General features: G+C 66.6%; 45 protein-coding genes and 1 pseudogene (1 of these 46 only partly in view). 26 read left to right on the forward strand and 20 right to left on the reverse strand.

Features of this window, described 5'->3' with window-relative positions:
* Positions 1–110: the final stretch of a maltose alpha-D-glucosyltransferase gene (gene treS, locus AC5RWD_RS14985; RefSeq protein ID WP_494020762.1), read on the forward strand. 2248 nt of this gene lie to the left of the window's left edge; only the last 110 of its 2358 coding nucleotides appear in the window; its start codon lies off the left edge, out of view; it ends in the stop codon at positions 108–110.
* Here treS and AC5RWD_RS14990 read toward each other — a convergent pair.
* Positions 50–1186, reverse strand: coding sequence for a LacI family DNA-binding transcriptional regulator (locus AC5RWD_RS14990; protein WP_494020763.1), 1137 nt, complete (start codon positions 1184–1186; stop codon positions 50–52). The genes treS and AC5RWD_RS14990 overlap by 61 nt on opposite strands.
* 175 nt (positions 1187–1361) lie before the next feature.
* Here AC5RWD_RS14990 and AC5RWD_RS14995 point away from each other — a divergent pair, with 175 nt between their 5' ends.
* The 5 genes from AC5RWD_RS14995 (at position 1362) to AC5RWD_RS15015 (ending at position 6196) form a co-directional block, all read left to right on the forward strand.
* Positions 1362–2228 (forward strand): ABC transporter substrate-binding protein, encoded by an 867-nt coding sequence (locus tag AC5RWD_RS14995; RefSeq protein WP_494020764.1) that lies wholly within the window; start codon positions 1362–1364, stop codon positions 2226–2228.
* Positions 2229–2341: 113 nt separating this feature from the next.
* Positions 2342–3130: an amino acid ABC transporter permease gene (locus tag AC5RWD_RS15000; protein ID WP_494020765.1), complete on the forward strand. Its 789-nt coding sequence runs from the start codon at positions 2342–2344 to the stop codon at positions 3128–3130.
* Positions 3127–3921, forward strand: a complete 795-nt coding sequence (locus tag AC5RWD_RS15005; protein ID WP_494020766.1) for an amino acid ABC transporter ATP-binding protein — start codon at positions 3127–3129, stop codon at positions 3919–3921. The genes AC5RWD_RS15000 and AC5RWD_RS15005 overlap by 4 nt, the downstream gene beginning before the upstream one ends.
* Positions 3921–4964, forward strand: a complete 1044-nt coding sequence (locus AC5RWD_RS15010; RefSeq protein ID WP_494020767.1) for a Gfo/Idh/MocA family protein — start codon at positions 3921–3923, stop codon at positions 4962–4964. The genes AC5RWD_RS15005 and AC5RWD_RS15010 overlap by 1 nt, the downstream gene beginning before the upstream one ends.
* 113 nt (positions 4965–5077) lie before the next feature.
* The gene (locus tag AC5RWD_RS15015; RefSeq protein WP_494020768.1) at positions 5078–6196 is read left to right on the forward strand and encodes an NAD(P)/FAD-dependent oxidoreductase; all 1119 of its coding nucleotides are present in this window, start codon (positions 5078–5080) and stop codon (positions 6194–6196) included.
* Between the two features lie 152 nt (positions 6197–6348).
* On the opposite strand, the gene AC5RWD_RS15020 is transcribed toward AC5RWD_RS15015, so the two are convergent.
* Positions 6349–6579, reverse strand: a complete 231-nt coding sequence (locus AC5RWD_RS15020; protein WP_494020769.1) for a hypothetical protein — start codon at positions 6577–6579, stop codon at positions 6349–6351.
* A 100-nt stretch (positions 6580–6679) separates the two neighbouring features.
* On the opposite strand from AC5RWD_RS15020, the gene AC5RWD_RS15025 reads away from it, so the two are divergent.
* Positions 6680–6913, forward strand: a complete 234-nt coding sequence (locus AC5RWD_RS15025; protein WP_494020802.1) for an EAL domain-containing protein — start codon at positions 6680–6682, stop codon at positions 6911–6913.
* On the opposite strand, the gene AC5RWD_RS15030 is transcribed toward AC5RWD_RS15025, so the two are convergent.
* From AC5RWD_RS15030 to AC5RWD_RS15040, 3 genes are all read right to left on the reverse strand, one after another.
* Entirely contained in the window at positions 6910–8709 is a 1800-nt protein-coding gene (locus tag AC5RWD_RS15030) for a hypothetical protein (RefSeq protein ID WP_494020803.1), read from the reverse strand. The genes AC5RWD_RS15025 and AC5RWD_RS15030 overlap by 4 nt on opposite strands.
* A 133-nt stretch (positions 8710–8842) precedes the next feature.
* Entirely contained in the window at positions 8843–9427 is a 585-nt protein-coding gene (locus AC5RWD_RS15035; RefSeq protein ID WP_494020770.1) for a hypothetical protein, read from the reverse strand.
* Between the two features lie 73 nt (positions 9428–9500).
* A complete protein-coding gene (locus AC5RWD_RS15040) occupies positions 9501–10193 on the reverse strand; it encodes a TetR/AcrR family transcriptional regulator (protein ID WP_494020771.1) in 693 nt (230 codons plus the stop codon).
* Positions 10194–10325: 132 nt separating this feature from the next.
* On the opposite strand from AC5RWD_RS15040, the pseudogene AC5RWD_RS15045 reads away from it, so the two are divergent.
* The 3 genes and pseudogenes from AC5RWD_RS15045 to AC5RWD_RS15055 form a co-directional block, all read left to right on the forward strand.
* Positions 10326–11750, forward strand: a pseudogene (locus tag AC5RWD_RS15045) (flavin monoamine oxidase family protein); the annotation flags it as partial.
* A gap of 71 nt (positions 11751–11821) precedes the next feature.
* Positions 11822–13336 (forward strand): APC family permease, encoded by a 1515-nt coding sequence (locus AC5RWD_RS15050; RefSeq protein WP_494020772.1) that lies wholly within the window; start codon positions 11822–11824, stop codon positions 13334–13336.
* Positions 13337–13482: 146 nt separating this feature from the next.
* Positions 13483–13965 (forward strand): pyridoxamine 5'-phosphate oxidase family protein, encoded by a 483-nt coding sequence (locus tag AC5RWD_RS15055; protein ID WP_494020773.1) that lies wholly within the window; start codon positions 13483–13485, stop codon positions 13963–13965.
* A gap of 25 nt (positions 13966–13990) precedes the next feature.
* Here the strand turns inward: AC5RWD_RS15055 and AC5RWD_RS15060 are convergent, their stop codons facing one another.
* From AC5RWD_RS15060 to AC5RWD_RS15080, 5 genes are all read right to left on the reverse strand, one after another.
* The gene (locus AC5RWD_RS15060) at positions 13991–15157 is read right to left on the reverse strand and encodes a cytochrome P450 (protein WP_494020774.1); all 1167 of its coding nucleotides are present in this window, start codon (positions 15155–15157) and stop codon (positions 13991–13993) included.
* A 141-nt stretch (positions 15158–15298) separates the two neighbouring features.
* Positions 15299–16222, reverse strand: a complete 924-nt coding sequence (locus AC5RWD_RS15065) for an AEC family transporter (RefSeq protein WP_494020775.1) — start codon at positions 16220–16222, stop codon at positions 15299–15301.
* A 283-nt stretch (positions 16223–16505) separates the two neighbouring features.
* The gene (locus AC5RWD_RS15070) at positions 16506–16712 is read right to left on the reverse strand and encodes a hypothetical protein (protein ID WP_306920188.1); all 207 of its coding nucleotides are present in this window, start codon (positions 16710–16712) and stop codon (positions 16506–16508) included.
* A 106-nt stretch (positions 16713–16818) separates the two neighbouring features.
* On the reverse strand, positions 16819–17286 hold the full coding sequence (locus tag AC5RWD_RS15075; RefSeq protein ID WP_494020776.1) for an SRPBCC family protein: 468 nt from the start codon (positions 17284–17286) through the stop codon (positions 16819–16821).
* Between the two features lie 43 nt (positions 17287–17329).
* Positions 17330–17974, reverse strand: a complete 645-nt coding sequence (locus tag AC5RWD_RS15080) for a hypothetical protein (RefSeq protein WP_494020777.1) — start codon at positions 17972–17974, stop codon at positions 17330–17332.
* Positions 17975–18157: 183 nt separating this feature from the next.
* Between AC5RWD_RS15080 and AC5RWD_RS15085 the strand changes: the two genes are divergently transcribed.
* The 4 genes from AC5RWD_RS15085 to AC5RWD_RS15100 all read left to right on the forward strand — a co-directional run bounded on the left by AC5RWD_RS15085 (position 18158) and on the right by AC5RWD_RS15100 (position 21871).
* Positions 18158–18535, forward strand: a complete 378-nt coding sequence (locus tag AC5RWD_RS15085) for a VOC family protein (protein WP_494020778.1) — start codon at positions 18158–18160, stop codon at positions 18533–18535.
* Positions 18536–18541: 6 nt separating this feature from the next.
* Complete coding sequence (locus AC5RWD_RS15090; RefSeq protein WP_494020779.1) at positions 18542–19564, forward strand: PHP domain-containing protein; 1023 nt, start codon at positions 18542–18544, stop codon at positions 19562–19564.
* A gap of 119 nt (positions 19565–19683) precedes the next feature.
* Positions 19684–21063, forward strand: a complete 1380-nt coding sequence (locus AC5RWD_RS15095) for an MFS transporter (protein WP_494020780.1) — start codon at positions 19684–19686, stop codon at positions 21061–21063.
* Positions 21064–21094: 31 nt separating this feature from the next.
* Positions 21095–21871, forward strand: coding sequence for an SDR family NAD(P)-dependent oxidoreductase (locus AC5RWD_RS15100; RefSeq protein WP_494020781.1), 777 nt, complete (start codon positions 21095–21097; stop codon positions 21869–21871).
* A gap of 70 nt (positions 21872–21941) precedes the next feature.
* Here the strand turns inward: AC5RWD_RS15100 and pdxA are convergent, their stop codons facing one another.
* Positions 21942–24293 (reverse strand): 4-hydroxythreonine-4-phosphate dehydrogenase PdxA, encoded by a 2352-nt coding sequence (gene pdxA, locus AC5RWD_RS15105; RefSeq protein ID WP_494020782.1) that lies wholly within the window; start codon positions 24291–24293, stop codon positions 21942–21944.
* 162 nt (positions 24294–24455) lie between these two features.
* Between pdxA and AC5RWD_RS15110 the strand changes: the two genes are divergently transcribed.
* The 11 genes from AC5RWD_RS15110 to AC5RWD_RS15160 all read left to right on the forward strand — a co-directional run bounded on the left by AC5RWD_RS15110 (position 24456) and on the right by AC5RWD_RS15160 (position 35119).
* Entirely contained in the window at positions 24456–26030 is a 1575-nt protein-coding gene (locus tag AC5RWD_RS15110) for an ABC transporter substrate-binding protein (protein WP_494020783.1), read from the forward strand.
* A 3-nt stretch (positions 26031–26033) separates the two neighbouring features.
* On the forward strand, positions 26034–26969 hold the full coding sequence (locus AC5RWD_RS15115; RefSeq protein ID WP_494020784.1) for an ABC transporter permease: 936 nt from the start codon (positions 26034–26036) through the stop codon (positions 26967–26969).
* Positions 26966–27925, forward strand: a complete 960-nt coding sequence (locus tag AC5RWD_RS15120; protein WP_494020785.1) for an ABC transporter permease — start codon at positions 26966–26968, stop codon at positions 27923–27925. The genes AC5RWD_RS15115 and AC5RWD_RS15120 overlap by 4 nt, the downstream gene beginning before the upstream one ends.
* A 1-nt stretch (position 27926) precedes the next feature.
* On the forward strand, positions 27927–28835 hold the full coding sequence (locus AC5RWD_RS15125; protein WP_494020786.1) for an ABC transporter ATP-binding protein: 909 nt from the start codon (positions 27927–27929) through the stop codon (positions 28833–28835).
* Positions 28828–29655, forward strand: coding sequence for an ATP-binding cassette domain-containing protein (locus tag AC5RWD_RS15130; RefSeq protein WP_494020787.1), 828 nt, complete (start codon positions 28828–28830; stop codon positions 29653–29655). The genes AC5RWD_RS15125 and AC5RWD_RS15130 overlap by 8 nt, the downstream gene beginning before the upstream one ends.
* A gap of 73 nt (positions 29656–29728) precedes the next feature.
* The gene (locus tag AC5RWD_RS15135; RefSeq protein ID WP_494020788.1) at positions 29729–30718 is read left to right on the forward strand and encodes an aldo/keto reductase; all 990 of its coding nucleotides are present in this window, start codon (positions 29729–29731) and stop codon (positions 30716–30718) included.
* Between the two features lie 39 nt (positions 30719–30757).
* Complete coding sequence (locus AC5RWD_RS15140; protein ID WP_494020789.1) at positions 30758–31534, forward strand: HpcH/HpaI aldolase family protein; 777 nt, start codon at positions 30758–30760, stop codon at positions 31532–31534.
* Positions 31535–31537: 3 nt separating this feature from the next.
* On the forward strand, positions 31538–32800 hold the full coding sequence (locus AC5RWD_RS15145; protein WP_494020790.1) for a sialidase family protein: 1263 nt from the start codon (positions 31538–31540) through the stop codon (positions 32798–32800).
* Positions 32797–33477: an SDR family NAD(P)-dependent oxidoreductase gene (locus AC5RWD_RS15150; RefSeq protein ID WP_494020791.1), complete on the forward strand. Its 681-nt coding sequence runs from the start codon at positions 32797–32799 to the stop codon at positions 33475–33477. The genes AC5RWD_RS15145 and AC5RWD_RS15150 overlap by 4 nt, the downstream gene beginning before the upstream one ends.
* Positions 33478–33528: 51 nt before the next feature.
* Complete coding sequence (locus AC5RWD_RS15155; RefSeq protein ID WP_494020792.1) at positions 33529–34320, forward strand: DeoR/GlpR family DNA-binding transcription regulator; 792 nt, start codon at positions 33529–33531, stop codon at positions 34318–34320.
* A gap of 67 nt (positions 34321–34387) precedes the next feature.
* Complete coding sequence (locus AC5RWD_RS15160; RefSeq protein WP_494020793.1) at positions 34388–35119, forward strand: GAF and ANTAR domain-containing protein; 732 nt, start codon at positions 34388–34390, stop codon at positions 35117–35119.
* Between the two features lie 65 nt (positions 35120–35184).
* Here the strand turns inward: AC5RWD_RS15160 and AC5RWD_RS15165 are convergent, their stop codons facing one another.
* The 4 genes from AC5RWD_RS15165 to AC5RWD_RS15180 form a co-directional block, all read right to left on the reverse strand.
* Positions 35185–37344 carry a transglycosylase domain-containing protein gene (locus AC5RWD_RS15165; RefSeq protein ID WP_494020794.1) on the reverse strand — a complete coding sequence of 720 codons (2160 nt, stop codon included), beginning with the start codon at positions 37342–37344 and terminating at the stop codon, positions 35185–35187.
* 131 nt (positions 37345–37475) lie between these two features.
* Positions 37476–38129, reverse strand: coding sequence for a DUF3618 domain-containing protein (locus tag AC5RWD_RS15170; protein ID WP_494020795.1), 654 nt, complete (start codon positions 38127–38129; stop codon positions 37476–37478).
* The gene (locus tag AC5RWD_RS15175; RefSeq protein ID WP_494020005.1) at positions 38129–38557 is read right to left on the reverse strand and encodes a phage holin family protein; all 429 of its coding nucleotides are present in this window, start codon (positions 38555–38557) and stop codon (positions 38129–38131) included. Before AC5RWD_RS15175 ends, AC5RWD_RS15170 begins: the two co-directional genes overlap by 1 nt.
* Positions 38554–39381, reverse strand: coding sequence for a hypothetical protein (locus AC5RWD_RS15180; protein ID WP_494020796.1), 828 nt, complete (start codon positions 39379–39381; stop codon positions 38554–38556). Before AC5RWD_RS15180 ends, AC5RWD_RS15175 begins: the two co-directional genes overlap by 4 nt.
* Before the next feature lie 233 nt (positions 39382–39614).
* Between AC5RWD_RS15180 and AC5RWD_RS15185 the strand changes: the two genes are divergently transcribed.
* Positions 39615–40445, forward strand: a complete 831-nt coding sequence (locus AC5RWD_RS15185) for a DUF2382 domain-containing protein (RefSeq protein WP_494020797.1) — start codon at positions 39615–39617, stop codon at positions 40443–40445.
* A gap of 87 nt (positions 40446–40532) precedes the next feature.
* Here AC5RWD_RS15185 and AC5RWD_RS15190 read toward each other — a convergent pair whose 3' ends face one another.
* From AC5RWD_RS15190 to AC5RWD_RS15210, 5 genes are all read right to left on the reverse strand, one after another.
* Positions 40533–41246 carry a hypothetical protein gene (locus AC5RWD_RS15190; RefSeq protein ID WP_494020798.1) on the reverse strand — a complete coding sequence of 238 codons (714 nt, stop codon included), beginning with the start codon at positions 41244–41246 and terminating at the stop codon, positions 40533–40535.
* Between the two features lie 124 nt (positions 41247–41370).
* Positions 41371–41964 (reverse strand): histidine phosphatase family protein, encoded by a 594-nt coding sequence (locus AC5RWD_RS15195; protein ID WP_494020804.1) that lies wholly within the window; start codon positions 41962–41964, stop codon positions 41371–41373.
* A 61-nt stretch (positions 41965–42025) separates the two neighbouring features.
* On the reverse strand, positions 42026–43051 hold the full coding sequence (locus AC5RWD_RS15200) for an ATP-dependent 6-phosphofructokinase (RefSeq protein WP_494020799.1): 1026 nt from the start codon (positions 43049–43051) through the stop codon (positions 42026–42028).
* Positions 43052–43114: 63 nt separating this feature from the next.
* Complete coding sequence (locus tag AC5RWD_RS15205) at positions 43115–44608, reverse strand: glyceraldehyde-3-phosphate dehydrogenase (RefSeq protein WP_494020800.1); 1494 nt, start codon at positions 44606–44608, stop codon at positions 43115–43117.
* Between the two features lie 169 nt (positions 44609–44777).
* Positions 44778–45464, reverse strand: coding sequence for a DUF5134 domain-containing protein (locus tag AC5RWD_RS15210; RefSeq protein WP_494020801.1), 687 nt, complete (start codon positions 45462–45464; stop codon positions 44778–44780).
* Positions 45465–45776: the final 312 nt, after the last annotated feature.

Consider the following 45776-nt stretch of genomic DNA (forward strand, 5'->3'; position numbering starts at 1 on the left):
TTGGGCAGGTCGACGACCTGCACAGCTTCTTCCTCGAACTGGGGGCCTATCAGGGCACGGCACTGGTCCTGAAGGAGGGCGAGAAGGACGACGACGGCGACGCCGAGTGAGCCGTCGCTGAGTCCGGTACGGTGCCCACCGAGCCCCTGCGGACCAGTGTGGCATTGAACTCCGGCGAAGGAGCCAGCGGCGGGCGGCCCTCGATCTGCCTGATCAGGGCACTCGCCGCTGCGGCCCCCATGTCGTAGACCGGCTGCGCCACCACCGTCAGGGGCGGTGTGGTCAGGCGGGTCCAGGCGAAGTCGTCGTACATCAGGAATGACACGTCGGCGGGGATCCGGAGTCCCAGCTGCTGGATGGCTTCCACCACGCTGAGGGCAATCAGGCCGTCTGAAGCTACGACGGCGGTGGCCGCGCCGGTGCCGAGCAGCACCTCGCGCGTGAGGTTCCGGATGGAGCCGGCGTCGCCGGCGTTGAGCCGGACGAGGTCCTGCGGGAACTCGCATCCGGCGTCCTCGAAGGCCCGCCGCATCCCTTCGAGGCGGTCCGAGATCTGCGATGAATCCAGCCGCATTCCCGTGGCATACGCGGCGTCTGTCCGCAGCGTCGAAATGAAGGCGATCCTCCGGTGCCCGGCGTCGAGCAGGTACCGCGTGGATTCGTAGGAGATGGTGGCCATGTCGACGGCGACAGTCTCCACAGCGAGGCGGTCGGCCGAGCGGTCCAGCAGCACCAGTGGCCGGCCCGATTCGTGGACCCGCTGCAGGTGCTCCGTCTCCACCGATGACGCCGGAGCGACGATCAGTCCGTCGACCCGTTTGTCGAGCAGCACGCGGACAGCGTCCACCTCGGCGGCGGTGTTCTCGTCCGTGTTGATCAGGATGACGTTGAATCCGCTCTTCTTGGCGGTGTCCGTGATCCCCCTGGTGGCCAGTCCGAAATGCGGGTTCTCGATGTCGCCCACGACGACGCCGATCGTGTGCGATTTCCCGGTGTTCATGCTGCGGGCCAGCTCGTTGGGCCGGTACTTCAGCTCTTCGGCGGCCGCGAGCACCCGCTCGCGGACGTCCTCGCTGACCGCCCCGTAATTTCCCAGCGCGCGGGCGGCCTGGGCCTTGGACACCTGGGCAGCTTTTGCGACGTCGGCGACTGTTACGTCCCGCCGTCTTGCTCCGTCACTGCTCATGTTCACCTTTCAGTGGGGCTGTTGACGCGGCGTGTGAGTTCCGCTACATTTCTAGCAATCGATGTGAGTCCGGTCTCAATCGTAGGGACTGAGACCGGACTCAGCAAGAGCTTCATCGACCAAATCCTTCGGCGGCCCTGACAGCACCGCTTCCCTCCCACGATTGGACAATGCTGTGATCAAACTGAACTTCCGTCCGGCAGCGGTCGCTGCGGCAGCCCTGGCGGCCATCCTCGCCCTCTCCGGCTGCGGCGGTCCCTCCTCCGCCACCTCCAGCCCGGCCGACAACCCGTACGGACTGATTGAACCGGGCACCATCCGGGTGGCCAGCCTGGGCGACTCAAAGCCGTATACCTTCACCGACGCACAGGGTAACTTCACCGGCTTCGACGTCGAACTGTTCAAGGACGTGGCCCACCGCGCCGGCGTAGACAAAGTGGTCTTCACCGGTCAGGACTTCTCCGGGCTGCTCGCCGCCGTGGCCAACGGCCAGTTCGACGTCGGTGTGGCCGCCATTGGCATCACCGACAAACGCAAGGAAACCGTCGACTTCTCCAACGGCTACCTCGCCGGCTACCTCACGGTGATCACCACGAAGGCCTCGGGTATCAAGGACGTCGACGGCCTCAACGGAAAGCGCCTGGGCGTGGTCCAGGGAACGCTCCAGGAAGCCTACGCCGTGAAGAACTTCACCTCAGCCAGCCTGGTGCGCTTCCCGGACAACAACACCGCCGTCGCCGCCGTCAACAGCGGCTCCGTGGACGCCCACTTCCTCGACTACGAGGCTGCCAAGGCTTACCAGGAGCAGTACGGCCTGGTCAGCGCCGCGGACATCCCCTCCTTCGACGCCCCCGCCGGCTTCGCCATCGCCAAGGACAAGCCTGCCTTCAAGGAAGCCCTGAACAAGGGCCTGGCCGCGGCGATGGAGGACGGCACGTGGAAGAAGCTCTACCAGAAGTGGTTCCCGGGCTCCCCGATGCCTGAGCAGTACCTGCCCAAGGCCGAGCAGACCGCAACCCCGGCCCCGACTGCCAGCAAGTAGGCGGCAGCCGGACGGCACAGTGCCGTTCCGTGCCGGGCGGGCCGCCAGCCCGTCCGGCACGGGAAGCGCCGCCCGGCACTCGAACACAAACAACTAACGTCTGAGAGCAATCAATGGACTGGCTCAACATCATTGGCCGTACCTTCTTCGACTTCGAAGCAATGCTTGAAGTGATGCCCCAACTTCTCGGGGTTGGCCTTCTGAACACACTGATCATCTCCGTCGCCGCCACCATCCTTGGCGTGGTGCTGGGCATGGTGGTGGCCGTCATGGGCATCTCGCGGTCCCGGTGGGTGCGCATCCCGGCCCGGATCTACACGGACCTCTTCCGTGGCCTGCCGGCCATCCTCACCATCCTGCTGATCGGCCAGGGCTTCGCGCGGTTCAGCCAATCGGTCTTCGGGCCCTCGCCGTACCCGCTGGGAATTATCGCCCTGAGCCTCATTGCCAGCGCCTACATCGGCGAGATCTTCCGCGCCGGCATCCTCAGCGTGGACAAGGGCCAGGGCGAGGCGTGCCGCGCTCTGGGCATGAGCTACGCCAAGTCCATGGCCCTGGTGGTCGTCCCGCAGGGCGTCCGCCGCGTCCTGCCGGCCCTGGTAAACCAGTTCATCGCGATCGTCAAAGATTCCTCCCTGGTTTACTTCCTGGGCCTGCTGGTCAGCGAACGCGAACTCTTCAGGGTGGGACAGGACGCCGCCGTGCTGTCCGGAAACCTCTCGCCCCTGGTCATGGCCGGCATCTTCTACCTGGTGATCACCGTGCCGCTGACCCACCTGGTCAACTACTTCGACAACAGGTTCCGCACCGGCCGCCGTCGGCCCACTCCGCCCACCAGTGGCCTGAAGGAAGTCACCGAACTCGACGCGGCCTCGCCGCTCACCACCGGGAGCAACACATGAACGTCACAAGCGCCAACGCCAGCAAGACAGTCCCGAACAAGGCGGCCGCGGACATCGAGACCTTCCACGGCTCCAGCCTTGAGCTGCGGAACCTGACCATGGCCTACGGTGACATCGAGGTCCTCCGGAATGTCAGCCTCACGGTGGCCCCGGGCACCACCACCTGCATCATCGGGCCCTCCGGCTCGGGCAAATCCACGCTGCTGCGCGGCGTCAACCGGCTGCATGAGCCCAAGAGCGGCGACGTGCTGCTGGCCGGCGAAAGCGCCCTGCAGGTCAAACCGGACACCCTGCGCCGCCGGATCGGCATGGTGTTCCAGCACTTCAACCTCTTCCCGGACCACACCGCCCTCGAGAACGTGGCACTGGCACTCTGGAGCGTCAAGGGCATGCCCAAGGCCGAGGCCATGGAACGCGCCCGCCGCCGCCTGGCCGAGGTGGGCCTGGCCGAGCGGGCCGACCACCGGCCCCGCGATCTGTCCGGCGGCCAGCAGCAGCGCGTGGCTATCGCACGGGCGCTGGCCATGGAACCGGAGGTAATGCTATTCGATGAAGCCACCAGTGCCCTGGACCCGGAACTGGTCAAGGGCGTCCTGAACCTGATGGCCGGGCTCGGCCGGCGCGGCATGACCATGCTGGTGGTCACCCACGAGATGGGCTTCGCCCGGAAGGTGGCCGACCAGGTGGTCTTCATGGACGAAGGCGAAGTGGTGGAGGCCGGCACCCCGGCCGAACTCTTCGACAACCCGCGCAGCGAACGCCTGCAGCGCTTCCTCTCCGAGGTGCTGTGATGGGAAACGGAACAGCGGCACCCATCCGGACCGCCGTCGTCGGCTTTGGAATCTCCGGCAAGGTCTTCCACTCGCCGCTGATCACCGCGGATCCGAACTATTCACTGGACGTGATCGTGACGGCGGACCCGGAGCGGGCAGCCGAGGCGGCCAGGCTCTACCCGCATGCGCGCATCGTTCCCACCCCGGAGGCGATGTTCGCACTTGCGGGGGACCTGGACCTCGTCGTCCTGGGCACCCCGCCGCATACCCACTTCGACCTGGCGGCCGCAGCCATCGCGCACGGCCTTCACGTGGTGGTGGACAAGCCCTTCGTGCCGAGCTCGGCCCAGGGGGCGGAGCTGATCGCTCTGGCGTCCGACGGCGGGGTGCAGCTCACGGTGTTCCAGAACCGCCGGTGGGACGCCGACTTCCTGACCCTGCAGAAGCTGCTTCGGGAGTCAGCCATGGGGGAGGTGCGCACCTTCGAATCGCGCTTCGAATGGTGGCGGCCGGAGGGCTTCGGGAACTGGCGCGACAGTGTCTCCCTTGCCCAGGGCGGGGGGATCCTCCACGACCTCGGCGCGCACCTGATCGACCAGGCAATCCAGCTGTTCGGGCCGGTCGAAAGGAGCTACGGCGAAACGGCCAACCGGGGATCCGATCCGGCGGCCGCAGACACAGAGGCGTTCGTCTCGCTGCTTCACAGGTCCGGAGTGCGCAGCCGGCTGTGGATGAACGGCATGGCGGCCCAGGTGGGTCCGCGCTTCCACGTCCTCGGCTCCGATGCCGGCTACACGAAATGGGGCCTGGACGGCCAGGAGCCCGGGCTCGCGGCCGGCATGGCGCCGTCGGATCCCGCCTACGGCATCGATCCCCAGGAGTCTTGGGGGCTTCTGGGTGTGGACGGCGCAGCAAAGCCCGTGTCCGCCGAGCGCGGCGCCTATCCCGAGTTTTACGTGCAGCTCGCCGCCGCCCTGCGCGGGGAGGGCCCGCTGCCCGTCGACCCGGCCGGGCCGCTCGAAGTCCTCAAGGTCATCGAAGGCATCCACGCGCTGGCCTGAGCGTCAGCCCGCCAACACTCTTGCGGCACCTCGCCGCCTGCAGTCACGGACGCGGCGGAATCCAAAGCCGCGTCCTCATCAACCGTGTCCAAAACCTCAGAAAGGGAGAACTCATGTCCTCCACCGCCACCAAGCACGTCGCCATCATCGGCGGCGGCATCCTGGGCGTCTCCACCGCTGTCCACCTGCTACGCGAAGGCGCATCCGTGACGCTGCTGACCGAGGGCGGCCTGGCCAGCGAAGCCACCGGCCGGTCACTCTCCTGGCTGAACTCCGCCGGCGAACGGTCTACGCCCTATCACCAGCTCCGGCTCGCCGGCGTGGACCGGTACCGCACGCTCTTCGCAGCCGACCCCGGCCGGGAGTGGCTGCAGTTCGGCGGCGGGCTGATGTGGAACGCCGAAGGGCAACGGGAGGCCACCGAGGCCCGCCACGCCTACGAGAAGTCCATCGGCTATGACTCGAAGCTGCTGGCTCCGGAGGAGGTCGCTGCGGCCACCCCCGGCATCAATGCCGCCGCGATCCCGGAGAACGCCATCTTCAACCCCGGTGAGGGCTGGGTCAGCCTGCCGGACCTGGTGGACTTCCTGATGGAGGAGTTCCACGGGCGCGGCGGCCGGCTGGTGCTGAACGCCGGCAAGTCGTCCGTGGTTGTCGGCGGCGGCCGGGCGGTGGGCGTCGAGACGGCGGCGGGGGAGACGTACGACGCCGACGCGGTGCTCGTGGCGTGCGGTGCGGCGACACCCGCCGTCGTCGCTCCCCTGGGTGTGGACATCCCCAACGGGTCGCCGGTGTCCATGCTGGTGCTGACCAAGCCGGTGGAGCACGACGTCAAGGCGGTCATGAACACGCCGCGGGCCGCCGTGCGCCCCAACCCTGGCGGCACGTTTGCCCTGGACCACGACTGGTACGAGGAACACATCACAGAGCATGCGGACGGTTCGTTCAGCATCCCCGAGGAAGTGGTGCAGGAACTCGCCGACGAAGCCGGCAAGGTCATTGCCGGAAACCCCGAACTCAAGCCCGCGAGCTGGAAGATCGGCTACAAGCCGATTCCGGGCGACGGCGAGCCGGTGCTGGGCGAGCTCGGCCAGGTGCCCGGCTGCTTCGTCGCGTTTACCCACTCCGGTGCCACGCTCGGGCTGGTGGTCGGCGAACTCCTCGCCGGCGAGATCCTGACGGGTGACAGGCACCCCATGCTGGCCGCGTTCCGTCCGGCCCGGTTCTCCTAGGCATTGATTCAAAGTCCCGGGCCAAACGGAAGCCCCGCACCGCTGTCAGCAGCGGTGCGGGGCTTCGTTGGCGAAATATCCGGTGTCTGGGGTCCGGAGCGCTTCCCTAAAGCTACCGGCCGGTAACCAGAAGTCAGGCAGGAGACCCGGACTCAGCCAACCGGATGCCCGTGGATGCAGGTCGTTTCCCCAGGCAGGACGTCGTGCCCCTGGATGCAGGTGACCGTTGGCGGCGGCGGGGCGTCATGGGCGATGAAGAACAGGCTGCTCTTGCCGTGGCTGATGCCGGCGTCTTCGCGCTGGAGCCAGGAAGGACGGTGAACGCCGGATTTCGTCTCCTCTCCGTGTCCACGGGAGGCGTGCCTGAATGGATTCCTGACCACGGTGACCGCGACCCTTCCAAACTACCGTCGCTGCTTCTGCAGTGAACCGCCGGTGCATCGAGTATAGGCGGGGTGCGATTGCCGGCGACAGAGGGAGATCCTGTCCCGGCTGCAGGACAGTGGAATACAGATTGCCATTGACGACTTCGGCACCGGATACAGCTCCCTGGCCTACCTGCGCGACCTGCCCATCAATGAGCTGAAACTGGACCGCTCCTTTATAGCCCCGATGACCCACTGTCCGTCCTTCGCCCCGTGCCGGCGGCCGAGCTGGACGAATGGCTCGCGGCATCCCGCCTGGAAAGCGAGCTGCCCTCGGCGTGACGCGACTTAGCCGCCGCTTGCCCTTGCCGGGGTTGCCGGGGTTGCCGGCGCAGTTGCCGGGGCTGCGGGCGGGGCTGCCGGTGCGGTGGCCGGGGTTGGCGGAGTGGTTGGGGCGGACGACGGCGGGAGGTTCAGTGTGACGGTGACCTTTCCGTCAGGGGCCACGGCGGTCCGTCCGTGCTCATATTCCTGAATTGTGGCCCCTGCCGTGCCCGGAAGGGGGTCGGTCCTGGGGAACCCGAGCGGGCCCGCTTCGGCGCCGCTGTTCAGCCATGCGGTGCGGTGCGGGCCGGAGGAGAGGTGCGCACCTGTTGCCCGGGACCAGACGAGGTAGCCGTTCCGGAAGCCTTGGTAGCGGCCGCCGTTCCCGGTGGACAGTTCATTGGTGGTGGCATGCCCGAGCGTGCGGGCGGTCCTGAACTTGGCGCCGATGGCCCCGGCAACAATCCGCGCCCCCGCCTGGGCGGTCCACGTGATGGTGCCGCCCTGGAAGTTCTGCGCCGCACCGCCGCTGAAGGCGTACTCATTGCTTGTGGGGTAGCCGAGGGCACCCTGCTCCGAACCGGACCCAGCCCAGGCCGTGCGGATGGCACCGCGGGTGGTGCGGGCGCCGGTGGCGGGGGACCAGTGGATGATTCCGCCCTGGAAGGTCTGGTAGCTGCCGCCGTCCTTCAGGCCGCCGATCTCATCGGACGTGGGGTAGCCGAGCAGCCCGCGTTCGTAGCCCGACCCAGCCCAGGCCGCGAGGATTCCACCACGGGTGATGTGCGTCCCCGCCGCCCTGGACCAGTGGATCCGGCCGCCTTGGAAGTTCTGGTATGCGCCGCCGTTCCTGAGGCCGCGGCCCTCATCCGACGTCGGGTAGCCGAGCCGGCCGTTCTGCGCGCCGGCTGCAGCCCACTTGCTCCGGATCGCCCCGCCGATCGTACGCGCGCCGCCGGCCGCTGACCAGTAGATCGACCCGCCCCGGAACACCTGGTACGCCCCGCCGCTGCGCAGTCCTGTCAGCTCACGGGAGGCGGGGTTGCCGAGCCAGCTGGCGGGCCCGCCGGTCCGGGCGTACTTGGCGGTGATGGCACCGAACGGGTTGCTCGAGTATGGCGTGAAAATGTCATCCACTGCACCCATGATGATGCGGTCTCCGGGCCGGCTGGTCCGGAGCAGACGCGTGACCGTGGCCAGGCTCGTGGAGACGCAGCCGGCGCTGGGGGCGCGGCCGGCGTGGAAGAAAATGGCGAACGAGGCGCCAAGAACAGTCTTGGAGTCCGGCGGGCGGTTGTAGTTGATGACGGCTGCCTGCTCGTAGTAGCCCTGGTTCATGAAGGTCCAGAGGTTCTCGTCGGCATCGCCGCCTGCGCCTTCAAAGTACTGGTTGTAGTTCCGGTTCCATTCACCGCCCCAGCGGGACCGGGAGTTGATCGTGTAGTACTTCAGGGCGGTGCCCGGATTGCTGCGGCCCAGGGCCTCCGTGAAACTGAACGAGCCGGTGGGGGACCGGTAGGTATCCTCCCATTCGCGGTTTTGCGCCGCGAAGCCGTACTGACCGCCATAGCCCCAGTCCTGCCATTCCTGGACATAGCGGTTTCCGGAACGGACGCAGCCGGTGATGGTGAGCAGGCTGGTATTGCGGGTGGTGGCGGTGGCGAACGTGACCCTGTTCGCCCCGAAACCGGAAAACTTGGTCTGCCCGGCGCTGAGCCTGGCACAGGGGTTGTAAACCTGCGCGGACGCGTTAGCGGGCGGTGCCGTGGCCAGCGCCCCGGCCGGAACGGCCAGCGCGAGCAGGGCAGCGACAAGGACTTTCATAACAGACACGGCGGAGACCTTTGCCTACGGCGGCAGCCGCATCCCCCCGCGGGCGCCATCCGGACACGAGCATATAGTGCGCTCGGTTGTGCGGCAGGCATTGGGCTGCGGCAAACGCCGCAGCCGCTTCCTGTCAGGCCAGGATTTTCTTGTGGAAGAACACCAGATAGTCGCCTGTGGCGACTTCAAATCCGAAGTCCTTCCAGTAGGCCCGCAGCGCCGACTTGGCCTCCTCATACTCCGGTGAGCCCGCCGGTGGGGACCCCTCGCCGTCCGGTGCGGCGTGGACCACCACCAGGTTCACCGATCGGCCCACAGTCTCGACGATGGCGTTAAGCACCGTGTATCCCGTTCTGTCGCCGCGGTACTCCGGGAGGATCTCGAGGGAGGAGACGATCATCAGGTCGCCGCCGTCCTGCAGGTACTCGCCGATCAGGTCCGGGCGGTCCATGGTCAGCATTTCGACGGCCTTGGCCATCTCCTGGTCTGCCTTGCCGGTGGTGAGGAAGAGATTGATCATGCCGGCTTTGGGAACAACCTGGACGACGGCGCTGCCGAGCCGCTTTTCCTCATTGCCGCCGCCGGGGGCCGGCAGGCTGCAACTTACGGCAACTTCCCACCGCATCGGGTAGTCTGCGGGATCATGTTCCAGGCCAGGAGTGCCCCGGTACCGGAGCTTGTACTCAAAGAACAGCGATTCCGGGTCGATTACGGTCATGGCGCCGTCCTTGGGTTCGCAACGTTGCGTGTTAAGGAATTTTAGTCGCGTTGGACGGCGGGAGGAATGGGGATCAGGTCCTCAGGCCGCCCAGACCGCTGATCAGCGCCTCCAGGCCCAGGCTGAAGGCCACGTCGGCAGGCCGTTCGTGCCGCTGCCCGGCCAGGCTCCGGACAGCGGCCGTGAAACTCGGTGTCGCCTCCGCCATGGTTCCGGGGTCGAAGATGTCGGCCGGCGCCGTCACGTCGTAGGCCGAGCCGAAGATGAAGGATTCCAGTGCGACGATCGAGGAGACGATCCGCTCCTCGGGAAATCCGGCGTCGCGGAATCCGGAGCTGACCGTTTCATACATCGCGAGGGTCTGTGGTGCGTCGGTCACTGGCAGCACGGCTATGACCGGTATCAGCGGCGTGTGCCGGGAGAACACGTCCCGGTAGCTCCACGCCCACTTCCGCACGGCGTCCTCCCAGGGGTCGGCGCCGAAGGCCGAGACATCCACGAGGGATGCGAGATGGTCCTCCACCAGCAGGAGCACGTCCCGCTTGGATTTCACGTGGTTGTAGAGGGCCGACGGCGCCACGTTCAGTGACCGGGCCAGTGCGGCCATGGTGAGGCCGTCGTAGCCCTTCTTCTCGATGAGAAGCAGCGCGGCTTCCGTGATGCCGCCCTTGTCCAGCACGCCTCCCACGGGGCGCCCGGCACGGCGCCGGCCGCCTTGCCCAGCTGTCGCTGAACCGGCTGTTGCTACGGCTGGTGATGCCGGCATGGCTAACCTTTCTCCGGGTGGACGTCCTCAGCATTATTCCATCAGCCTCTTCCCCTCCTTCGCCAAAGGCTCTATAGTTCTTATAAATGAATGGCATTCATTTAGTGGTTCGCATCACTTACGCGGCCACAGAGAAAGGACATCATGCTGAATCTTGACCGCGACGTAGTGATCGTAGGCGCCGGCCCCTCCGGCCTGACCGCCGCACGCGAACTGAAAAAGGCCGGCCTGACCGTGGCCGTGCTGGAAGCCCGTGACCGCGTGGGCGGCCGGACATGGACCGACACCGTTGACGGTGCCATGCTCGAAATCGGCGGCCAGTGGGTATCCCCGGACCAGACTGCACTGCTGGCCCTGCTGGAGGAGCTTGGCCTGGAAACGTACTCCCGCTACCGCGAAGGGGAGTCCGTCTACATCGGGGCGGACGGCGCGCCGGTCCGCTACACCGGCGACATGTTCCCGGTGGGCGCCACCACGGCTGCCGAAATGAACAAGCTCATCGCGCTGCTGGACGAACTGGCGGCCGAGATTGGCCCCACCGAACCCTGGGCCCACCCCAAGGCCCGCGAGCTGGACACCATCTCCTTCCACCACTGGCTGCGGCAGAACTCCCCCGACGAGGAGGCCTGCAACAACATCGGGCTGTTCATCGCCGGCGGCATGCTCACCAAGCCGGCGCACGCCTTCTCCGCCCTGCAGGCCGTCCTGATGGCCGCCTCCGCGGGCTCCTTCACCCACCTCACCGATGAGGACTTCATCCTGGACAAGCGGGTTATCGGCGGGATGCAGCAGGTCTCACTGCTGCAGGCAGCGGAACTGGGCTCCGACGTCGTCCTTAACAGCCCGGTGCGCACCATCCATTGGGAGGCCGACGGCGAAAACGGCCACCGCGTCACCGCCGTCTCCGACCGGGCCACGGTGAACGCGCGCTTCGTGATCATGGCCGTGCCGCCCAACCTGTACTCCAGGGTCTCCTTCAACCCGCCGCTGCCGCGCCGCCAGCACCAGATGCACCAGCACCAGTCGCTGGGCCTGGTCATCAAGGTGCACGCCGTCTACAGCACGCCGTTCTGGCGCGAGGACGGGCTCTCCGGCACCGGGTTCGGCGCGGGCTCGCTGGTCCAGGAGGTCTACGACAACACGAACCACGGCGACACCCGCGGAACGCTCGTGGGTTTCATTTCCGATGAAAAGGCCGACGCCGTCTTCGAGCTCAGTGCCGAGGAGCGCCGCGGCGCCGTCCTGGAGTCAATCGCCGGCTTCCTTGGGGACAAGGCGCTCGAGCCTGAGGTGTACTACGAATCCGACTGGGGTTCCGAGGAATGGACGCGCGGCGCCTATGCTGCCAGCTACGACCTCGGCGGACTGCACCGCTACGGCAAGGACCAGCACACAGCCGTCGGACCCATCTACTGGTGCTCTTCCGACCTCGCCGCCGAAGGCTACCAGCACGTGGACGGGGCGGTACGCATGGGCCAGTCCACCGCCGCCCGCATTACGGAGGCTGCCGCAGCGACGGCGCCTGAACTGGCGAACGCAACGGCCGCCGTCGGCTAACCGCGCAGCGGCCACATCCCGGTGGCCGCACCCCCATTCAACGATGAATGACACTCCGGAGAGGCAATCCCATGAGTACAAAAGCCCCCCTCACCCAGGACACGCACAAAAGCCTGAGTGAAAAGGGACTCAAGGCCGGGTCCGTCGGGCTGATCGGCGCCGTGGTGATCGGCGTGTCGTGCATCGCGCCGGCGTACACGCTCACCGCGGCCCTCGGACCCACCGTTTCCGAGGTGGGCGTGCATCTGCCGGCGGTCTTCCTCGTGGGATTCATCCCGATGCTGCTCGTGGCGCTCGGCTACCGGGAACTGAACAACGCAATGCCCGACGCCGGAACCTCCTTCACGTGGGCAACGCGCGCCTTTGGTCCGTGGATCGGCTGGATGGGAGGCTGGGGGCTGATCGCCGCCACCATCATCGTGCTGTCCAACCTGGCGGCGGTCGCCGTCGACTTCTTCTACCTGATGCTCGCCCAGCTGCTCGGCAATCCCGGGATCGCTGAGCTGTCGCAGAATCTGCCGCTGAACATCGCCACCACCCTGGTGTTCATCGCGGCGGCCTGCTGGATCTCATACCGCGGCATGGAAACCACCAAGGGCGTCCAGTACGTCCTGGTGGGGTTCCAGCTGCTGGTGCTGGGGTGGTTCGCCGTCGCAGCGTTCGTCCACGTGGCCAACGGGACCGCGTTCGACGCCACGGCCATCTCACCGGACTGGTTCAACCCCTTCGCCGTCGACTCCTTCTCCGCCTTCGCGGCGGGTGTGTCACTGTCGATCTTCATTTACTGGGGCTGGGACGTGACCCTGACCATGAACGAGGAGACGCGGAACCCGGAGAAGACCCCCGGGCGGGCGGCGACCGTGACCGTCGTCGTCATCGTGGCCATCTACATGATGGCTGCGCTGGCCACGCTGTCCTTTGCCGGCGTCGGGGAGACCGGGCTGGGCACCGGCAATCCCGACAACCAGTCCAGCATCTTCGCGGTCCTGTCCGGGCCGGTCATGGGGCCGTTCGCCATCCTGATGTCGCTGGCCATCCTCAGCAGTTCCGCGGCCTCGCTGCAGTCCACGTTCGTCTCGCCGGCACGGACGCTGCTGGCGATGGGCCACTACAAGGCCCTGCCCGGGAAGTTCGGCAAAGTCAGCCCCACGTTCAAGTCACCGAGCTACGCCACCATTGCGGCTGCCGTCGCCGCGGCGGCGTTCTACGTGATCACCCGGACCACCTCGGAGAACGCCCTGTGGGACACCATCACGGCGCTGGGCATGATGATCTGCTTCTACTACGGGATCACGGCGCTCGCGTGCGTCTGGTTCTTCCGTGCCGTCGCCTTCAGCAGCGCCCGCGCGTTCCTCTTCAAGTTCCTGGCTCCGCTGCTGGGCGGGGTGATCCTGCTGGTGATGTTCGTGAAGACGGCCTACGACTCCATGGATCCGGAATACGGCTCGGGTTCGTCGGTGGGCGGGGTGGGCATGGTGTTCATCCTGGGCATGGGCGTCATCCTGCTCGGCGTTGTCACCATGCTGGTCATGGCCCGGATCCGGCCCGAGTTCTTCCGGGGCAAGGTCCTGGCGCGGGGACTCTGAACCTGTCTGCCGGCTTCCGGGCCTGGCGGGTGGAAAGTAAGCACGCTTACCAATAGTGTGGGTGCAAGGGCACTGACCCGGTTCAACTGAACGTACTGCAGAGAACGTACTGCAGAGAACGTACTCGAACAGAACGAGGTGACAGCATGACGGGCACGGAAAGCATCAGCAAGGTCACGGACATCATCAACGATTCCCATATCGGAATGTTCACCACCATCAACGAAGAAGGCGCGCTGGTCAGCCGGCCGCTGGCCGTCCAGGATGTTAAGGACGACGGCGACATGTGGTTCTTCGCCGGGGAGGGAACCTCCCAGGTGGCCCACATCGCTGCCGATGCAAGGGTCAATGTGTCCTTCGGCAAGCGCACCGAATGGGTGTCGGTAGCGGGGACCGCCGAGGTGGTGCGCGACCGGGCCAAGATCCGCGAGATGTGGAACCAGACGGTGGAGGCCTGGTTCCCGGATGGTCCGGACACCCCTGAGGTGGTCCTGCTGCATGTGGACTCCGACTCCGCCGAGTACTGGACCAGCCCGGGCGGTACAGCGGCCACGGTTCTGCAGTGGGTCAAGTCCAAGGTCACACACAGCCGCATGAGCGTGGGCGAGAGCGGGACGGTGGAGCTGTAGTTCCTCTTCCAGCAGCAACGCGGGGTTAAGGAGCCGGCCAGGTGACAGGCAGCTCCTTGACTCCGTAAACGATGGTGCTGTCCATCCGTTCCAGGTGGGCTCCCGGCGTAAGGGCCAGTCCGGGAAGCCGGTCCAGAATGCCCTGCAGCGCGATCCTGGCTTCGAGCCTGGCCAGCGGGGCGCCCAGGCAAAAGTGGATGCCGTGCCCGAAGGCAAGATGCCGGTTTGGCGTCCGGTCGATGTCGAACTGTTCGGGACGCTGGAACTGGCGCTGATCGCGGTTTGCCGAACCGATCCAGGCCACCAGCGGCGCCCCGGCCGGAACCCGGAGGCCGCCCAGCGTTGTGCTGCTGGCCGTCACCCTGTACATCGACTGGACGGGAGAGCGGTAGCGCAGCACTTCCTCTATGGCCTGGGGGAGCAAGGACGGCTCGGCGCGGAGCCGGTCCATCGATCCCGGCGCTTCGGCGAAACTGAGGACAGCGTTCCCGATCAGATTGGTGGTGGTTTCATTGCCCGCCACCAGCAGCAGGCTGCAGAAGCCCAGCAGCTCGGCCACGCTCAGCTTCTGCCCGTCGATTTCGGCCACCAGCAGGTTGCTGATCAGGTCGTTACCGGGCTGGCTTCTGCGGTGCTCGATGAGGGCCAGGAAGTACTCGGCCATTTCCCGGTTGGTGGTGCTGTGGTCCTCGGTCCGGCCTCCTGACTGCGTCTGGCTGACGATGGCGTCGGACCAGTGTTTGAAGCGGTCGCGGTCCCCGGCGGGGATGCCCATGAGCTCCGCGATCACGATCACCGGCAGCGGGTAGGCCAGCTCTGCGATGAGGTCGGCCGATCCTTTGGCAGCGATACCGTCCAGCAGCTCCTCCGTCAGTGCTGAGATGCGCGGCGCGAGCCCGTCCACGGCCCTCGGCGTGAACGCCTGGGTCACCAGGGAGCGCAATTGCCGGTGCCGGGGCGGATCGGCGGTGATCAGGCTCGCCGCAAACAGTTGCCCTGTCTCGGAGGGATCGTCGCCTCCCATCTTGGAGGAGAACGTGCCGTGTTCGGACAGAACCCGCTGGACGTCGTCGTACCTGTAGACATGCCAGCTTCCGGATTGCTCGTCCTGGAAGACGGCGGCGGATTCCCGCATCCGTTCATACAGCGGGAAGGGATCCAGCGAAGGCCCATCAGTGTTGACGAAGTCCATGGCCGGCCTCTCTGCTCGGCCCGGCGCTGTTCGGCATAGCCGAGGCGTCCAGGCGGTGGGGCCAACAGGCCCGTAGGAGCAGAGTTTATTCCGGGAAGGTGCCCGCCGTCAGTAGCCGGGCGGGACTGAGCCGAACAGCCATCAACCGAACAGCCAGGCCGCCCCCAGCAGCAGGGGGATTGCCAAAGCCGACGTAATGACCGCCGTCGATTGCGCAAGGTTCTGGCCCACGCCGTACCGGACTGCGTAGAGGACCACGTTCTGGCCGGTGGGAAGGATCGCGCAGGCCGTGACAACGAAGGTGCTGAAGGTATCGAGGTGGAACACAAACACGGCCAGCAGCCAGGCGAGTGCCGGTTGGATGGCCGACTTGAGGATGACCGCGAACAGGGTGGGGACGCGGTCCACGGTGCCTTGGCGCGGTGAGAGGCCGTGGAGCGACATGCCGAAGATGATCAGCATCAGCGGAACCGTCAGCTGGGCGACCAGCTTCAGGGGATCCAGCACCAGGGCCGGAAGCTCAATTCCGGCCGCGCTGACGATGACGCCGAGAATCGCCGCCACCGTGACGGGATTGCGTAAGGGAGTGGACAGAATGCTCCATATGGAGGCCCGTTTCCCCTCAGGATCGGTCAGGTCCAGGATGGTCAGCGCCACCGGAGTCACGAGCGCCAGCTGGAACAGCATGATAGGGGTGACGAAGGTGGCGCTGCCGAGAATGTACAGGGACAGTGGAACGCCGAGGTTCGTGGAATTGACGATTCCTGTGGCCAGCGCGCCGATGGTGGTGCGCCGGACGCCCCACCGTCCGATTGCCCCGCTGAGTGCGAACAGTGCCATTACGCAAAGCGCCGTGACGACGGAGATGAGGCCTGTCTGGCTGAGGACTTCGGAAATATGCCGGGACGCGATGGTGGAGAACATCAGGCTCGGCAGCCCGACCATGAAGGTCAGGGTGGACAGCACCTTTGTTCCGTGCGGCCCCAGGGCGTTGGTCCTGGCCAGGATGTAGCCGACGAGCAGGACCATGCCCACCACAAAGAATCCCTTTAAGACTCCATCCAAACTGCGATCCTCAATTCATCCGCTGGCGGGGCCGGCGGCGGTTGGATTCCGCCCGCACCGACGGAACGTCCGGTGGAGCAGGCCGCACGCGCTGGCAAGGGAGCCCGGCAGCCGTGGGAACCGGCCGTTGACCCGTCGTCTAAGACTATATTTTTTGCGTGCCGCCGCCGGACGGGTTACCTGGCTAGGCAGCACAGACGCAGAGAAGACGGGCCCCTAAGGGGGACCCGTCTTCCGTGTCTGCGGCTCGGATCAGGCCTGGCCAGGCAAAGAAGCCGTTTGGCTACAGGCCGAGGCCGCCGAGCTTGTCCCCGAGTCCGCCGGGAAGCTTGCCCAACAGTTCTGCGGGGTTGATACCGAACTGGGAGAGCAGCCCGGCGTGCTGGTCCGTGTCGACCTGGTCCGGCAGTTCCGCTTCGGCCTGCGCGGCCTTGTCGTTGTCGCCTTTGGACCTGAGTAGTTCGAGGATCTGTGACTTGTCGATCTGCATGGCGTTCTCCTTTACGATTTCCGGAACTGCTAAGGGTGCTTACTACCTTTCCGGAAAACGGTCCGCAGAACAAGGGCAGCAATCATACGTTGCTGAAGAAGCGGGACTAGGCCGGCCTGCTCCCGATGACGGAAGCCAGCGCTGCCAGGCCCTTCTCGAAGTCACCGCCCACCATCTTGTCCATGTTCATGAACAGCGCAAAGACCTTGCCGATGCCTTTGTGCTCGCCGGCCATGGTCCACGTGACGCGCGTGCCGCCGCCCTCCGGGACGAAGGTGAAGGTGGTGGGGTTCACTGCCGGGAACGGCTTGGTGAACTCAAGCCGGATCCGAATGACATCAGGTTCCTGGGACTCCACGATCTCCATGTTGCCGGCACCTGCCTTGCGGTTCCCGCTCCAGGCATACTTGGCACCGACACCGGATTCCGCGCCGGAGTAGGTCCGCTTCATGTCCGGGTCCACGCTCTCCCATGGGGACCACTTGGGCCACTCGCGGAAGCTGTTGACCAGCGGAAACACGTCCTTGGCGGGGGCGGGAATGACCGTGCTGCGCGAGACTGCGTACGTTGACATGGCCCCATCCTACGGCCGCTTCCGCGGTCGTGAAGGCGTCTGATCAGGTGTTTTGTCCCGCTGGCGGCCGCCCGGCCACTGGGGAGGACAACCCTGCCGGACGCAGGCTCGCCGGCACGCCCGCAGCAACTTCCGCGCGGTCCAGCGCCAGGCCGAGGCGGTCCACGGCATGCGGATACTGGGGGTCCCAAGCGGTTCTTAGCGTCTCGGCCTCCCGCAGCGCCTTCACAAAATCAGCGGTTTCCGGACGCCGGACGTCCGCGAGGTCCGGGTAGCTGATGGCCAGTGCGGGGTCGAGTTCGTAGCGCGCCCAGCGTCCCACGATCTCTTCATGCACGACGGCGGCCGCACGGCACAGCGGGCCGTCCACCCGCCGGCGCCGCCGGGTCTCGTACCAGGACAGCACCGTGGGGCTGCTGCGGTACGCGGCAATGCCGCTGACCCCTGCTACGGCGGCCAGGGCCAGGCCAGCCGGCGGCGAGGAAACCGCGGGGATGAGCAGGGCCGGGGCAACCACCACCGAGCCGGCGAAAAGGTCCCAGAACAGCAGGTCAGAACTGTCGCCGTCGGACGTCTTTAAGTGATGGCGCACGGTGAAAACCGTGCAGGCGACTGCGGCCGCCAGCACTGCGCTCCAGAGGACCAGTTGCAGCAGCCCCAAGGGGGCGGCATCGGAAACTGCGGGCACCACTGCACCTCCCAAGGACGGGCGCTGCCCGGCAATCCGGGCCGCACTTAAATTGCAGCCCCTGCCGAAGCCCCGGTCAATGGGTACCTCCCCGGTCTGTGGACGGACCTGTAAAGGGGCGGGCCTGCTCAATGGGCGGACGGGCGGTTTGCAGCGGCGGGCGTGCGGCGTAGCGTAGGCGCCATGCGACTCAAAATGTGCAGCATCCACGTTCAGGACCCTGCCGCGGCGCACTCCTTCTACACGGAGACCCTCGGCTTCGACACGCTCATGGCCATGCCCGAGCACAATCTCTTCATCGTCAAGGACCCGGGAGCTGATAGCACCGTGGGACTGCTGCTGGAGCCCAGCGACAACCCCATCGCCTCCGCGTACAGCAAGGGACTGTACGACGCCGGGATCCCCGCCATCGTCTTCGGCTCCCCGGACGTCAGGGCCGAGTACGAGCGCCTGGCCGCCGCCGGCGTCCAGTTCCGGGGCGAACCCGCCGAGGACCCGTCCGGAATCTCCGCAGTCTTCGACGACGGCTGCGGCAACTTCATCCAGCTCCACCAGGACTAGTACGGCATGGACGCCGCTGACGCCCTCAACGAGATTGCCTTCTGGCTGGAGCGCTCCGCCGCGCCGACCTTCAAGGTCCAGGCGTTCCGGAAGGCGGCCGGGGTCATCAGCGGACTGGCGCCGGACGAGGTGGCGGAGCGCGCCCGCGACGGCAGGCTCAAGCGGACGAAGGGGATCGGTGACACCACCTTCACCGTCATTCGGCAGGCTGTGGACGGCGGGGTGCCCGACTATCTTGAGAAGCTGCGGGAGGGCGGCGCCAAGCCGCTCGCCGCGGGGGGAGACGGGCTGCGCCCGCTGCTCCGCGGCGACCTGCACAGCCACAGTGACTGGTCCGACGGCGGTTCCCCTCCGGAGCTGATGGCCGACGCCGCCCGGCACCTGGGCCGGGAATACCTCGCCCTGACGGACCACTCGCCAAACCTCAAGATCGCCAACGGGCTGACCGCCGAGCGGCTCAGCGAGCAGCTGGACGTGGTGGCCGGGCTGAACAGCGAAGCCGACGGCGGCTTCCGGTTGCTGTCCGGCATCGAGGTGGACATCCTGGAAAACGGCGAGCTGGACCAGACGCCGGAGATGCTGGACCGGCTGGATGTGGTGGTGGCCAGCGTGCACTCCAAACTCCGCTCGGACCGGCGCGCCATGACGGAGCGGATGCTCGGCGGCATCCGCGATCCCCACACCAATGTCCTGGGCCACTGCACCGGCCGCCTCCTGCAGGGGTCCCGCGGGACCCGTCCCGAGTCCGAATTCGATGCCGAGCGGGTCTTTGCGGCGTGCGCGGAAGCCGGTGTCGCCGTCGAAATCAACTCACGGCCCGAACGGCAGGACCCGCCGGACAACCTGATGCAGCTGGCACTCGAGGCCGGCTGCCTGTTCAGCATCGACAGCGACGCCCACGCCCCGGGCCAGCTCGATTTCCTGCAGTACGGCGCCGAGCGGGCCGAACGCAACGGTGTCCCGGCCGAGCGGATCATCACCACGTGGCCGCTGGACCGGCTCCTGGAATGGCTGAACAGCAGGAACTAGAGCGCGCACCCCTGCTCAAGAATTTAGTAAGCATAATGACTATCCGTGGACGGAGTGGTAAACCTTAATTGTTCCGTCGCGGAACCCGGGCGGACCCGTCTCTCCTTGCGAGGTGCAACATGAGCGCTATAAACCCGGCTGACCATCTGGACGAACTGGGCCACCGTACCCTGAAAAAAGTGCGCGGCCGCCTCATGCCGCTCATTGTGCTGCTCTACTTCGTGGCGTACCTGGACCGCAATAACGTTGGCTTCGCCAAGCTGACCATGAGCGAGGACATCGGCCTCAGCGCTTCGGCGTATGGCCTCGGCGCAGGCATCTTCTTCCTGGGCTACGCTCTGCTGGAAATTCCCAGCAACGGCGGCATGTACAAGTTCGGTGCCAGGAAGTGGATTGCCCGCATCCTGATCTCGTGGGGCATCTTCGCCACGGCGATGGCCCTGGTGAACGGCGAGGTGACCTTCTACATCATCCGCTTCCTTCTGGGTGCGGCGGAGGCAGGCTTCTTCCCGGCCATCCTCTTCTTCCTGACGCTGTGGTTCCCAGCCCGCCAGCGGGTCACCGTCCTGGGCATCTTCATTCTGGCCCAGCCGATCTCCAATGCACTGGGTGCCCCGGTTTCCGGCCTGCTGCTGCAGATGGACGGCATCATGGGTCTGCACGGCTGGCAGTGGCTGTACATCATCGAAGGTATTCCGGCCATCCTCCTCGGCCTGCTCACCCCGATCCTCATGACGGACCGTCCCAGCCACGCGCACTGGCTGGCAGATGACGAGCGGGAATGGCTGACACGGACCATGGACGAGGAACTGGCCCACAAGCAAAAGGGCCAGCCGCACCACTTCCTGGCCGGGCTCAAGGACCCCCGCACCATCGCCTACTCAGCCCTGTACTTCGGACTGGTCTGCGGCATCTACGGCCTGGGCCTGTGGATGCCCACCATCGTCGCGGCCCTCGGCAAGTTCAGCACCACCGAGGTGGGCTTTATCGTGGCCATCCCGTACTCGATCGCAGCGGTCTTCGTGTACTTCTGGGGCAAGCGGTCCGATCGCACCGGTAACCGCGTCCTGCACGCCAGCATCAGCATGGTGATGGCGGCCGTCGGCTTGCTGGCCGCCGGATACCTGGTGCAGGTCAACGCCATCCTGGCCATGATGGCCCTGACCCTCGCGGCCATGGGCATCTACTCGGCCATCGCCCCCTTCCTGGCCATGCCGTCCACCGCGCTGGTGGGAGCCGCGGCAGCCGCCGGCCTCGCCATGGTGAACTCGCTCGGTAATCTGGGCGGCTTCGTGGCGCCGTATGCGGTGGGCCTGTTCAATGACGCCACGGGCGACAACCGCTCAGGCCTCGTGTTCCTGGCCGTCTGCCTCGGCATCACGGCGGTTGCCACCTACCTGTACGCCCGCAAGCGTCCGGAAGGCCATGTGAAGCCGGGCACCCCTGCGGCCGTCGGTGAAGAAGCCGTTGCCGCTGACGAGTTCGATACCAAGTACTAGACGACATTAAGCGCTAGAGGGGATCACAGATATGACGCACCACGACACGTTCCCGGCCGAACGCACCGCGGTGCTGACCGGGGCCGCTTCCGCACGGGGCATTGGCCGGGCAACGGCGGAAATGCTCGCCAGCGAGGGCTGGTCCGTGGCCATCCTGGATATCGACGGCGACGCAGCCCGGCGCGCTGCGGAGGACATCTCCTCCGTATACGGCGTCCTGGCCAGGGGGGTGGGAGCCGATGTCTCCGATCAGGCCACGGTGAACGCCGCCATCGACGAGGTGGAGGCCAACATGCCGCCCATCGTGGCACTGGCGAACCTCGCCGGGATCAGCTCGCCCACTGAATTCATGGACGAGACCCTCGAAGCCTGGGAGCGGGTGTTCCGGATCAACATGACCGGCACGTTCCTGGTCACCCAGCGCGTGCTCCGCGGCATGATCGAGCGCAGGCTCGGCCGGGTGGTCAGCGTTTCCTCCATCTCCGCCCAGCGCGGCGGCGGCACCTACTCCAAGGTGGCATATAGCGCCTCGAAGGCAGCCATCATCGGCTTCACCCGGGCGCTCGCGCGCGAGATGGGCAAGCACAACATCACCGTCAACTGCATCGCCCCCGGCCCCGTGGACACGGACATCATGGGCGGTACCCTGACCGACGAACGCAAGGCGGACATGGCCCAGGACATCCTTGTGGGCAGGGTGGGCACGGTCCGCGACATCGCCGCCCTCATGGTGTTCCTGATGGGGGAGGACGCCGGCTACATCACCGCCGCGACGTACGACATCAACGGCGGCCTGCAGATTTCCTGACCGGTTGCCTCAGCTGCCGCGGCCGCTCAGGCTGCCTGGCTGCCGCGGCAGTCCGGGCCGCCGCGGCCGCTCAGGCTGCCGCTCGGCTGGGCGACATCTCGGCCGCCTGGCGCAGTGCCTCGATCATGCTGCGAACGTCCACGATGCCCTTGCCTGCGATATCGAAGGCGGTGCCGTGGTCCACGGACGTGCGGATGACGGGCAGGCCCACGGTGATGTTGACGCCGGCTTCGATGCCGAGGACCTTGATCGGTCCGTGGCCTTGGTCGTGGTACATCGCCACGATGAGGTCGTAGTCGCCGCGGCCGGCCAGGAAGAACGCCGTGTCCGCCGGGAGCGGGCCGCGGGCGTCGACGCCGTCGGCCTGGAGCTTCTCGATGGCCGGGGTGATCTTCTCGGCCTCCTCGCCGTACCCGAACAGGCCGTTTTCGCCGGCGTGCGGGTTGATGGCGCACACTCCGATTTTGGGGTTGGCGATGCCGGCGCGCTGCATGGCTTCGTAGCCGCGGCGCACGGTCCGCTCCACCAGGCCGGGCTCGATCCTGTTGATGGCGTCGATCAGGCCGATGTGCGTGGTGACGTGGATGACCTTGACCTTGGGCGTGGACAGCATCATGGACACTTCCTCGACGCCCATGAAATGCGCCAGCAGTTCGGTGTGGCCCGGGTAGATGTGCCCGGCCTTGTGCAGTGCGGCCTTGTTCAGCGGCGCCGTGCAGATGCCCTGGACGTCGCCCTTCATGCCGAGCTCGCAGGCGATCCGGATGTAGTGGTAGGCGGCGTTGCCGGCCTCGGCGGACTCCTGGCCCCAGGGCAGGTCGGCAGGCAGCAGCTTGGGATCGATCACGTTGATCCGGCCGGCCTCGAAGACCGCCTCACCCACCGTCGCCACTTCGACGATGTTGGCTTGCACGCCCAGTGCTTTGGCGCCCAGCTTCAGCCGGTGGACGTCGCCGATGACCACGGGGCGGCAGTCGCGGTAGGCGTTCTCGTCGAGAAGGGCGCCCACGGTCACCTCGGGGCCAACGCCCGCGCCGTCGCCCATGGTTACGGCGATGAAGGGCCGGGTGTCCTGTTCGGTTGCGTTCACTGCTGATGTCATTGGAGCTCCAGGTTTGAGGGAGGGGTGGGATGCGCTGGTGGAAGACCGGAGGTCTTTGATGGAGGAGTAGAGCTGGACGAGGGCGTCATTGTCGCCGAAGCTGCCGGGCTTGGTGCCCACCAGCCGCCCGTCGTCGGAAAGGTTGACCACGGCGCCGTGCTGTACGGACGCGAGCGGGGTTAGCGAGCGGATGCCGAGGGCGTCCAGTACCTCGCGGGCCGTTTCGCCGCCAGTGAGGATGAGGTCCGCGGCGGCCCCGGGACCCGTTGCCGCGCCGGCGGCCAGCCGCGCCAGGTTCCGCACGATCCTGCCGGACTCGTGCGGATTGACGACGTCGGCGGTGACAGTCAGGGCTGCCGGCCCGGCCGCCAGGAGCTGCCGGGCTTCCGCAAGCCTCGGGCGGAAGCCCTCGGGACGCTGCAGTTCGTTGGGAGCGATCCGAAGGGCGGTGAAGCCGCCGGCCTCCAGATTCCGCAGCTGCGCTGCCGCTTTCGCCGAGGCGGAGCCAACGGCGGCCAGCACCGTCCGGTGAGTCCCCGCCGTCGTCGGGCCGTGTGACACCTGCTGTTGCGCATTCCGCGCAGAGCTGGTGCCCAGTTTCGCCGCCAGCAGCAAGGCCATTCCGCCGGTTCCGGCCAGCACGATGCGCCGTCCGCGGGCTCTGAAGTCCAGGTCGAGCAGCGCGGCGGCGACGGCCTCCAGGTCGGCCGGAGTCTCGCCGTCGACAATCACGGTGGCGGGAGATGTTCCAGAGAGTGCCTCGCCAAGAACGGCTACGAGGCCGCCCGACCGTACTGCGGGCAGGTCCACAAGCCTCACCGAGGCGCCGGGGCCCAGCAGCTGCGCGATCTCCGCGGGCGGTTCGGCTGCCTCGGCCCGCCACAGTTCGGTGCGGTCCAGCCGGACGCCGTCGGCAAAGGGCCGGCCGCCAACGACTGTCCGGTTCAGCTGGGGGAGCGCGCCGGCCAGGACAACGTGGTTGCCCAGGGCCGAAAGTGCCGCGATCTCCGGGCCAACATTGCCGCGCCACAGGGAGTCGATTTTCTTGAGCAGGACGCGTGCGCCGTCTGCCTCAGTGCTGCCGAAGACGTCTGCCGCCGCCGCGGCGGCGGACTCCGGGGCCAGGGCGCGTGAGTGGGTGTCGACAACCACAACGTCGGGACGGCCGACGGCTTCTGTGCTTGTGGCGGCGCCTTCGGCAGTCCTGCCTGCCCTTGGCGCGGACAGGAGGATCCGGGTGTCCAGCCCTTGGGCTGCAAAGCATTGCCCCACTTCTGCTGCGCCGGAAAAGTCATCTGCCTGGATAAGGACTGCAGTCACGTCGTCCTCCCTTCTTCTATGGATCGGTAGCACCATGATGGCATGCCTGCGCGAATCGCGCTAGGGATATTGCGCATTTCGCGCATGAGTGGCAGAGTGATGCATGTAACACGGCGCAGGCCATCCGGCCGCCAGCCGTCCCATTCAACCGAGAGGTCAACGATGACCGTTCTTCCTCAAGGAAGTGAGATCTCACGGCGCCGCCTCCTGCAGTTTGGCGCAACCGCCGGATTTCTCCTGGGCACAGGCTCCATGGCCGGGTGTGCCGGCCCCACGGGCCTGCCGGGACCCAGCACCCTGACGCTGGCCCTCAACAGGTCCCTCGTCAGCCTCGACAACAAGCTCAACCAGTTCGACGCCGCCGTCACCGTTCAGCGCGCCGTGCGGCAGGGACTGACCGCCATCGGCCCCGAAACCAAGCCGATCCTGGTCCTGGCGGACCGCTTTGAGATGACCTCGCCCACCGTGTGGACGGCGCGCCTGCGTGAAGGCGTCCGCTATTCGGACGGCACCCCGGTGGCCATCGAGGACATCGCCACGGCGCTGAAGATGTACCAGCAGGTGCAGGGCTCCTTCGTCGCCGGGTTCTTCCCGGAATTCCCCACCGTGGTCCCGGTGGATGACAGGACGTTCCGGATGGAGTCCAAGAACCCCATCCCCATCCTCGATTCCCTGATGAGCATGATCCTTATCAGCCCGGCAGCCAAGAACAAGCCCGAGGAGCTGCAGGAAGGCGTGGGCACCGGCCCTTACGTGGTATCCAAGTTCAACCGCGGCGCCGGCACCTACAGCCTCAGGCGCAACGAGAACTACTGGGGTCCCGCCCCCAAGGTGGACAACGTCGAGGTCCGGTTCCTGCCGGAGGAATCCAGCCGCGTCATCGCGCTGCGCAGCGGCGAGGTGGACGTCATTGACTCCATCACGCCTGACTCCCGCGAGCAGCTGGCCGGACTTCCCGGCGTCGTCCTGGCCGAGGCGTCCAGCCTCCGGCTGAACCAGATTTTCTACAACTTCCGCAAGCCGGCCAGTCATCCGCTGTCCGACGTCCGCGTCCGACAGGCGCTCAGCTGGGCGGTCGACGGCGAGGCGCTGGTCAAGGACGTCCTGGTCGACTCGGTCAGCGAAGCCGAAGGCGTGGTCCCGTCCAGCCTCACCGGCTTCGCCAAGACCGGCAACTACACCTACGACCCGGAGAAGGCCAAGGCCACGCTGAAGAGCCTCGGCGTCACGGACCTCAACCTGAAGATCATCTGGGAAACCGGCGAGTTTGCCTCCGACACCTCCGTGATGGAGGCGCTGGTGGAGATGTTCGGCAACATTGGCGTGAAGACCCAGCTGCAGCAGTTCGAGCCCGGCGGCAACATCCTGGCCTGGCGCCAGGGCAAGCAGGGCGACTGGGACCTGCTGGGCAACGGCTTCAGCAGCCCCACCGGCCTGGCCATCACCATGATGCAGGGCATGTACGCCGGAACCGCAGAGAAGGAAAAAACCCGCGACACCTACCAGGGCTACGTAGTCCCTGATGTGCAGGAAAAGATCCAGGCCGCGTCCTCCGAGGTGGATCCGGTACGCCGGGAGCAGCTGCTCGCCACCGCGCAGAAGGCCATCTGGGATACCTGGCCGTGCGCCTGGGCATTCGTTCCCAAGTCGGTGCTTGCCCACCAGAAGCGCGTGGCAGGACTGGCCCTGGCGCCCACCAACTCCTACCCCCTTGTTGACGTCCGGCTGGAGGCCTGAGTCATGACCAACTACATCCTCAAGCGACTGGGCCAGGGCCTGCTGACCGTGTTCCTGACGGTCTCCACGGTCTTCATCCTGATCCGCCTCGCTCCCGGTGATCCGGCCGTGTCCTACGCCGGCCCGCTGGCCACCACCGAGCAGCTGGCCAAGGTCCGTGAACAGTTCGGCCTGGACCGTCCCGTGCTGGAGCAGTACTGGATCTTCCTGCAGCAGCTATTCACCGGAAACCTCGGCACGTCCTACTCGTTCCAGGCGCCGGCCATGCAGGTGGTGGCCGAGCGGATGCCGTACACGCTCACCCTCGCCACCGCGGCCATCCTCCTCACCGCCGTGATCGCCATCCCCCTGGGGGTGTGGATGGCCCGCCGCCCTGACACCAACCGGGAACTGGGCGTCAACGTCCTCACTATCGCCGGGCAGTCCATGCCGGACTTCTGGACCGGCATCATGCTCCTGACCGGGTTCGCCGTCCTGATCCCGCTGTTCCCGGCCTCGGGCTTCGCCACCTGGGGCGGACTGGTCCTTCCCACCGTCACCATCGCCATCCTGCAGATCGCGCTGATCTCACGGATGGTGCGGCGTGAGATGACCGCCAACTTCGCGGCCCCCTACCTGACCGTGGCGCGGTCCAGGGGAGTGGGCAGCTCGGCGCTGACCTGGCGCTATGCCATGGGCAACTCCGCCATTCCGGTCTTCACCGCCCTCGGCACCCGCTTTGCCGCCATGCTCAACGGCGTGGTGGTGGTGGAAGTCGTGTTCGCCTGGCCCGGCGTAGGTTCCCTCATTGTCCGGGCACTCGAGACCCGCGACTATCCCCTCATCCAGGCGACCGTCCTGCTGACGTCCCTGCTGGCCGTAGCCGTCCAGCTCGTCATCGACCTCGCCTACCCGCTTCTTGATCCCCGCGTTCGTCTTGGAAAGGCGGCAGCAGCATGAGCCTCAGTGACACCGCGACTCCTTCGGCAGGAAACGAACCAGGAGTCCCGTCCGGCCAGCCCGCCGGAGCCACGCGCATTCCGTCCCCGAGCGCCGTCACCAAGGAACTCGTGGCGAAGGCGGGGGCCACCCGCCGACGCAACGCCGCCAAGTGGAAGCTCCGCATCGGCGCCGTCTGCACGCTGCTCGTCATCATCCCCATCCTGCTGGCCCAGGTGCTTCCGCTGCCGGACGCCAACCACCAGGACCTCTCCGCCCGCCGGCTCGCCCCGCTGGTGGACGGCCACCTGTTCGGCACAGACCAGCTGGGCCGCGACCTGCTCTCCCGCATCCTGCACGGCGGCCAGGTCTCCCTCACCATCGGCATCCTGGCCGTGGTGGTCTCCGGGGCCATCGGCATCATCCTCGGCGCCGCCGCCGGCTATTTCGGCGGCTGGGTGGACACGGTGGTCTCCCGCCTCCTCGAAGCCCAGATGTCCCTGCCGCTGCTCATGATGCTGCTCCTGGTGGTGGCGCTCTTCGGCCCGTCCATCCCGGTGATCACGTTTGTCATCGCCATTGCCCAATGGCCGGAAGTGGCCAGGCTGACCAGGTCCATGGTGCTCGTGGAACGCGAAAAGCCGTACGTATCCGCGGCGCGCATCCTGGGCCTGCACCGCGTCCAGATCCTCATCCAGCACATCATCCCGAACGTCATCAAGCAGGCAACCCTCGTGGTGCTGCTGCTCCTGGCGCAGGCCGTCCTGCTTGAGAGCGCCCTCAGCTTCCTGGGGGCCGGCCCCCAGCGTCCGTTCGCCACCTGGGGACGCATCATCTCCGACGGCCAGGACTACATCACCACCTCCTGGTGGATGGTCACCCTGCCCGGCCTGGTGATCGTGCTGATGGTGGTGGGCGTGAACCTGCTGGGCGACGGCCTCCGTGACCGCCCCCGCCGCAAGAAGAAGGGTGCCTGACATGAACGCACAACCCGCCTCCACCGGCCACACCGAGCCTGCCCTGCTCGAGGTCCGCGACTTCCAGGTGGAGCTGATCACCGACGCCGGCATCATCCGGGCCGTGGATTCGGTGAACTTCAGCATCCACCGCGGTGAGACGGTCACCATCATCGGCGAGTCCGGGTCGGGCAAATCGACGACGGCGATGGGCGTCCTCCGCCTGCTGCCGGACGATCTGGCGGTGCTTTCCGGCACCGTGCTCATCGACGGCGTGGACGTGGTGGCCGTACCGAAGGCCATCAACAAGGTCCGCGGCCGCACCGTCGCGCTTATCCCGCAGGACCCGATGACCGCGCTGAGTCCCGTGCACTCCATCGGCAGCCAGCTCTCCGAAGCCATCCGCATCGCCGGCGCCGCCTCCAAGGACAAGGGCGCCGTCCGCGCCCGCGCCATCCGGCTGCTGGAACAGGTGCACATTCCCACCCCCGAGGTGCAGTTGAAGAAGTACCCGCACCAGCTCTCCGGCGGCATGCTCCAGCGCGTGCTGATCGCGATCGCCCTGGCCAGTGAACCGCAGCTCCTGGTGGCCGACGAGCCTACCTCGGCTCTGGACGTCACCGTGCAGGCCGGCATCCTGGATCTCCTGCTGGAGCTGCAGGAACAGCGCGGCATCGGCATCCTGATGATCACGCACGACCTCGGCGTGGCCCGGCTGATCTCGGACCGCATCCACGTGATGAAGGACGGCTCCTTCGTGGAGTCCGGCGACGTCCAGCAGGTCGTGGAGCGCCCGGCCACCGAGTACACCCGCAACCTGCTGGCCGCCGTGCCGGTCCTGGGCCCTTGGGACGAAACTCCCGCCGGCACCACGCAGTCCGACGCAGCGGCAGCCGCCGCCCTGACCAACACCGGAGCCAGCCATGACTAAGCCGTTCCTCTCCGTCGAGAACCTCGTGGTGGACTACCACGTGCCGGGCGGAACGTTCCGCGCCGTGGATGACGTCTCCTTCTCCGTAGAGAAAGGCAAGACCATCGCCGTCGTCGGTGAATCCGGCTGCGGAAAGTCCACGATCGCCAAGGCACTGATGCGGCTGGTGACGCCGGCCAGCGGCCGGATCGAACTGGACGGCACGGACCTGGCCGCACTCAGCGAAGCCAAGCTGCGGCCGCTCCGTTCCAAGTTCCAGATGGTCTTCCAGGATCCGTACGGCTCCCTGGACCCGCACCTCACCGCGCAGGAGATCGTGGCTGAACCACTGAAGCTGCAGGGCGTCCGGTCCAAGGCCGAGCGGCACAAGGAAGCCGCGAAGCTGATCGACCAGGTGGGTCTGCCGGCCAAGTCCCTGGACCGCCATCCCGCCGAGTTCTCCGGCGGCCAGCGGCAGCGCATCGGCATTGCCCGGGCGCTCGCCTCCAAGCCGGAACTGCTGGTCTGCGACGAAGCCACGAGCGCGCTGGACGTGTCCGTTCAGGCCCAGGTGCTGCGGCTGCTGAAGTCCATCCAGGACGAAACCGGCATCACGTACGTCTTCATCTCGCACAACCTTGGCGTGGTGCAGGAGATCAGCGATAGCGTCATGGTCATGCAGCGCGGCAAGCTGGTGGAGTCCGGCAGCACTGCATCCGTGCTGACCGCGCCGAAGGAGGACTACACCCGCAAGCTCCGCCGGGCCGCCCTGGACCCGTCCACCATGCGCGGCCTCAAACCCCGCCACGTCGTCCGCCCGCTGGCACTGAAAGGCGCCTAAACCGGCCGCCCGAAGCCCCGAACGCCCGACTTTCTGAACCCGACCGAGAACGCAACCCACGGAGAATCAACGCATGAGCAAGCAGCCAGAAGGAACCCCGGTGGAAGGACTGAAGCTTCCCATCTCGCGGCTGGTGCTGGGCACCATGACGTTCGGCGACACCGCCGATGAGGCCACCGCCGGACGCATGGTGGAAGAGGCGCTTGACGCCGGCATCACCACCATCGACACCGCCAACGCCTACGTGGGCGGTGTGACAGAGGAGATGCTCGCCCGTCTCCTCAAGGGGCGCCGCGACGAGGTCGTCCTCGCCTCCAAGGCCGGCATGCCGCACGCAGACCACGGCCAGCACTCCCCGCTGTCCCCGCAAGGGCTGCGCAACAGCGTCGAGGGCAGCCTGCGTCGGCTCGGCGTGGACAGCATCGACCTGTTCTACCTGCACCAGCCGGACCGTGCCACACCGCTGCAGGACACCCTGCGCACCGTGGCCGAGCTGGCCGCCGAAGGTAAGATCGGGGCGCTGGGCGTCTCCAACTTCGCAGCGTGGCAGATCGCCGACGTGATCCACGTTGCCCGCGAGGTGGGTGCGCCCGCCCCCGTGGTGGCGCAGCAGCTCTACAACCTGGTGGCCCGGCGGGTGGAGGAGGAATACCTCGAGTTCGCCGCCACGCACAACCTTCACACCATGGTCTACAACCCGCTCGGCGGCGGCCTGCTCACCGGCAGGCACAGCTTCGAGGCCAAGCCCTCGGAGGGCCGCTTCGGTGATTCCAAGCTGGCCGCCATGTACACCCAGCGCTACTGGGACAAGCAGCTGTTCGACGCCGTCAACGCCCTGGCCGGCATCGCCGACGCGGCAGGCATCACCCTCGCGGAGCTGTCCCTGCGCTGGCTCGCCTACCGGCCCGGCGTCGGCTCGATGCTCCTGGGCGGTTCCAAGGTGGAGCAGCTGCGCTCCAACATCGCCGCCGTGGCCCAGGGACCGCTGCCCGAGGACGTCAGCGCCGCTTGCGACGCCGTCGGCTCCGGGCTCCGCGGGCCCATGCCGGCCTACAACCGCTGATTACCCGCTGACTCCCGAACTGAAGGCAGAAGACACCACATGACATCTGAACTCGCTACCGAATTCGCCCGCAAGGTCCGCGCCCGTGAGCAGGCCGTCGGCTACTGGGCGGTGCTGGACGCACCCGTGGCCACCGAACGCATCAGCCGGCTCGGCTACGACTACGTGGCCCTGGACGCGCAGCACGGGCTGCTCGGCTACTCCGGCGTGCTGAACGGCCTGATGGCCATCGACGCCGGGCACACCGCCGCCGGCATGGTGCGGGTGGAGGCCAACGACTTCACCGCGATCGGCAAGGCCCTCGACGCCGGCGCCGTCGGCGTGATCGTCCCCCTCGTCAACACCGCCGCGGACGCCGCGGCAGCAGTCGCCGCCGCGAAGTACCCGCCGCTGGGCGGGCGGTCCTACGGACCCATGCGCTCGGCCCTGCGGATCGGCCCGGTGCCCGCCGAAGCCAACGCCGCCACCCTGGTCTTCGCCATGATCGAGACGCCCGAGGGCCTGGCCAACGTGAAGGAGATCTGCGCGACGCCCGGCCTGGACGGCATCTACGTGGGCCCCTCGGATCTGGCCATCGCGGTGGGCGGCGCCTTCCCCGGGGACCCCGCCGTCGAGGCCGAGTTCAACGCGGCGCTGGAAACCATCGCCGAGGCGGCCGCCTCGGCAGGGATTGCCGCCGGCATCCACACCGCCGCCGGGGAGATCGCCGCCCAGCGGCTGCGCCAGGGCTACACGTTCACCACCGTCGCCTCGGACCTGACCCACCTCGAGCTGGCCGCCAAGGCGCATCTGGCCGCCGCCAAGTCGGAGGGCTGAGGCATGCAGACAACCAACGCCGGCTACAGCACCATCACCCCCGACGGCGCAGTGAAGCGCGCGGACGGCGCAGACTTCGCCTACCTGCCGGCGCCCACCGTGCAGAGCCACGCCGCCAACCTCCTGACCCTGCCCGACGGCCGCCTCGGCTGCGTATGGTTCGGCGGCACCCAGGAAGGCGTGCCGGACATCTCCATCTGGTTCTCCGCCCTGGAGCCGGGCAGCAGCCAATGGTCCCCGGCGCAGCAGCTCACGGACGACTCCACCCGGTCGGAGCAGAACCCGATCCTGTTCACGGCTACCGGCAGTGCCGGAGAGGACAGCCAGCTGTGGCTGCTGTACACCGCGCAGAAGGCGGGCAACCAGGACACCGCCGAGGTCCGCCGTCGTACTTCCACGGACAGCGGCCGCACCTGGGGACCGGTTGAAACGTTGTTCCCGGCCAACGAAACGGGCGGCGTCTTTGTCCGGCAGCTGCCGGTGCTGCTGCCGTCCGGCCGCCTGATCATCCCGATCTTCCGCTGCATCACCACGCCGGGGGAGAAGTGGGTGGGCAACAGCGACGACAGTGCCGTGATGATCTCCGACGACGGCGGGGCCACCTGGAGCGAGCACATCCTGCCGGGGAGCCTGGGCTGCGTCCACATGAACATCCAGCCCGTGGCCGACGGCTCACTGCTGGCACTGTTCCGCAGCCGCTGGGCCGACTCGATCTACGAATCCCGCTCCACAGACGACGGCACCACCTGGAGCGAGCCGGTCCCCACGGAGTTGCCCAACAACAACTCCTCCATCCAGTTCACGGCGCTCACCGACGGCCGGCTGGCGCTGGTCTACAACCACAGCCGCGCGGGGGAGAACACCGAGCGCCGCCTCTCGCTCTACGACGAAATTGACGACGACGGCCTGGCCGCCGAGCAGGGCCAGCTCACCGAACCCGATCCGGCCGCCGGCGGCGGAACGGACGACGGCGGGCGGCGCGCCTTCTGGGGGACGCCGCGCTCACCCATGACGCTGGCCATCTCGGAGGATTCGGGCCGCACGTGGCCCATCCGGCGGAACCTCGACGTCGGGGACGGCTACTGCCTTTCCAACAACTCCCGCGATGGCCTGAACAGGGAGTACTCCTACCCGTCCATCCACCAGGGCCCGGACGGTGCACTGAACATCGCGTACACCTACTTCCGGCAGGCCATCAAGTACGTCCGCGTGGACCCGGAGTGGGCCTACGAGGGCAGTGCTACGCCGGGTGGCGACGAGCAGTGACCGGCACCCGCCACGCGATTGTCACGGGCTGCAGCTCCGGCATCGGCAAGGCGATCGCCGCACGGCTGCTGGCCGACGGCTGGGCCGTCACCGGGCTGAGCCGCAGCGAGACCTCGCTCGGGCCAGGGTTCCGCTGGCTGCACGCGGACCTGTCCGACGCGGCGTCGCTGGCGGACACTGCGGCGGGGATTGACCCGGCTGACGCGCTGGTGCACGCCGCCGGATACCAGCGCACCGCGCGTCTGGGCGAGCTGGACCCGGACGCGCTCGCCGGCATGTTTGCCGTACACGTGGGTGCCGCCAGCGCGCTGGCCAACGAGGTGGTGCCGCGGATGCCCAACGGCGGCCGGGTGTTGCTGATTGGCAGCCGGACGTCCACGGGCGCGGCCGGCAAGAGCCAGTACGCGGCCACGAAGGCGGCGCTGATGGGCATGGGCAGGACGTGGGCCCAGGAGCTTGCCCCGCGGGGAATCACGGTGAACGTGTTGTCGCCCGGACCCACGGACACGCCCATGCTGGCGGACCCCGGGCGGGCGGGCACGCCGCCGAAGCTGCCTGCGCTCGGCCAGCTCGTGGATCCCGAGGACGTTGCGGCGCTCGCCGGTTTCCTGCTTGGGCCGCACGGAAAGTCCATCACGGGCCAGAACTACGTGATCTGCGGCGGCGCCTCGCTGTGAGGTGCGCGGCCGCCGGACCCCTACGATGGTGACAGCAAAGGAGAGCCACAGATGACCACCGCCAGAGCCAGGCGCGAAGAGATCTACCACCTTGCCGTCACCACGGGACTGGCGTCTGTGGAGGAACTGTCGCGGCATTTCCGGGTGACCGCCTCCACCATCCGGCGGGACCTGGCCCACCTGAATGAGGAGGGGAAGCTGGCGCGGACCTACGGCGGGGCCGTGGCGCTCGGCGCCCACCCTGAACCGTCCCTGCGGCAGCGGACCGGCGAGGCGTACGAACAGAAGCACGCCATCGCAGCCTGGGCTGCCGCAGAGGTGAAGGACGGCGAGAACATCCTGCTCGACGGCGGCTCCACCGTCGGTGCACTGGCACACGCCCTGCGGGGCAGGGAAAACTTGTCCGTCACGACGCCGGGAATCAACACACTGCAGGAGCTCGCTGAATCGCCGGGGATTCAGGTGGACTGCCTCGGCGGCCGGCTGCGGGGCGTGAGCCAGACGTTCGTCGGTCCCCTTGCCGAGGCGGCCTTGGAGCGCATGAGCTTTGACCGCGTGTTCCTCGGCGCCGACGCCGTCACCGCCGACGACGGGCTCTGCGAGGCGGATCATGCGCAGACCCGGCTGAAGGAACTCATGGCCCGGCGCGGGGATGCAGTCTACGTCCTGGCCCATTCCAGCAAGCTGGGAAAGCGCCCGTTCCACGCCTGGGCGAAGCTCGCCCTGCCGTGGACCCTGGTGACCGACTCCGGCGCCGATCCGGACCAGGCGGCACTGTTCAGGGAATCCGGCGTGCAGGTGCAGCTGGTCCAAGTAGAGGCCGGGCAGCAGGCTTCGGCGTAGGCCCGCCCGCTGCAGGCAGCCTGAGGACGCGGGTAGATTTTGGCCGTTTGGCGTCTAGCATTGTGGAATGACCGAAGCGAACGAAGGTGCAGCCTTGATTCAGCTGCAGGATATCCTCATCGGGGCCGACAATGTTGACGGTTTCCTCGAGGGCATGGCCGGATTTGCTGCAGCTACCCTCAGCGGCCTGGCGGAAACGGCCGTTGAATGCGCCATCACCCTGAAGCGGCACAGACAGACTTCGACCGTTGCTGGCAGCAGCCCGCGCGCCATAGAGCTGGACCACATCGAGCAGCGCGTGGGCGACGGGCCTTGCATACGGGCGTTATTCACCATGGCCCCCGAATTGCTCAACGATGTCCAAACGGATGACCGCTGGCCGGAGTACCAGAAGCGGCTGGCCGAGAACGGTGTCTACAGCACCCTCGGCGTTCCGTTGGACATTGGGGACGGCGCCAGTGCGGCCCTGAACTTTTTCGGCCCCACGCCCGGCCTTTTCACGCCTGAGATCTTCGACAGGGCTGTCGAGTTTGGCGACCTGGCCAGCCGCACGCTTCATCTGTCGGTCCGGATCGGTGCCGCCCAAGCACGGGCGCACAACCTTGAGGCCGCGATGCAGAGCCGGACTGCGATCGACATCGCCTGCGGGGTGATCATGGCTCAGAACAAATGCTCCCAGCAGGAAGCCATGGACATACTGGCCAAGGTCTCGAGCAACCGGAACCAAAAACTGCGCGACGTTGCCGCGGAACTGGTGGGAAGGCTCTCTGGATCAGGGGTGGAGACGCACTTCGAGTAGGACCGGGCACTTCGAGTAGGACCGGGGCCAGCTGGCGGCCGTAGCTCCGGCCCGTCATGGCGGCGCTACTTTGCCCCTTTGCCGATCATGGACGCCGGAGGCTTGGGGAACGGTTTGGCCGGATACATCTTCGCTACCTTCAGCATGTAGCTGGCCCACTGCGGGCCGGCGATCATGTAGCCGTCAATCCGGTCGTAGTGTTTGCCGTTGATGGTGATGTTCCTGCCTGGCCGTTTCTGGCCGTTCAGGGCGTCCCCGAAGAAGGAAGCGGTGGTAAGGCCGCTGGTGTAGCCCAGGACCCAGGTGGCGCCGTTGCTGTTGTTGGTGCCGGTCTTGGCCGCCACGGGAACCTTGCTCTGGACCTTGGGGCTGATGTAGACGCCCGAACCCTTCTTGAGCACGTCCTGCAGTACAGAGTTGACGCCGCGGGCAATCTTCGGCTCCACGGCGGCCCGGCACGCCGGCCGCTGGCTGGCCAGCGCCCGTCCCGTGAAATCGGTGACGCGCTGGATGGCGATCGGCGCGCAGTAGCGGCCGTCGGCGGCGAAGGTGGCGAAGGCTGTGGCCAGGTTGAGCGGGGACACGGCGGTTCCGCCGAGTATGTTGCCCAGCTGGTGCATGTTGATCCCGGACCCGTCCAGGCCGCTGTGCAGGCCCAGGGTGTCAACCATTTTTTGGATCCCGCAGATGTCCAGCTGGGCCACCTCGGCAAACGTGGCCGTGTTGATGGAGTTGTACAGCCCGTAGTTTGCGGGCATCCTGCGGTAGTAGCCCTCTGACGCGTTCTGCAGGTCGTCGGCAGCTTCGAGGCCGGCCCTGCGCTGCTTGCTGCTGTAGGCGCCAACCACCTTGGCGCATGAGTCCCGCCAGCGGAATCCCAGCGGGTATTCCCGCCGTGTGGCGTCCACCTCTTCGGTGATCTTGCGTCCCTGGCGGAGCCACTCGGCGAACGTGAACGGTTTCATGGTGGATCCCGGCTGGAACCCGCCGGCACCGTTGAGGTCGTTGCCGTTGGCGTCCTTGGCGTCCACGTTGAAGTTCAGTTGGGTGTCGAACCTGCCGGGCTGGGGGAGGAACACCGTGTTCTGGGCCATTGCCAGGATCTTGCCGGTGCCCGGCTGGACGGTCAGGAGGGAAGCTCCCCACTTGCCGGGGTTGGCGCCGGCTGTGGAGTTGACCTGGGATTGGGCTGCCGCCTGGAGCCGGCTGTCCAGCGTGGTGGTGATCGTCAGCCCGCCCCGGAACAGCTTCTGCTCACGGGCTTCCGTGTCGGCACCATAGGCCCGGTTGTTCAGGATCAGGTGGGATACGTAGTCGCAGAAATAGGGGGCGATGGCGGCTGCCGCGCAGCCTTGCTTCGAGCTGCGGAGTTTCAGGCCCACGCCGGTGGCGGCCGCAGCGTCATGCTGCTTTTTTGTGATCTTGCCCTGCGCCAGCATGGCATCCAGGACCAGGTTGCGTCGCTTGAGCGAGTTCTCCGGGTTAGTCACGGGGTCGTAGAGGCTGGGGCTGTTGACGAGCCCCGCCAGCATTGCTGCCTGCGGGAGGCTGAGCTTGCTGGCAGGGACGCTGTAGAACTGCTGCGCGGCGGCTTCGATGCCGTAGGCGCTGCGGTTGAAGAACACGATGTTGAGGTAGCCCTCGAGGATCTGGTCCTTGGTGAATTTCTTCTCCAGCTCGATGGCCAGCTTTATTTCCCGGACCTTGTCGCCGATAGTCTTCTCACCGCTGAGGACCACCTCGTCCTCGCGTCCGGAGGTGATTTTTGCTTCATTGGCCACGTTGGTGACGTACTGCTGGGTCAGCGTGGATGCCCCTTGCCGTTCCCCGCCGGCGACGTTACTCACCAACGCCCTGAGGACGCCCACGGGGTCGACGCCGCTGTGATCATAGAAGCGGCTGTCCTCGATCGCCACCACGGCGTCCTTGATATACGGCGACATCTGCTTCAGTGGAACCCGTACCCGGTTTTCCTCGTAGAACGAGGCGATCAGTTTCCCGTCCGACGTCAGGATCCTTGTGGTTTGCGCCGGTGGCCGCACGGCAAGGTCGGACGGCAGGCCATTGTAGAAGTTCATCGAACCGGTCACGGCAGCGCCGGCGGCGGCAAGCTGCGGAACAAAATAAGCGGCCACCAAGGCGCCGCAGACACAACTCAAAATGACGAACCCGAGCATCCTTGCCAAGGTCGAACGGGATCGCGATACAAGGCTCTTGCGTACCATCACTGCGGTTCACACCCCAAAAAAGCGTGTCTCCAGAATACGCCCCACATCACGGCCGGGCCAGAGCAGGGCCCAGCCGAAACGAACGGCCGGCCCGCACTCAAGCTGGCCGGCCGTCGTCCTATTTATCCCTAGGTGTTTTGGACGTGGTCCTTGGCGTCCGTGGCGGTTGCTTTGACGTCCTGGGCGGCGGTTTGGCCTTCGTCCTTGACGTGCTGGGCGGCGTCGGTGGCGGTGGCTTTGACGTTTTCCATGGCTTCCTGGGCGGGTTCCTTCCAGCCCTGGGCCATGTCCTTGGCGGCCTCGGTGAGCTGGCTGGTCATGGGTTCGGCGGCGGTTTTCAGGGCGTCGGCGGCTTCGCGTTCCTTCTGGCTGGCCGGGATCAGCGAGGAGACGAGCAGCCCGGCGCCGAACGCGATCAGCCCGGCGGCGAGGGGGTTGCCCTGGGTTTTGGCGGCGACCTGGTGGGGTGCGTCGGCGATTGCGTCACCGGCGCTGCTGAGGGCGTTCCCGGCGGCGTCGGTGGCGGTGTGGATCCCGCCGCTGGTGGAGTGGGCGGCGTGGTGGAGGCCGCCGGTGGTGCTGTGGGTGGCGTGCTCTGCGGTGCCCATGACTTTCTCCTTCACTCCGAACACGGCGTCGCGGACCTTGTCCTTGGCCTTGTCCGTTTGGCGGTGGACGATGTTGGACGGGGTGACTTTGTCGGCGACGGCGTCGACGTTGGTGCCGAGGCGTTCGCGGGTGGCTTCGATGTCGGCGCGGATGGCGTCCGGGTTCTCACTCATCAGTGGTCTCCGTTCGGTTTGAGGGTCGGCGGGATTTCCTTGGCGGTTTCGACCGTCTGGGGCATGCCCTTGATGGCTTTGAGTTCCTTGCGTCCGACGCTGGCCAGGACCGCGGCGATGATGCCCCAGATCACGGCGACGACGACGGCGGACCAGCCCAGGCCCATGAGTTCGCCGAGGGCGTACCAGAGGGCGATGGAGAGGAACAGGAGCACGAAGTGCCCGGCGACGCCGGCGCCGGCGAGCATGCCGCCGCCTTTGCCGGCGCGGGTGCCGGACTGTTTGAGTTCGGCTTTGGCGAGTTCGATTTCCTGCCGGATCAGGGTGGACAGGTCCCGGGTGACCTCGCCGAGGAGGTCACCGAGGGAGGTGGTGTCGGCCTTGGCGTGCGCGGCCGTCGGCGGGGTATCGGGGATCTGGCTGCTCACAGGGGACGACCCCCACCCTCGGTGTACGGGTCAGCAATGTTCCGCAGTGCTCCTGCTGACGAACCGGTGGGAAGCGACTGCGTGGAAGCGGGGCCGGTGCCCGAGATGCTCGGCTCACCAAAGGCAGGTTCGCGGAGGCTGTTCTGGTCGTAGAAGGGCTCGCCTGCGTCTTCTGTGATGGTGCCGTCTGTTGCGGAAAGCCGGGCTGGCCGGGGTGAAGTGGTTCCTGTCGCCGTCGAGGTTTCGGGGGCGCCGGCCTGCAGGCTGCGGCCGAGGCGTCCGGCGAGCAGGCCTGCGCCTGCCGCGAGGAGCAGGAAGGCGCCGGGGCGCTGGCGGGCGAAGGACTTGACCTCGTTCAGGAGCGAGCCCGGGTCCCGGTTGTCCAGCCAGGACGCGACCGATTCGGAGCGGTCGGCGGCCTGCCGGATCAAGTCCGAGGCCACGCCCTGCTGGTCCGGAGCGTCGGCCATGGTGCGCAGCTGCGAGGAGATGGTGCGGATGCCTTCGGCGGCCTTGGTCTGCTGGGTGCCGGCCTGGCTGGCCAGGTCCGACTTCGCCTGGTGGAGCAGGTCACGGGCGCTGTTCTTCGCCTCGTAGGCGACCCTCTTCGCCTCGGTCTTGGCGGTCTCTGCGACGTTCTGGGCGGCGCCGGCAGCCTGGCCCGCTACGTTCGCGGCCTCATCCTTCGTCACGTCCTTCTTCGAGGACGCCTCATCCTGGTAGCCGGTGCTATCCACGTAGCCATCGCTGTAGTCGGTGGTGCCCGCGCCGGTGGCGCCCAAGCCGGGTCCGGGCACCCCGGTGCCGTATGCGTTCTCGGTCATCGTTGCTCTCTTTCCTTGAGGATGAAGAACCAGCAGTGCTGGATCGGCACCAATCCTGATTATCCGAAATAGTAAGCACACTTGCTATTTCCGGCGCAAGCTTCGAAGGCTGTTAGCGGAAAATTAATAAGCATGCTTGCCAAGCGCATGCTAAGCATGCTTATTGTATTGGGGTGCGGCGTCCTGCAGTGAGGCGTTGCGAACCCAAAGCATCTGAAATCCAAGGAGACGCCATGCTCACCACGGAAAACATTGATGATCTGCTACAGCGCAACGGAAACGTCATTTCTGAAGACGGGAACAAGATCGGTTCCGTAGGCCAGGTCTACGCCGACGACAACGATGGCCAGCCGACCTGGGTGACGGTCAAGACCGGCCTGTTCGGCACGTCCGAATCCTTTGTCCCGCTGCAGGGGGCCCGTATTGAAGGCGACGACATCGTGGTGCCCTACACGAAGGACCAGGTCAAAGACGCGCCCAGGGTGGAGTCCGACGGCCATCTCGAACCCTCCGAAGAGGACCGGCTCTTCAGCCACTACGGCCTCGACGGGCATCAGGGTTACACGGAAACGGGCACCCGCACGGATGCAGGCTATGCCGACGCAGGCGATGCCTCATACAGTGACACCCGGTCCGGGACGGCCGACGCCGCCGGAACGGTGGGACGCGATACGTCCGGTCCCACTACTGATGACGCCATGACCCGGTCCGAGGAGCGCCTGAACGTCGGCACGGAAAGACAGGCCACCGGGCGGGCCAGGCTGCGCAAGTATGTCACCACGGAGAACGTCACCACCACCGTTCCGGTCCAGCGCGAGGAGGTCCGCATCGAGCGCGAACCCATCACGGACGCAAACCGGGGTGCCGCCTTGTCCGGCCCGGACATCAGCGAGGAGGAACATGAGGTCACGCTGCATGAGGAGCGTCCCGTCGTCGAGAAGGAAACCGTCCCGGTTGAGCGGGTCCGTCTCGACAAGGAAACGGTGACCGACGAGGTGACCGTCGATGAGGAAGTCCGGAAGGAACGCATCGACACTGACGGTGTCGACGACGTCCGCCGGTAAGAGGAGTTGATGAAGGCCAGGGCCGGATGCCGGCCCTGGCCTTCACGCTCCCCCGGGGCCGATCCTTGGGGGTAGCCGGATGCCTGCCTACGGCAGGTCGATGTTCGTTAGCTCCACGTGTTTGCCGTTGGATTCCTCCACCAGGACCATCGAGCTCACCTGCGGGCAGTAATACTTGTGCTCGCGCGAGTTGGACTCCAGCGGTGTCCAGTCGTCCACCTTGACGCAGCCGGTGTAGGTGCCCATTTTCGTCGTGACGGTCTGGCCCGTGGCGATGGTATCCCGCATGTCCTCGGCATGGCCCGGGTAGTACTCCTGCCGGTATGTGTCGCCCACGCGCTGTTCGGCCTTCATCCAGATGCCGGCCTTTGCGCCGTCCTGGCCGTGGATAAAGCTCCCGGAATGGTCCTGCAGCTTCCCGTCCTTGAAGTTGTTTACGTCCTCGCCGAAGTACCAGACATCGCCGTTCTTGTGCTGGGCCAGATAGTCCCTGGTCTCCTCGACGAGCTGCCCGTTCGTGAATTCCTTGTCCAGGTAGACGACGGTTTCGACGCCCTCGATGACCCGTGTCTCCTTCAAAATCTCGATTTCGATCCTGTTGCCGCCGGTCCCGTAGGTCATTTTCTTGCCAACGGGAAGCGAGAAGTACTTGTTGGTGATCTTCGTCGTGAAGTCAGCCGGCGTTATCCGGGGGTTGTAGTCCGCGGCGCGGGCTCCAAGATTATTGAAGTAAAGAAATGCCGCCCCGCCAGCGACCAGCAACAGGATGATGATCCCCAAGACTATGGTTCGTGCCTTCATGTCCCGGTCCACTCCTCGTTGAGTAGAAACCCCTATCCGGCCCGGTGCACCTGTTGCTTGCCCGGTCCATAGGAGAAAGGTAGTCCTGTCAGGCCGCCGGGGACAGGGGCAGCACCAACATTCGTCAGCTGTGGGCGGCCTCCACCACCCGTTCGCCGTTGAAGTATTCGAGCTGCCAGCCCTCGTCGGCGTGGTGGTGGGCGAGGTTGAGCACGGCGTTGTCGATGCTCTGCAGGGTGCTGCCGATGGCACGGCTGAGGGCCAGGCGGAGGAGCGTTCCGTGCGCGACAACCAGAACGCGGCGGCCGCGGAACTCCTCGGCCAGTGCCTCCAGGGCAGCCAGGCCCCGGGAGGCCGCTTCGTCATCGCTTTCAGCGCCGCGGAAGCCGCCGGGGATGCGCAGGGCCTCCAGTTCCGGGCCGGCCTGCAGGCCTTCGGCGGGTCCGAAGCTGCGCTCCGTGAGCTCCGGCACATGCCGGGCCACTGTGAGGCCCAGCCCGGCGGCGATCAGTTCGGCGGTTTCCGCTGCGCGGCTCAGCGGCGAGGATACGATCGTGTCCCACTCCTGCCCGGACAGCACGCCGACGGCGTCACGCGCCTGGCCGCGGCCGACGTCGTTCAGCGGGATATCGCTGGACCCCTGCAGCCGGCGCTGCGCGTTCCAGTCGGTCTGGCCATGGCGGATGAGGGCGAAAGTCGTGAGGGTCATGCCTTCCATTGTGCCCGAGAGCGTCACCCGGGAGGCGGGCGAGCGGCTGGCACGTAACCTGTAGGACACGTCAGCCGAACAGGACCGCTGCTTCGTCGTAGCGATTCTGCGGAACGACCTTCAGCTGGCCGAGGGCCTCCTGGAAGCCCACGTGTTCGATGTCCGTTCCCTTGAGGGCCACCATGGTGCCCCAGCGTCCCTCCACCACCGAGTCGACGGCGGCCATGCCCAGCCGGGTGGCCAGGACACGGTCGAACGCGGACGGTACGCCGCCGCGCTGGATGTAGCCCAGGATGGTGGCACGGGTTTCGAGACCGGTCCGGGCTTCGATTTCCGGGGCCAGCTGCTCCGCGATGCCGCCGAGGCGGGGACGGCCGAAGGTGTCCAAGCCGCGCTCGGAGTGCGGACTTTCCAAGTGCTCCGGAACAAACCCTTCGGCCACCACCACCAGCGGCGCGCGCCCGCGGGCGTGGGCTTCCTTCACCCACTGGGTGATCTGCTCGATGCCGACCTTCTGCTCCGGGATGAGGATGGCGTGGGCGCCTGCCGCCATCCCAGCGTGGAGGGCGATCCAGCCGACGTGGCGGCCCATCACTTCAGCGATCATGCAGCGGTGGTGGGACTCGCCGGTGGTCCGCAGCCGGTCGATGGCTTCAGTGGCGATCTGCACAGCGGTATCGAAGCCGAAGGTGTAGTCGGTGGCGTCAAGGTCGTTGTCCACGGTCTTGGGGACACCCACGATTTTCAGCCCTGCGTCCGTCAGGCGCTTGGCGGCAGCAAGGGTTCCCTCGCCGCCGATGGCGATGATGGCGTCGATGCCCAAGCGGTCCATGTGCGCCTTGATGACATCCGGTCCGCCGCCATTTTCGAAGGGGTTGGTCCGGGAGGTGCCCAGGATGGTGCCGCCCTGCTTGGCAATGCCGCGGACGAGCGTACGCGGAATGGGGATGATGTCACCCTCAACCACTCCGCGCCAACCGTCGAGGAACCCCACGAATTCGTGGCCATGGATGGCAATGCCTTTGAGGACGGCGCCGCGGATAACGGCGTTCAGTCCGGGGCAGTCGCCGCCGCTGGTGAGGATTCCAATTTTCATGTTTCGGCTCAAATCCAGGTTCGAAGGGTTAACAGGCAGAACGCCAAGGTGGAGGAGGGGACGCTAGGCAGATCCCACGGCGGCAAGCACTGACATAGCCGCCTCAACGACGTCTGCCGCAGGGAATGAGGGCCGGTGAACGCCGGCCATTTCCTCCATGACGCGGACCACCTGGCAGCTGTAGCCGAACTCGTTGTCGTACCAGACGTAGAGCACCAGGTTCTTGCCGTTGGAGATGGTGGCGAGGCCGTCTACGATGCCGGCGTGCCGGGAGCCGACGAAGTCGGTGGAGACAACCTCGGGGGAGTCGATGTAGTCGATCTGCTTGCGCAGGTCCGAGTGCAAGGCCATCTCACGCAGGTAGTTGTTGACCTCGTCCTTGGTGGTGCCGCGTTCCAGGTTCAGGTTCAATATGGCCATGGAAACGTCCGGCGTGGGGACGCGGATGGAGCTGCCGGTGAGTTTGCCCTCAAGCTCGGGCAGCGCCTTGGCCACGGCCTTGGCCGCACCGGTCTCGGTGATCACCATGTTCAGCGCGGCGGAGCGTCCGCGGCGGTCACCCTTGTGGAAGTTGTCGATCAGGTTCTGGTCGTTCGTGAACGAGTGGACCGTCTCCACGTGGCCGTGGATCACGCCGTACTTGTCGTTGAGCGCCTGCAGGACCGGGGTGATGGCGTTGGTGGTGCAGGATGCTGCCGTCACGATCCGGTCCGAGTCGGTGATGTCGCGGTGGTTGATGCCGTGGACGATGTTCTTCAGGTTTCCCTTGCCCGGTGCTGTCAGCAGGACACGGGCCACGCCCTTGCTCAGCAGGTGCTGGCCTAGGCCCTCGGCGTCGCGCCAACGGCCGGTGTTGTCCACCAGGAGGGCGTCCTGGATGCCGTAGGCGGTGTAGTCGATGGTGGCAGGGTTGTCCGAGTAGATGACCTGGATCTGGACGCCGTTGGCGGTGATGGTGTTGGCGTCGGTATCGACGCGGATGGTCCCTTCGAAGGAGCCGTGGACGGAGTCACGGCGCAGCAGGCTTGCGCGCTTGGCCAGATCATTGTCGGAACCGCGTCGGACCACGATGGCGCGCAGGCGCAGGCCGTGGCCGCCGCCCGCCTGTTCAATCAGGAGGCGCGCCACCAGGCGGCCGATCCGCCCGAAGCCGTAGAGCACGACGTCGGTACTGCCGCGGTTACCAGCTCCGCGCTTGCCCACTACCTCAGCCAGTTCGGCGCGGAGGAATTCCTCCAAAGTCAGGTCGCCGCCGTCGGACTTGAACTTCTGGTTCAGGCGGGCGATGTCGATGGCAGCGGCACCCAGGTCCAGCTGTGCCAGCGTGTTCAGCAGCGGCGCCGTCTCCTCCAGAGGCAACTCGTCCTTGCTGATCCGGCGGGCAAAGCGGTGCGCCTTCAGGATGTTCATGGTGGACTTGTTGATCAGGCTGCGTCCGTGGATGGAGGTGACCACGTTGTTTTCCCGGTACAGCCGGCCAATCACCGGGATCATGGCCTCGGCGAGGGCCTCACGGGTCATCCACGCATCGAGACAAGAATCTGAGGTTTTTAGCATCGGGCTGCCTTTCCAAAAGGGTGGGTCTGTTTTTGCTTCAGCTCCTGAGATGGTCCAGAGAGGGGCTTGACTTCCATCGTCCTGCCATTCCCGGGTAGGTGAAACGCTAATTCAGGATGGTTTTAACGATCCTTTTGGGTAGGGGTGGCGGGGTTGGCGGGGGTCTGTTCTAGGCGGTCATGGTGGCGAACATGAGGGCCATGGTGGTGGCGCTGAGGGCTTCGAGGGCGTGTTCGGTGCGGGTGGGGTGTTTGCGTGCGGTGGTGTGGTGGGTGGTTGTGGTGGCGTGGCGGCGGCGCAGGAGGAGGGTGAGGAAGGTTGCTGCTGCGGCGGCGAAGATTATGGTGAGCAGGATGGCGGGGGCGTGGCCGTAGGCGGCGGCTGTTGCGGTGTCGGGTGTGGTGGTGTGGGGTGTGGTGGTCATGGCGTGGTGGGCGCCCGGCAGTTGTGTCGACGCGTGCCCGGCCGGGGCGGTGCCGTGTCCGGTGGCGGTTCCCTGGCTGGTGGGGTGGGTCATGAGGGTGATCATGGCGGCTGCGGCGGTCATGGTGAGGCTGTGGTAGGCGCATTTGAGCCGGCCCTGGGTGCCGGTGCAGAGGATTTTGAATTCGGGGCGGGCGACGGCCTGGATGATGAACCACAGTGCCGCGCCGGCCAGGAGGCCGATCTGGGCGAGGATGGTGGAGGGTGCGAGGTTGAAGAGCATGGCGGCCATGATGGCGTTCATGAGGGCGTGGAGGGTGTTGTTGACCCGGTCGGTGAGGTGCCGGGACCGGACTGCCTGGACGAGGTGGTAGGTTCCGCCGGCGAGCAGGACGGCGGTGAGGGTCCAGGTGAGTGCGGGGATGTTGAACACGTTCGATCACGCCCTACTGCTTGGGAGGTTCTTGGGGGTGGGTTCGGTCCCCGGTGCGGGGTGCCGTCAGCACCGGGGACCGAAGACTAAGGAAGTTTTTTGGGGGTTGGATGCAGGTGGTCCCCGGGTGCTGCCGTGGGGCAGCGCCCGGGGACCGTGTGTTTGGTGATTGTTTCCCGCTCCGGGTGGAGCGCCTGCTGCTGGTTTAGTGGCCGTTGCCGGTGGAGCAGTGGCCGCCGTTGGTGGTGCGGTTTTCGGTGGGGAGGTTCAGGGTGGGGTTTTGGTTGAAGAAGCCGTGGGGTTCGAGCATGA

This window comes from Arthrobacter sp. CMU6 (genome assembly GCF_059090205.1).

Coding starts and splice junctions, on each gene's coding strand:
- AC5RWD_RS14990 (WP_494020763.1), bottom strand. CDS start 1,186: ATGAGCAGTGACGGAGCAAGACGGCGGGACGTAACAGTCGCCGACGTC.
- AC5RWD_RS15000 (WP_494020765.1), top strand. CDS start 2,342: ATGGACTGGCTCAACATCATTGGCCGTACCTTCTTCGACTTCGAAGCA.
- AC5RWD_RS15005 (WP_494020766.1), top strand. CDS start 3,127: ATGAACGTCACAAGCGCCAACGCCAGCAAGACAGTCCCGAACAAGGCG.
- AC5RWD_RS15010 (WP_494020767.1), top strand. CDS start 3,921: ATGGGAAACGGAACAGCGGCACCCATCCGGACCGCCGTCGTCGGCTTT.
- AC5RWD_RS15015 (WP_494020768.1), top strand. CDS start 5,078: ATGTCCTCCACCGCCACCAAGCACGTCGCCATCATCGGCGGCGGCATC.
- AC5RWD_RS15030 (WP_494020803.1), bottom strand. CDS start 8,709: ATGAAAGTCCTTGTCGCTGCCCTGCTCGCGCTGGCCGTTCCGGCCGGG.
- AC5RWD_RS15035 (WP_494020770.1), bottom strand. CDS start 9,427: ATGACCGTAATCGACCCGGAATCGCTGTTCTTTGAGTACAAGCTCCGG.
- AC5RWD_RS15040 (WP_494020771.1), bottom strand. CDS start 10,193: ATGCCGGCATCACCAGCCGTAGCAACAGCCGGTTCAGCGACAGCTGGG.
- AC5RWD_RS15050 (WP_494020772.1), top strand. CDS start 11,822: ATGAGTACAAAAGCCCCCCTCACCCAGGACACGCACAAAAGCCTGAGT.
- AC5RWD_RS15055 (WP_494020773.1), top strand. CDS start 13,483: ATGACGGGCACGGAAAGCATCAGCAAGGTCACGGACATCATCAACGAT.
- AC5RWD_RS15060 (WP_494020774.1), bottom strand. CDS start 15,157: ATGGACTTCGTCAACACTGATGGGCCTTCGCTGGATCCCTTCCCGCTG.
- AC5RWD_RS15070 (WP_306920188.1), bottom strand. CDS start 16,712: ATGCAGATCGACAAGTCACAGATCCTCGAACTACTCAGGTCCAAAGGC.
- AC5RWD_RS15075 (WP_494020776.1), bottom strand. CDS start 17,286: ATGTCAACGTACGCAGTCTCGCGCAGCACGGTCATTCCCGCCCCCGCC.
- AC5RWD_RS15085 (WP_494020778.1), top strand. CDS start 18,158: ATGCGACTCAAAATGTGCAGCATCCACGTTCAGGACCCTGCCGCGGCG.
- AC5RWD_RS15090 (WP_494020779.1), top strand. CDS start 18,542: ATGGACGCCGCTGACGCCCTCAACGAGATTGCCTTCTGGCTGGAGCGC.
- AC5RWD_RS15095 (WP_494020780.1), top strand. CDS start 19,684: ATGAGCGCTATAAACCCGGCTGACCATCTGGACGAACTGGGCCACCGT.
- AC5RWD_RS15100 (WP_494020781.1), top strand. CDS start 21,095: ATGACGCACCACGACACGTTCCCGGCCGAACGCACCGCGGTGCTGACC.
- AC5RWD_RS15110 (WP_494020783.1), top strand. CDS start 24,456: ATGACCGTTCTTCCTCAAGGAAGTGAGATCTCACGGCGCCGCCTCCTG.
- AC5RWD_RS15115 (WP_494020784.1), top strand. CDS start 26,034: ATGACCAACTACATCCTCAAGCGACTGGGCCAGGGCCTGCTGACCGTG.
- AC5RWD_RS15120 (WP_494020785.1), top strand. CDS start 26,966: ATGAGCCTCAGTGACACCGCGACTCCTTCGGCAGGAAACGAACCAGGA.
- AC5RWD_RS15125 (WP_494020786.1), top strand. CDS start 27,927: ATGAACGCACAACCCGCCTCCACCGGCCACACCGAGCCTGCCCTGCTC.
- AC5RWD_RS15130 (WP_494020787.1), top strand. CDS start 28,828: ATGACTAAGCCGTTCCTCTCCGTCGAGAACCTCGTGGTGGACTACCAC.
- AC5RWD_RS15135 (WP_494020788.1), top strand. CDS start 29,729: ATGAGCAAGCAGCCAGAAGGAACCCCGGTGGAAGGACTGAAGCTTCCC.
- AC5RWD_RS15140 (WP_494020789.1), top strand. CDS start 30,758: ATGACATCTGAACTCGCTACCGAATTCGCCCGCAAGGTCCGCGCCCGT.
- AC5RWD_RS15145 (WP_494020790.1), top strand. CDS start 31,538: ATGCAGACAACCAACGCCGGCTACAGCACCATCACCCCCGACGGCGCA.
- AC5RWD_RS15155 (WP_494020792.1), top strand. CDS start 33,529: ATGACCACCGCCAGAGCCAGGCGCGAAGAGATCTACCACCTTGCCGTC.
- AC5RWD_RS15160 (WP_494020793.1), top strand. CDS start 34,388: ATGACCGAAGCGAACGAAGGTGCAGCCTTGATTCAGCTGCAGGATATC.
- AC5RWD_RS15165 (WP_494020794.1), bottom strand. CDS start 37,344: ATGGTACGCAAGAGCCTTGTATCGCGATCCCGTTCGACCTTGGCAAGG.
- AC5RWD_RS15170 (WP_494020795.1), bottom strand. CDS start 38,129: ATGAGTGAGAACCCGGACGCCATCCGCGCCGACATCGAAGCCACCCGC.
- AC5RWD_RS15180 (WP_494020796.1), bottom strand. CDS start 39,381: ATGACCGAGAACGCATACGGCACCGGGGTGCCCGGACCCGGCTTGGGC.
- AC5RWD_RS15185 (WP_494020797.1), top strand. CDS start 39,615: ATGCTCACCACGGAAAACATTGATGATCTGCTACAGCGCAACGGAAAC.
- AC5RWD_RS15190 (WP_494020798.1), bottom strand. CDS start 41,246: ATGAAGGCACGAACCATAGTCTTGGGGATCATCATCCTGTTGCTGGTC.
- AC5RWD_RS15195 (WP_494020804.1), bottom strand. CDS start 41,964: ATGGAAGGCATGACCCTCACGACTTTCGCCCTCATCCGCCATGGCCAG.
- AC5RWD_RS15200 (WP_494020799.1), bottom strand. CDS start 43,051: ATGAAAATTGGAATCCTCACCAGCGGCGGCGACTGCCCCGGACTGAAC.
- AC5RWD_RS15205 (WP_494020800.1), bottom strand. CDS start 44,608: ATGCTAAAAACCTCAGATTCTTGTCTCGATGCGTGGATGACCCGTGAG.